The following is a 57671-nucleotide window of genomic DNA, read 5'->3' on the forward strand; positions in this document are numbered from 1 at the left end:
CATACGCATCAGGATCTGGACGTACATGTCGATGAATAACGATTGTCTCATATGAAGCAATTGTGTCGATGATTTGTCTTTTCAAAATGGTTTCCCCCAAAATGATAGTAATAACCGTTAGCATTTTTCCTCAATTATCGTTACAATAATGTCTAGTTATGCTAGGAGGTTTACTATGTTCAATTTAATTTTTGTGTTTGCAATAATTATATCATTTGTCTTTTATTTTTATTTTAAAACAAAACAGTTCCGTTCTCCATTACCAATTGCTAAAAATTGGTATAAAAGTAAGTCGAATATAGGTTTAGGTTCTTTCATTCTTGCATTTGCATTGAACCAAGCATACTTATTCCCTGGAACGTTTACATTTATCATTGTAGCAATTCTTGTCGTATTAGGCATCTTTGTTGTTGTTGAAAATATTAAAAAGGCACGTCACTATGGACAATTTGTTGATGAAGAGTTTCGTATTAATCGATAACTATTACACTGCTTTGCACATATAATTGAAAAAAACTGTTAAAGGGATGACCTAGTATTTGCCCTAGGCCATCCCTTTTTTTGTTTGCTTAACGCTCTAATAGTTGGAACATCATCATTGCCTTACCGACAAGCATTTGCTGATTAAATACTTCAAAGTCCATTTTTACGAACTTACGACTCATATCTAATATGCGAGGTTTGACAGTAAGCGTGCTCTCCATTTGAACAGGCTTGATGAAATAAATTGTCATGTTTTCTGCAACTGCATCGCCACGCTTACGACGCTTTAATGCAAATGATCCAACTTCGGCTAGTAAAGTTGTAAATGCTCCATAAGAAATAGCCCCATATTGGTTTGTCATTTGCGGTGTCACTTTAAACTCCACGATTAAATCTTCATCGCCAAGCACTTTCATTTCATTTTTCACTAAATCATCAATGGTCTCACCGTGTTGAGGCTGTCTTTGCGCAAGCTGCAACGCCTTTAACACATCTTGTCGACTAATGACCCCTTGTAAAACATTATCGTCATTTACAATTGGCAGTAAATCGATCCCTTCCCAAATCATGCGATGCCCTGCTGAAGCGACGCTCATTTTCATTGATCCAGCAATTGGATTTTTCGTCATCACTTTCTCTATAAGCTCGTCCTCTTCCCTACCGATTACGTCTTTAACCGTAATCATTCCAACTAGCTTATTCATAGCAGTTACTACCGGAAAGGCACCATGAGTTGTACGCTCATTTAACTTATGGAAGTGATGAATCGTTTCATCATTATGGAGCACAGATGTCTCGGTCATTGGCACGAAAATATCCTCAATAAATAAAATATCTTTTTTGATTAACTGGTCATAAATCGCACGGTTAATCATCGTTGCCACAGTAAAAGTATCGTAACTAGTAGAAATAATCGGTAAATCTAATGAATCGGCAAGCTGTTTGTTGTCATCCGTTGTATCAAATCCACCTGTAATTAATACAGCTGCACCTGCTCGGAGCGCATTTTCATGAGCTTTAAAACGGTTTCCGACGATTAATAAGCTACCTGCATCTGTATAACGCATCATATCTTCTAATTGCATCGCACCAATTACAAATTTTGTTAATGTTTTATGTAGACCGGTTTTGCCACCTAGCACTTGGCCATCTACAATATTAACAATTTCTGCAAATGTTAATCGTTCGATATTTTCTTTCTTTTTCTTCTCAATACGAATTGTTCCTACGCGCTCAATAGAACTTACAAGGCGGCGATTTTCCGCTTCTTTAATGGCACGGTAAGCCGTTCCCTCACTCACTTGCATTTCCTTTGCAATTTGTCGTACTGAAATTTTATCGCCCACGGGTAGTGATTCGATGTATTGTAAAATCTTCTCATGTTTTGTTGACAAAATATCACCTATTTCTCAAGCAATTAATTCTGTTATTAGTGTACCATATTTTTTGCGAAAATATTGAGTATAAAGGTGTAAAATGTTTTACGTTTCCCATTATTTCAACTACGCACGTGGTGTCAATCTTTATAGTACAGCAACTTAAATGATTAGGAACAGTTTACTTTTTCACCCGCTTTTAAAATTTGAACTTCTGCATTTTGCACTAAATTAGCAAAAATTTGCGGATCCTGTTCGATTGGAGGGAATGTATTATAATGGATCGGTACTACGATTTTTGGCTTTAAAAATGATACTGCACATGCCGCATCTTCAGGACCCATCGTAAAATTATCGCCAATTGGTAAAAACGCAACATCAATTGGATGACGCTCTCCAATTAATTTCATATCACTAAATAGTGCTGTATCACCAGCATGGTAAATTGTTAATCCTTCGATAAACAATAAAACACCTGCAGGCATACCCATATAAATAATTTCATTGTTCTCTGTTACATAAGAAGAGCCATGGAATGCCTGTGTAAATTTGACCTTTCCAAAATCAAACTCTCTCGCTCCCCCAATATGCATTGGATGCGCTTTCACACCTTGCCATGAAATCCAGTTTGCTAACTCATTCGGTGCAATAACTAGAGCATCCTTTTTCTTTGCAAGCTCCACTGTATCGCCCACATGGTCATTATGCCCATGTGTAAGCAAAATAATATCTGGTGCTTCTTCAGCAACCTTTAAATCAGTTTGGCTATTTCCATTAATGAAAGGGTCAATTAAAATTGTTTTACCATTTGTTTGAATTTTAACAACAGAATGTCCATGATAACTAATTTGCATTAATTGTTCCTCCTGATATTGAGAATATTTGCTCCATCTTTTAATTCGCTATCCATGCGCTTTTTCCCTTTTTTTGATATGCTTAAACAGGACATGAAAAGTGTATAGTGCTCAGCTTTTCCCGACATGCAAATGCCGAGAAAAAGCCACGCCGTGTTTTATTTTTAAGTAGTGGGCACTAGTAAACTTTGCCTTGCTTTCACCTTAAATAATTGAAGCAACATGAAGGCATGCAGCTATAGGCTAACATCAGCAAACTAGTGCAATATGAGGAGGAATGGATGATGTCAAAAGTACAAGAAATCCAAAATTATTTACAAGAAAATCAAATTGATGCTGCTTTCGTTACGACTCCCGATAATGTTTTTTACGTATCTGGTTTCAAAAGTAATCCCCACGAACGATTACTAGGAGTGATGATTTTTAAAGAGGCAGAGCCTTTTTTAATTTGTCCACAAATGGAAATTCCAGATGCAAAAGCTGCAGGCTGGTCATATGAAGTCATCGGTCACCAAGATACAGACAATGCTATGGATATTCTTGCACAAGCAATTATTGCTCGTAATGTAAATCCATTAACGTTTGCAATTGAAAAAGCACAGCTTATTGTAGAGCGTTTAGAAGCTTTACAACAATCATTTCCGCAGGCAAATTTTGTACGTCTAGATGAAAAAATTAATGCAATGCGTGTTATTAAAGATGAAGATGAGTTGAACAAGCTTCGTAAAGCCGCACAGCTTGCAGATTACGCAATTGAAGTAGGCTGTAAAGAAATTGCTGAAGGTAAAACTGAAATGGAAATTTTAACAGCTATTGAAAGTGCTATTCAAGAAAAGGGCTGTAAGATGTCCTTTGAGACAATGGTGTTAAGTGGTCCTAAAACGGCTTCACCACATGGTAAACCAGGCTCTCGTAAAGTCGAAAAAGGCGATATGATTTTATTTGACTTAGGGGTAATTTACGATGGCTATTGCTCAGATATCACACGTACAGTTGCATTTGGAGAGCCTTCTGAGGCACAAAAGGCAATATACGATGCCGTATTAGCTGCGAATACAAATGCAATTGTGGCTGTAAAACCTGGAGTACGCGCAATGGATTTAGATAAAATTGCTCGCGATACGATTACTAATGCAGGCTATGGAGAATATTTCACACATCGACTAGGCCATGGGCTTGGTATTTCCGTACATGAATTCCCATCTGTTACAGGTGCGAACGACATGGTTATGGCAGAAGGTATGGTGTTCACAATCGAGCCAGGTATTTACAAATCAGATGTCACAGGTGTACGTATTGAAGATGATGTTGTAGTTACAAATGATGGTGTAGAAGTTTTAACAAAATTCCCTAAAGACTTAATTGTACTGTAATTAACAAAGTGTTTTACAGTTAGAAATACTATTCAGAGGATGGACCTATTACTTTGGTGTTTCCTTCAAAGTTATTAATACATTTCCACTTTGTAAAATGAATAAAATGTTAGCTATTCTTTCTTTTGCAATCACAAGAGAGCACTAGTTGATGGTAGCGGAGGCGGCGACTCCTGCGGGAACGCACGCATAGTAAGACGCAACATACCGCGCGTCAGCGAGGGTTGCGGCTTACAGTGTGCCCGCGGAAAGCGCCCGCCGTAGCGGACATCAACGACATAGCAAAAAAGTGTTAGATTGACCGCCATCAATCTAACACTTTTTATATCCGTAGGTAACGGTAATGAACCGTATAATTTTTCTATATTTATTTTAGTATTTCATTTTATTTTATTAATTCATCAACATTTACATATGGCAAGTCTTGTGCTTCTGCTACTGCTTTATAAGTAATATGCCCTTCTAATGCATTAACACCCTTTTTCAATGCAGGATTGTCAATACATGCTTGCTTATAGCCTTTGTTTGCTATTTGTAGCGCATATGGAATTGTATTATTTGTTAAAGCAATCGTTGACGTACGTGGTACAGCACCTGGCATATTGGCAACAGCATAATGTACAACCCCATGCTTAATATATGTTGGATCATCGTGTGTTGTAACGCGATCAGATGACGCAAAAATCCCACCTTGGTCAATGGCAATATCCACGACAACAGAGCCTGGTTGCATCGATTGAATCATTTCTTCCGATACTAGCTTTGGTGCTTTAGCGCCAGGAATCAGAACAGCCCCTACAACTAAATCTGAGCTTTTCACTGATTCTGCAATATTATAAGGGTTAGATATTAGCGTTTGTACATCGCGACCAAACATGTCTTCTAATTGACGTAGACGTTCCGGACTTAAATCAATAACCGTTACATCCGCTCCCATACCAACAGCGATTTTCGCAGCATTTGTGCCAGCAATTCCGCCACCAATAACAGTTACTTTTCCGCGTTGTACACCAGATACGCCACCTAATAAAATACCTTTACCACCATGATTTTTCTCTAAATATTGCGCACCAATTTGAGTTGCCATTTTACCTGCAACTTCACTCATTGGCGTTAATAAAGGTAAAGAGCCATTTGCAAGTTGTACTGTTTCATAGGCAATACCTACAACCTTTTTATCTATTAATGCCTGCGTTAACTCACGCTCCGGCGCTAAATGTAAGTAGGTAAATAAGATTTGTCCTTCATAAAAGTAATCGTATTCCGATGCTACGGGTTCTTTTACTTTTAAAATCATTTCTTGAGCCCATGCTTCCTTTGCTGATGCAACAATATGTGCACCTGCTGCCGCGTAATCTGCATCTGTAAAGCTTGAACCTATACCAGCCCCTGCTTCAATATACACTTCGTGGCCAGCATGCGTTAATGAGACAACCCCTGCTGGTGTCATTGCTACGCGATTTTCGTTGTTTTTAATTTCTTTTGGAATACCAATCTTCATATTTCCAATCCCCTTTCATAACCTATGAACTAAGCAATACTTCACCAAAATACGATTCCTCGTAGATGATGACCCCCTTGCACTTCCATCTTACCAAACAAGTGAAAAAAATGCTTTAATTAAAGCAAATACTAATTAAATTCGTAACATTTTTAAAATACTAAATATTAATACTAATTAAGTGAAACGAGGTATTTCATAGTAAACGCCTTTACTTATTCACAAATTTTCTCCGGAAAGTATTTCCTTTAGAAAATGATTTGGTATAATTACATTATACAAATAGGGAGGTAATACAAATGGCTAATCATTATAAAAGCATTGTAGTTGCAGTAGACGGTTCTAAAGAAGCGGAGTACGCTTTTCGTAAATCAATCGATGTTGCGAAACGTAACGAAGGTGCTGTATTAAACCTAGTAAACGTAATTGATACGCGTTCATTCGCTGCTATTGAAGCTTATGACCGTTCAATTGCAGAACGTGCACAAGCTTTCTCAGAAGAATTATTAAATGGTTACAAAAAACAAGCTGAAGATGAAGGCTTAGCAAACGTAAACCTAATAATTGAGTATGGATCTCCTAAAAATATTATTACAAAAGAGCTTTCTAAAATCGTAGATGCAGATTTAATTATTTGTGGTGCTACTGGTTTAAATGCAGTAGAACGCTTCCTAATCGGTTCAGTTTCAGAAGCAATCGTACGTTCAGCTAATTGTGACGTACTTGTTATCCGTACACCAGAAGCTTAATAAGCAATACATAAAAAGGTATCCAAATATGGATACCTTTTTTATTATTTTCCTTCTTGCCACATTTTCACTTTTTCAAAGAACATCGCAAGAGCTTGTTTATTTTGCATATTTGGTACTTTCGCCAACAATACTTCTTTCGGAGCTTTAAAAGCTTCCCCTTGTTTTTGTAAAATAACAATACTTTTTTCAAGTGATTTATTAGCAAACATCGTATCTGGCAATTGAATTATTGCTTGAATCCAAGCATGCTTTTGAATGTACTTATGCAGTTGCTTAGACTGTTCGGATTCAAATAGATGCGTCGGAGCTAGGAAAAATAAATATCCCCCATCCTTCGTATAATTGACAGACTGCTCAATAAATAAATGATGTGCATAGCTCATGCCCTCAGATGCACAAAGCTCATAATCTAACGCCACTTCCTCATTCGGATAGTAACCGACTGGTAAATCACAAACAATAGCATCTACAGGATCTACTAATAGGTCTTGCAAAGCATCCTGTCGATATAAAGAAACTGGTTGCTCTGTTAAATCTGCTGTTGCTGCGGCTAATCGGATAAGTAACTCATCAACTTCCACACCAGATGCCTCTATTTTTCCATCGAGTAAATTCATAACAGTTAACAGTAAGTTACCAGTGCCAACTGCTGGGTCCAACATTGTTAGTTTTTCTTTTGCTAATTGATCCGCAAAAATTTGTTCTACGAAATAGCCAACTAATAGACCAAGAGTATCTGGCGTCATTTGATGATTTGGCTGGGAACCTTTTCGCATACCTTTTAAAATAGCAATTTGAATGGACTTGCGTACGTCTTCTTTCGTTGCACCTTGCTGTGAGAAATCTACATCCCCATCAAGCCAAGCCTCTAGTCCATCAAGTACACCCTCTAATAAAGTCGTATCCTGCTCTTTTTCTATTTTTTCTGCATGCTCATTTAGCATCCCAAATAGTTTTTCAATCTTTTCCATACATAACTTCCTTTCACGCAGAAAAGAGCCGTGACAAACTCTGTCACAGCCCTTTTGTCTAGTATTATCTTAGCCTAAAAGAAGCAAATTATGCTAGTGCTTTAACTGCTGCAATTGCTGCTTCATAGTTTGGATGATCTGTAGCCTCAGGTACATACTCGACATAAGTCACTTTTCCAGCTGCATCTACCACAAATACTGCACGTGCTAGAAGACGTAATTCTTTAATATATACACCATATGCTTCACCGAATGAAAGATCGCGATGATCTGAAACTGTTTGAACTGCATCAATTCCTGCAGCACCGCACCAACGTTTTTGAGCAAATGGCAGGTCAACAGATACTGTATAAATAACTACGTTATCTCCTAAATTTGCAGCTTCTTCATTAAAACGACGTGTTTGTGCATCACATACACCTGTATCTAATGACGGAACAACACTAAACAAACGAATTTTACCTTCTGAATCCGTTAAAGAAACAGGTGATAAATCATTTGCTAATACTGTGAAATTCGGTGCTTGGTCTCCAACCTTTACTTCGTTACCTATTAGTGTTACTGGACCTTTTTTAAATGTAATTTGTGCCATGAAAACGCCTCCTAATCATCATATGTACATAATCTTACTAAATGTAGGGAATTAATTGCAACTAGGACAGCTTATTATAGTGCAAACTTTGTGAATGTTGCACTATGCTACCTATTTCGCATTTCAAATTCCAAAAGAAAAAATGTTAGAATGACTGAAATCAATCTAACACTTTTCTAGTCAGTAATGTTCGCTATGGCGGTGCTTTCCGCGGGCACAATGTAAGCCGCAACCGTCGCTAATCGCGCCACCTGTTGCATCTAACGTTTTGTGCTGTTCCCGCAGGAGTCACCGCCTTCGCTACCATCAACTATTTTACATAATAGAAATTTATGAACTACTTTATCCCTTTTTAAAAATTCAAGTCTTTCCCTGCTCAGGATTCTTCCAATTTATCCTCTACCTTTTCAGGCTCTTGCTCTTTTTCTGTTTCCTGAATTGGCATAGTTGGTTGTGCTGTTTCTTTCGCTACGTATACTTTTTCATGGACAACCGTCGTATCTGCAAAATAATCATGGATGCCTTGGTTGTCAGGTAAAATCGCCACAAAAATATAAAGTGGCATAATGATGTTACTAATTAAACGACCAATCCATTCTCTGAACAGCACATCTGACCATGTAAGTTTGTCATGCTCTAGTGAGATAACGCGTAGCCCGAAAGCCATTTTCCCTAACGTTTGCCCAAAAAATTTCGTCATTAGTACAAAGTAACAATAATAGAGAATAGCTGAAATTATTGAGATAGGTGCATACCAGACCGAATCCGATAGCGACCAGTCCATTAAGTAAAATATCGGATTGACAACGATGCCAACAACAGCTGAAATAATTAATCCATCTAAGACAAATGCCCAAAAGCGCACCCAAAATCCTGCTGTCTTCAATTCATAAGTTGTAGTCACTATTGGTGTCGTTGGCTTATCTAACAGTTCTTGTTGTATCGAGGGTGTCCCTTGCAAAACGAATTCATTGTTTGTCATGGTATGCCCTCCTTAGTATTCACCATATAAGTACATCATTTTAGGTGCCTTGTATTCTGTCATAATTTTCATTAGCATTTTTTCTTCAGCCGATGGACCAAAAAGAGAGCTTACTTTCATACCAATTAATGACGGTAGGCCACCTTGATCATAGCTGTATTCAAATAAAACTGCATCCTCTAAATCGTAATCTTGGCGTAAAGCTGCAATAGCTGCTTGCTCGTCACCAATTTCATCGATTAAGCCTGCTTCAAGTGCCTTTGTACCACCAAGAATTCGACCATCCGCCACTTTTTTCACGTCAGCTTCAGACATATTACGCCCTTGTTCAACAATATCAACGAACTCTTCATATGATTCGTTAATCATATCTTGCATCATAGCGCGTTCTTCTGCTGTAATTTCACGCGTTGGACTCAGCATGTCTTTATGTTGCCCAGATTTAAACGTCTCAAATTTCACGCCAACTTTTTCTGCAAGTTCCTGATAATTAATAGATTGCATAATTACACCAATTGAACCTGTAATCGTATCACGGTGTGCATAAATTTTATCTGCTGGTGCTGAAATGTAGTAGCCACCTGATGCTGCCATCGAATCCATTGACACATAAATTGGAATTTGACGTTCCTCTTTAATTTGTAACAGTTTTTTATAAATTTCTGCCGATTCCTTTACACCACCACCTGGTGAATTAACACTAAGAACAATACCTTGTACTGAATCATCATTTAAAATATTGTCCAACTGATTTAAGAAAAACTGGTGATCATAAGCAACGGTTTGCCATAATGTGTTCGATCCAACATCTTGAATCGTTCCATCAACTTTTAAATAGGCAATACGCTTACTATAATCTTCACCTTCAATAACCGTTTCATAAACATCTAAATTATTTCCAGCGACAATGCTGTCAAAATTACTAAAAAAGTCTGATTTAAATATTGCAAAAATCGTATTAATCCCTAAAGAAAATACTAACAACACAGCTGCAATAGCCAAGGCTATCCACCTTTTCACATTCATACAAACGCCTCCTCAACACGTTATACGTCTAAATATCCAAAACGTTTCACTTTTACGTAATTTTTATGTAAAAATGTTCGGTTGTTTATTATTTTACTATAAATAAATGGGGCTACAACAAAAAATCAAAAGTTCATAAAAAAACATGAACTTTGATTTTCCGACTTTATTTCCTAGGAAATATTTATTGATGTGTGTAATGCGCTTTTTCTTGTTGTCGTAATTCGACACGACGGATTTTACCAGAGGCAGTCTTCGGTAACACTTCTACAAATTCAATCGCACGTGGATATTTATAAGGTGCAGTCAATAATTTCACATGGTTTTGTAACTTTTTAATAAGTGTATCATCCCCAGTCTCATCTTCACGAAGGACTATAAATGCCTTAACAATATTTCCTCTTACTTCATCTGGACTAGCAACAACAGCCGCTTCCTTTACTGTAGGATGTTTCATTAATGCATCTTCTACTTCAAATGGCCCTATTGTATAGCCTGAAGAAATAATGACATCATCTCCGCGGCCCTCAAACCAAAAATAGCCATCAGCATCTTTATATGCACGGTCGCCGGTTATATACCATTCTCCGCGGAATTGTAGGTTTGTGCGTTCAGGATCTTGGAAATATTTTTTAAAGAGTGCAGGTGTTTCACGATGCACTGCGATATCCCCAACAACACCTTCCGATACAGGATGTCCTAGGTCATCGATTATTTCTACTGTATTTCCTGGTGTCGGTTTACCCATTGAGCCGACGCGCGCTTCCATGCCAACCATTGTCCCAACAAGTAATGTATTTTCCGTTTGCCCGTAACCATCTCGAACTTGTATATCAAACGTTTCGGAGAACACTTTTACTACTTCACTATTCAGTGGTTCACCTGCTGATACAGCTTGGCGAATCTCGCTTAAATTATAGTCCTGTAAATTATTGAGTGCTGCCATAAAACGATACTCTGTCGGTGTACAACATAATACATTTACTTTAAATTTTTCAAGCAATGACAAATAAGTTGATGCATTAAATTTACCTTTATAAACAAAGGCTGTAGCACCACTGCCTAAAGTTGCTAGGAATGGACTCCAAATCCATTTTTGCCAGCCGGGTGCAGCAGTAGCCCATACTATATCATTTTCTTGAACACCTAACCAATTCGGTGCTGTTGTCCGTAAATGAGCATAACCCCAGCTATGTGTATGAACAGCTGCCTTAGGATTGCCAGTTGTCCCACTTGTATAGGCTAAAAATGCATTGTCTGTACTTTTTGTCGGTGTAGGATTCGTATAGTCTGTAGGGTGCTCCTCCATTTTTTCAAGCAACGGTTGCCATGGTGCATGAGCATGACCAATAACATATTGCATAATACCCTTTAAGTTTTTTACTTCGTCAAATTGCTCAATATATGGCTCGTAGGCAATTATTCCTTTTGCATTTGCATGTGTAATTCGATATTCGATATCCTTTGTACGCAACATTTCTGAACTAGGGATAATCGTTAAGCCCGCTTTCAATGCCGCTATGTAGACGATATATGCCTCGACAGATCTTGGAACCATAACTAAAAGCACATCGCCTTTTTTTAGTCCCTGCGTAGTAAATACATGGGCCGCCTGATTTGCTTTTTCAAGTAAAGTTGCATATGTAATGTGTTGAATTTCTTCATGATCATTATAAACAATTAATGCATTTTTAGTAGGGTCTTGAGCATATTTCTCAATCTCCTCAACAATGTTATACCATTCTGGTGCGATTAAATCCTGTCTTTTCATAATAACTGCCTCCTTATTGCTAGGTTTATTATAAAACTCATTTTTTATGATTTTCAATGGATGAACCTTATTTTAAGAAAGTCATGACAATTATCATGGTTTATTATATGGCATCAGTCACTGCTTTCCAGTTAATGATAAAATGCTATTGAATACTGTGGATAGGTATGTTACATTTTGGACAACTAAAAACTTCATGATTGCGGGGGGACTCATAGCGAGTTGAGAAGGTAAAACCTGACCCTTTGAACCTGTTAGTTAATACTGACGTAGGGAGCAACACACATCTTATTATTGATGATAAGCTCTTTTTACGTGTATATTTCGCACGAAAAAAAGAGCTTTTTTGCATGCTTACGTCCGTCCAAAAAAGGAGGACTACGATGATTTTTCAAACTATTCGTAAAAAACAGCCACTCATTCATTGTATTACAAATTATGTTGTAGCAAATTTTCAAGCAAACGGCTTATTAGCAATTGGCGCTTCGCCTGTAATGGCAGATGAATCTCTGGAAGTTGAGGAGATGGTATCGATTGCATCAGCCTTATTGATTAATATTGGCACGCTTACTACCCGTACAAAAGAATCGATGTTACTTGCTGGAAAAAAGGCAAATGCGCTAGGTGTACCGATTATTTTGGATCCAGTTGGTGTTGGAGCAACAAATTTACGTAAACAAGTGGTACAGCAATTATTAGAAGCCGTTCATTTTGCTGTTATTCGTTGTAATATCGGTGAGCTTGCCGCTATTGCTGATGTTCATTGGCAACAAAAAGGAGTAGATAGTGGCAGCGGTTCAATATCTGTTGAAGATAAAGCAAAAGAAATTTCTAAAAAATATAATTGTATCGTTATTGTAACTGGTGAAAAAGATTTTATAACTGACGGAGAGCACTCCCAATGGATTATTGGTGGACATGCTCGAATGACAGAAGTTACAGGAACTGGTTGTTTGTTAAGTGCCATTTGCTGTGCAGCTTATATTGCAGGCAATGAGCCATTTTCTCAGTTGTGCAATACATTAACGTGCTATAAAAAAGTGGCTGAACATGCCGCTTCATCTGCGCCATATAACGGTGATTTTGCACTGTCGGTCTTAAATGAATTACACCGTTTATCGAAAGGCGGTGAAAAATAATGCATATTGTAACGACAATAGCCGGCTCAGATAGTGGTGGTGGCGCTGGTATCCAAGCTGATTTAAAAACATTTCAGGAATTAGACGTATTCGGGACATCCGTTATTACTGCTTTAACAGCACAAAACACATTAGGAGTGAACGGTGTACTTCCAATTGAACAAGCTTTTGTAAATAAACAACTTCATTCACTTCTAGATGATTTTTCAATTAGTGCAATAAAAACAGGTATGCTTTTTTCCTCTGATATAATTCACACAATTGCACGAGCTATGTCTAAGTTAAATATTCCGCTTATTGTTGATCCTGTAATGATTGCCAAAGGTGGCGAAAACTTATTACAACAAGAAGCAGTTGAGGCATTAAAAAAAGATTTATTACCTCTTGCGACAATCGTAACACCTAATATCCCAGAAGCAGAGACACTGACTGCTAGAAAAATACACAATTTATCAGACATTCAGCAAGCTGCTCAATCATTATTAAAATTAGGTGTTCAATGTGTCATTATCAAAGGCGGACATTTACATGACGATCATTTTGCAACAGATTATGTATTTTTTGAAGATGGCGAAACATTTTCAATGCAATCTACTCGAATTGCAACGAAAAACACGCATGGAACGGGCTGTACATTTTCTGCTGCATTAACCGCTTTTATTGGTCAGAAAATGCCTTTAAAACAAGCGATTATTGAAGCGAAAAAATTTATTCAACTAGCCATTAGCCATGATTTATCGCTTGGAAATGGCAATGGACCAACGAATCATTTTGCTTACAAAAAATTTCATGATACTTGCGAGGTGACCATACATGAAACGTAGTGACTTACAGCTTTATTTTATAATGGGCACAGCGAATGTGAAAAATAGACAACCTTTAGAAATACTTGAGGCTGCATTGCAAGCAGGTATTACGATGTTTCAATTTCGTGAAAAAGGACAACATGCTTTGACGAATGAGCAATACGAGCATTTTGCACGTCAATGCCAAAATCTATGCAGGAAATATAACGTTCCCTTTATCGTCAATGATGATATCGACCTTGCCCTAAAGCTTAATGCAGATGGTATTCACATAGGTCAAGATGATTATCCCGTCTCACTAGTACGACAAAAAATTGGACAAAGGATACTTGGTGTTTCTGTTCATACAGCTACTGAATTGCAAGTTGCTTTAAAATACGGAGCAGATTATATAGGTATTGGTCCTATTTATGCAACCACATCTAAAAACGATGCCAAACCACCTTGTGGAACGGAATTTTTACATCAAGCACGTAGCATGTATCCGCTGTTGCCGATTGTCGCAATTGGTGGCATTGACTGCCAGAATGCACCTGCTATTATTAAAGCAGGTGCAGATGGTGTCGCTGTTATTTCTGCTCTTTGCGAAAGTAATGACATTCAAAAAACGGCTTCAACTTTCAAATCATTGTATTTATAGCTTTGTTATATGTATGCGCGTAATCGTGTGGCATAAAAAAACTAAATTTAAACAAACTAAAACCAGTGCCTTTTACGGTCACTGGTTTTAAGTTCAATAATTACTTATTCTGCAATTATTGGTTTTTTGGCATACCTTTTAATTGAGATTCTGCCATTTGTACAAGACGTTTAGTGATTTCACCACCAACGGAACCGTTAGCACGAGCTGAAGCGTCAGCTCCTAATTGAACACCAAATTCTTGTGCAATTTCGTATTTCATTTGATCAAGTGCTTGTTGTACACCAGGTACTGCAAGCTTGTTTGAACTACCATTGTTGTTTGTCATGTCTGTCTCACCTCCTTGTGATTATAGAATGTGCGATATTTGTTTTTTAATACGAAAAAAATAAAGGTAAAATGTAACTCTAAAGGAAATTGACTAGAAAATAAAAAAAAGAACCGCCCCAAATACGTTTTTGAGACGGTTTCCTTCTTATTAAATGGCGTTTTTAAATAAATACAAAACAACGATGAATTTATTTGTTACGCCCGTAATTTTTTTATAAAAGATTTGCAAATTTATCTGTAGGCTGCTCTTTTTTCGGGAAAATGTAAACTTCACGGTTTTTCACAGCACGTTCAATTAGGTCATCGAAATCAGAAAAGCTTTCATAATGCTCTACTTTTTCAAGCTTTGGTTTCGTTTTCGGACTAGCAGGTGTGAAAATTGTACAGCAATCTTCAAATGGCTGAATCGACGTTTCATATGTGCCGATCTTCTCCGCAATTTCAATAATGTCTAATTTATCATTCGATATAAGCGGACGTAAAATCGGTGTATTCGTTACAGCGTTAATAGCAGTCAAACTTTCAAGCGTCTGACTTGCTACTTGTCCAAGACTTTCACCTGTTACTATAGCAAGTGCGTTAATTTCTTCACGTACTTTATCTGCAACTTTTAACATCATACGACGTGTTGTAGTCATAGACACATTAGATGGCACTTTTTCTTTAATAAGCACTTGGATTTCTGTAAACGGAATAACATGTAATCGAATACTTGCGCCGAATTTTGTTAGCTCATTTGCTAGCACTTTTACTTTTTCTAATGAATTTTGACTTGTATATGGTGGGCTAAAGAAATGAATTGCCTCTAAACGTACACCACGTTTCATCATTAAATAGCCTGCAACAGGACTATCAATCCCACCTGAAAGCATTAATAATGATTTTCCATTAGAACCAACAGGCATACCACCTGCGCCAGGAATAACTTGCGCCATCATATAAGTTGAATCGTGGCGCACTTCCACTCGTAGCTCTACATCTGGATGTTTCACTTTTACAGATAAATTTTGATATTGAGGTAAAACATGACCGCCAATTTCACGCTGAATACCATGAGAATCTAATGGGAATGTTTTATCTGTACGTTTAACTTCAACTTTAAAAGTTAATTGTTCATGCTTAAATGTATCCATAATCGTAATCGCAAGCTGTTTCATGGCATCCATATCTTTGTCACAAGCAGCAACAGGACTAAATGATTGAATCCCAAAAATTTTCGGTAATCCTTCTACTAAGACTTTCATTTGTGCCTCATCTTGAATGGCGATAAACATACGATCACGTTCTGTACGAATGTGTAAATGCCCTAAATCTGCAAACGCATAGCGAATATTCTCACGTAAACGACGGATAAAATCCATCTTGTTGCGTCCTTTTGTAGATAGTTCGCCATAACGAATTAATATTTCTTTCCAAATCATAATAAAAGTTCTCCTTTTAGTTCCATCAATACTTTTTTGATAGCTAGTATAAATTGTGCTATATCTTCAGATGTTACATGTGCACCAAAACTCACACGAATAACACCCTTTTTAAAATGTTCATCAATATTTAATGCTTCTACAACATGGCTAGTTTTTGTTTGCTTTGACGAACAAGCACTTGATGTAGAAACAATGACACCATATTTTTGTAAGGCATTTATAATTACCTCACCTTTTAAATCACGAACACTAAATGATAAAATATGAGCTGCACTCTCTGGGGTAGATAAAATATGCACAACCTCACCAAATTGCTCTAGCTCAGCACGGATTTCCCGCTGCCATTTACGGTATTTTTCCGCGCGTTCATTCATTGTTTCTACTGCAATACGAGCTGCTTTCGACAGTGCTACTGCTTGCGGAACAGCAACTGTGCCACTACGTAAACCAAATTCCTGTCCTCCGCCTAAAGCATATGGCTGCCATTGCATTTTTTTTCGGAATGCTAAGACACCTGAGCCTTTAAATCCATGAATTTTATGTCCAGATATTGTAATACAATCAGGACCTTCCTCACCGTTAAATGTTAAAGGTAATTTTCCAAAGCTTTGTACTGCATCGACATGAAATGCCGCTCGACTTTCTGCATGGACGATTGTAGCAGCTTCAAAAATAGGCTGAATAGCACCCATTTCATTATTTACATGCATCATACTAACTAAAATAGTATCTTTGCGTATTTTTGCCTTTAGCTCATCCAATGAAATTACACCTTGTGCATTTACATGTAGATACTCTATTTCAAAGCCTTCTTTTTCAAGCTGTTTGACTGATTCTAACACAGAAGGATGCTCTATATCCGTAGTTAAAATATGTTTACCCTTATGTGTGTTGCCACGTGCTAAACCAATAATTGCCGTGTTATTTGATTCGGTACCACCTGAAGTAAATAGCACATTTTTTGCTTCAGTCTTCAAAATATCTGCTACTTGCTCACGCGCACGCATTAATAATTCATTTGATTCTACACCCATGGCATGAATCGATGCAGGGTTCGCATAATACTGTTCATTCACTGCCATAAACGTCTGCATTACTTCTTTATAAGGCTTTGTTGTAGCACTATTATCAAGATAAATTGTATTAACTTTCATTATTTTTCACACACTTTCAAAACGTTGATTTAACGGTATTTATCATAACGCAATCTGTCGCGATTGACTACTAATTATTCTGATTTAGTCATTTATCGTCTCATTTTGATGACCTATATAATGAAAATAACTACCCATTTTAATTTATTTTGACCATAGAATTGCACGAATAAATTTACTTTTTTTGACCATTTAAGCTAAGGCTAACGTTAGTAGCAATAAATAAAATAGCTACCTAAAAAGTTCATTACGTCACTTTTTAGGTAGCTTTCTCTTTTGTTTATTTTCTTTTATTAACTTCGAACTACTTAAGACTTTGTTAGCGTCTCTTCTGCAACAATTGCTTCTATACGCTTTAATGCACCTGGCTCCATTTCCTCTACCGCAGTCCCAGCTTCTTCTAAAGCCTTCGCATAACGGTATTGATGGAATGCTTGTTCCGCTTCTTTTAAACGAGCATTTAATTTTGGATTCGTTGCACGGTGACGGTTGCCATATTGAATAATACGCTCGATAAGCATGACATTCTCAATCAATTCATGTGCCTTCGAATGCACATCCTCAACACAAAGAGTCGCTGCATTCAAGTTATTATGGATTGTTCCCATGTTGAGTGGAACTTCTTGTAGACTTTGCATGACAATATAAATATGCTCAGCAGCCTCATCTAAACGAGCATCCATCTCTTCTGGAATACCAGGAATATTCGCCTTATTTAACAGACGATCTGTTTCTTGTAGTGTTTTTTTCAAGTTTTCCACTTGTGTACGAGCTTTATTTTCATCAATGCGAAGCTTTTTCATTGTATTTGATAAATGCCCTTGCTCTTCATGGATACGCTCAAGCTCTTCGCTAATTTCAATTAATTCCTCTTGTAGACTTGAATAAGCCGATTTTTCCTCCGAAACACGCATTGCCAATAAATCATATCGGCGTTGGAGTGCTTCTAACTGTTTTAAAGCAGCCTTTGGAATCTCAGCATCTTTTTCATTCAAATGGTAACTTTGCTGAACAAATGTTGCTTCATCACTTACTAATCGAGTTGAACTAATAACGTTAGTAATGGATCCTAATAATCGCTCACAATTTTGGTCTACATAATTTTTAGCAATTACTTCTTTTTCAAGTAAATCATAGAAACGGTCAATTTCTTCATTTATTTCAGCAACACGAGGTTTAACAACTGTTAAATTCAGCTCCGCAAGTTCACCTTTTAACGTAGCAAATTCAACTTCCAGTTTGTCCAACGCTTCTGTTAGTTCTAAATGATGCAAGTAGTATGATTGTTCTTCCATTTCACGTTGACCATTGCGCAATTCTTGAACCGCACCTGGTAACTTTACTTGTAGTTCCGTCAAAATAGTTGGAACATCATTGATGTATTCAAATGTCTGCTGTGATTCTTGATTCAAGCTAATGACAATTTCACGCGCCTGCATATAATTCCCTTCGCTAGTAAGTACATCAAATTCCTCAAATTTTTGAATAAACACTTCTAATTTTTGTTCAAGTGCTGGTAAAGCTACCCCAAATGAGTGTTGATGCGCAAGCAATGTTTTACGTGCTGATCGATAATATTCTTTAAGCTGTTCAATTTCAATACGGTTTTTTTCTTCGCTGCCAATTAATTCATTAAGTTCTTCTAAGATTTTATTTTTATCTTTTTCACACTTAAGAATATAATCTTCTATTTCACGTTCTATCAACGTTGCTTTTTTAAAACGAAGACGATTGATTTGATCTTCAGCGTCGAATAGAAGCGAATCAATTTTTGTCATATGTACATCGATGACTTCATCCCAACTATTACGCCACCGTTCAAACATTTCCTCTGTTTCACCATTCATGTTTAAAGATTTAACTTTGGAAATTTCCTCATTTATGGGATTGTTTTGTATTTGTAATTTTTCATTTTCAAGTTGTGAAATGATTGTTGTATGTTTTCTTCGCATCATTAATCCTACTATGGCTAAAATTAATAGTAGGATAATTGGAATGATGATATACTCCATCGTAAGCCTCCTATTCTACAATAAACGAATTGGCTAGTTGTATACATTATATACTATGTTTTCGCCTTTTGTACTAAAATTTGAGTGATTTTCAGAAAAGTGTATTCACGACCTACATATTGACAGTTCCGCCTATGTCATTGAACATAGAGCTTAAATATGTAATTATCATTTTACTAGTTAAAGGAGTGTAATATGTATGAAAAGAGACGGCCATATCCATAGCCCCTATTGCCCACATGGGACATCTGATTCATTTACACAATATATTGAAAAAGCTATTGCTGAAAACTTTACGGATATTACATTTACAGAACATGCACCATTGCCCTCAAATTTTAGCGACCCTACACCCGAACAGGATAGTGGAATGCAACCAGATTTTTTAATGCCGTATTTTGAGGACTTACAGCAACTCCAAAAGCAATACGCACAACATATTCGCATTCGTATTGGTTTAGAGATAGACTATATTCAAGGCTTTGAGCAAGAGACGCGTAACTTCCTTGATACATATGGGCATTTTTTAGATGACTCGATTTTATCTGTGCATTTTTTACAATGGCAAAACATATATGAATGCATTGATTTTTCTGCTGAAAATTTTCTAGCTTTTGCTAAAAAGGTAGGTGCTATTGAACAAGTTTATCACTTATATTATGATACTATCCTACAATCTATAGAAGCAGATTTAGGTCAATACAAACCGAAACGCATCGGACATCCCACTCTTGTTCATAAGTTTCAACTAGCCCATAATACAAAAATTGATGATACTATCCGCATTCAAGAAGTATTAACTACTATGCAACAAAAAGGATATGAGTTAGATTTAAATAGTGCTGGTTTAAGTAAAACATACTGTCAAGAGCCTTATCCACCATTTCCCTTTATCGATTATAGTAAAACGATCGGATTACCTGTCGTTTTCGGTTCTGATGCGCATACCGCTGTTGATCTACATCAGCATTATAAAACTTTATTTCCAATTATATAACTTTTAAACGAGGTGCTATTATGTTTACACAAATTAATTATGAAGGATCCATCGTCGATCAATACAATACATTAGCAAAGCAATTAGATGCACTACTCACTGGAGAAACAGATCGTATTGCTAATTTAAGCAACGCGTCTGCATTGCTAAATCAATTCCTCCCTGACATTAACTGGGTTGGCTTTTACATATTACAAGAGGAAGAGCTAGTATTAGGGCCATTTCAAGGCTTACCTGCATGCGTGAGAATTCCAGTTGGGCGCGGTGTTTGTGGATCTGCTGTGTCTAAAAAAGAAACGCTTGTCGTAGATGATGTTCACGCATTTCCAGGGCATATTGCATGCGATGCTGCCTCTCAATCTGAAATTGTCATTCCTCTAATTCAACAAAACAAGGTAATTGGCGTGCTTGATATTGATAGTCCCATCAAAAATCGCTTTTCCGCTGATGATCAAATCGGCTTAGAACATTTTGTAAAAACATTGCTGCTTCATATTTAAGAGACGTCCGCAAGCAGCCACTAAAAAATGCCCTGAAATGGATTATAAATATATCATTTCGGGGCAAATTTATTGTAAAACATAGTTTATGCATTTGTTTGTAACGTTCGATCATGAATACAGAATCTATTTTTCCCATTGTTTTTCGCTTCATATAAAGCTGTGTCAGCATGTAGGAAAACCGATTGAAAGGCTGGTCTATAGAATTGATCCCATGTAATAAGACCTGCTGAAATTGTGACTTGAGGATCTGTTGCATTCGGAATTACTTCTACTATTGTTGATGCTAGCTCGATAGCTTCTTGCTCATCAACATTAGGCACATACACCGACATTTCCTCTCCACCCCAGCGAGCACAAATTCCATTGGCACCTATTGTTTCCTCTAATTGCACGGCAATCTGCACGAGAATTTTATCACCTATTTGATGACCATAGGTATCATTGATGCGTTTAAAATTATCAATATCAATCAGTAAGAACATTCCTGATTGGTCTGTTTTCAATGATTTTTCTACAAATTGGTCTAAATAACTACGTGCATATAATTTTGTTAAATGATCTCGATCAACCATTTCTTGTAGCTGATTTCGTAAAATAGAGTTTGCTATAGCTAATGAAGAATGATGAATTAAAGATTGCATTAGCTTAAAACTATCAAATGAAAAGAAATACGGCTCTTTGTGTAATACGATACTAAAGCCATTAATTTTTTCCTCCATTAAGATAGGAATCGCCATAATTGAACGATATTCTATTTGATTTGGGGTTAACCTGCTAAAATCGGCAATAAACAGTGGATCATTTGTATGCTCAAAATGTTGTTCAACATGATTTATATAAGTCTTGCCTTCGTCTGATTTAAATAAGGATGTACTAGCATCTTTCACTACGTAAGTAGCATTATCTTTAAAAGCGAAACAAACTTCCATTGGTTGGAAAGACTTCATTAATTGTTTTTGTAGGAAAAGTAACATTTCATTAATATCAATTCGCATATTTAATCGATGCGATGTTTCATTGATAAGTTGCAAGTCACTTACGAGGCGATGCGATTGATGATATAATTTGGCATTTTCTAGTGCATTGCCAGATGCTTGTGCGAGCATGCGCACAAAATCTTTTTCAGTTGCTGAAAAAAGGTATGTGGTTGGTGCATTAACTTGTAAAATCCCATAAATGGCTTGTCTCCCTTTTATAGGAGCGTTTAATAATCGACAATTTAAGTCTCCAGCTAGTTCAGTTGTCAACTCACCTGATACAAAAGCTTCAATTGTAGCAGGTCTTTCCGATAAGTAATCAAAAAGCTTTATATCGATTGTCGTATGGCGATCTTGATCGTTGGATAAAATAAGCTCCACATTAAATTCCGGGAAATTATCACGAATATTTTTTAAAACGTTTTCTAAAATCAAATCAATATCCATTGTTGAATGAAATAAGTCCGTCATATTATAAAGTTTTCTATATTGGTCTTCATTCAATTTTACTTCTAGGTTTTCAATCAGTAGTTGTAAAACTTTCGTAAGCGTTTCTACACACTCTTCACCATAATCCGAAGTCATAAAGTCCGTCCAAGTATCAGTGGCTTCTACAAGCAACACACCAATAGGATTCTTGCCCTCCGCCTGGAAAAGCACCATATCTGTCATCATATTATAGGCTGGTTTTTCTTTTAATATATAAGGAAGCTTCACCACTTTCTGTTGGTAAAAGCTAGCTTCTATCATTAGCCATGACACAGCATTTAGTTTTGTTTCAATCGTCAAATTAGCTAATTCTTCCACAGGTATTAAACTATTACCTTCAAAGCTAAGAAATGCCGCATTTTCAATTTTCAAGTGCTTCTTTAGACACTGTTTAAATGAATAAAAATACTCATTAAAACCAATTAGTCCTCCATTCGAACTCACCCAAATGCTCAAAACATCAGATTTTATATATTTCAGCGTTTGTAAATGGTCTGTCATGAAATCACCTTTTCTATATAACGTACAAATCAATTACTATTAACTTATAATGTATTATACATAATTTGTGTCATTTTGACTATTTAATTCTGCCTTACTTTTACAATTTACATTTAATACCGTATCATTAACCATTTCGTAGTAGTGTAAAATGACTTTCAAGGAAATTCCTACTATAGACCTTTTTGAAAAAAGCAATACTAATAATTGACGTCTACGCTCTAAGCAGTTACAATGAAGTTTGTGTAAAATAAACGCAGCAGTGGTATGAGCTTATTACTGTATTTTATTCCTCAATTTTACTGAGTATTACTTCTCAAAGTCACTCAGATACAAATTGATGGTGTATTGTGTAACCTAACGGCTGCATAGGCGAAAATACATGAAAATAAAATGCGTATAAGAATGGGTACTACTGGTTATTGTTTTACAACAAAAAAACCAAATTTAAAGGAGGAGACAACAATATGTCTCGTTATACAGGTCCATCTTGGAAATTATCACGTCGTCTTGGTATCTCACTAAGCGGTACTGGTAAAGAAATCGAAAAACGCCCTTACGCACCAGGTCAACACGGCCCGAACCAACGTAAAAAATTATCAGAATACGGTTTACAACTTCAAGAAAAACAAAAACTTCGTCATATGTATGGTATGACTGAACGTCAATTCCGTACTCTATTTGACCGCGCTGGTAAAATGAAAGGTGTTCATGGTGAAAACTTCATGATCCTTCTTGAAACTCGCCTTGACAACTTAGTTTACCGTTTAGGTTTAGCTCGCACTCGTCGTGGTTCTCGTCAATTAGTAAACCACGGTCATATCTTAGTAGATGGCAAACGCGTTGATATTCCATCATTCAGCGTTAAACCAGGTCAAACGATTTCTCTTCGTGAAAAATCTCAAAACCTTGCTGTAGTAACAGAAGCTATCGAAGTAAACAACTTCGTACCTGACTACTTAACTTTTGATGCAGACAAAAAAGAAGGTACATTCACTCGCCTTCCAGAACGTTCTGAACTATCTGCTGAAATCAACGAAGCATTCATCGTAGAGTACTACTCTCGTTAATTTTTTAACGTTAGAATGTTTCTGTTTCTTAAACCCCGCAACCTTGTTTATTCAAGGGTTTGCGGGGTTTTTGTTTATATAAGAACCTGCGGATTATTTTGTTTTGATTTTGGGGAGCGATTGGGGGAACGATTTTTTCACTTAAAATAGTAACTTTAAATAACTAACGGACAGGTGTACATTATTTCTAAAACATTCTCCTGAGTTATATAGACCTATCTCATAAAGATACTGACAATGCCTTCCATTATTGAAGTTCACCCACTTTCATATAAAAAACCTTCCACTGAGTGGAAGGCTATATAAAATACATTGCAAAAAACACACCATAAATGGGGCTGTTCAAAGATTTAGTTAATTACCATATTGATTATATAAGTTCCTGTAATACCTTTACTATCAGTATACTCTACTGTTATTGTTGCACTTCCAGTTGATAACGTTTGTATGTTTAGTGTAGTGCCATATAGAAGGGCAGTTGCTACTAAAACATTTGAAGATGCCGGATTTCCAAACAAAACAATTCCTCCAGAATTATCAGTTATTAACATAGGAAGAGGAAATCCTACCAGTGATTTTAATTGTCGTATGATTTTTTATTAAATCTTCCACAAATTGTTCAACTTCAGAAAAATCTTTATATGCGTTTGATACAAATGATACATTTGCGCCTTTTAATACATATTATAAAGTTAATTTTCAAACGTATTATTTTGTTATTTATAAATAATATTATTTAGGTTATTAAGATTTCTGTGTACATCAATCGATTAATGTAAATATTTATTAAACAAGACATACTTCAACATTTAGTTTATAATTTCTTAGTATTTATTGGTACTAGTCCACACATGATAATGAGTACTAATTATACTTTCTTAAAGCATTACTTTTAGAATCCCTAAAAGAAAAAGGATCTTAATCAATTGTATAGGTAAAATTTAAGGAGGAAATTTATTGTATGTATGATGTTGTTATTATTGGTGGTGGTCCATGTGGCTTATCTACGGGGCTTGCACTTCAAGAAAAAGGACTTAACTACGTAATTATTGAGAAAGAGGCTATTGTCAATTCTATTGTCAACTGTCCATTACACATGACTTTTTATAGTACATCAGATCGTTTAGAAATTGGTAACATACCTTTTGTCTCTCAAGATGTACGCCCAAATCGAACTGAATTATTAAAATATTATCGCCTTGTAACAGAAAGACAAAAGATTAATATCAAATGTTATCAAAAGGTTATTTCTATTTCAAAGGACGCAGAATCCTTTACTGTACACGCTGAAGATCGTAATGGTAACTCTATCCCTTATGAAGCAAAGACGATTGTTTTTGCAACTGGTATTTTCGATACACCAAGACAACTAGGGGTAGACGGAGATAATTTATCGAAAGTATCGCATTACTATAAAGAAGGTCACCTCTATTATGACCAACACGTTACAATTGTAGGAGGTAAAAATTCAGCAATTGAAGCTGCTATTGATCTTTACCATAACGGAGCCCATGTTACACTTGTACATAGAGGTGAGACAGTCTTAGAAGGAATTAAACCATCATTGCTATTAGATATGCGTAACCTTCTTAAAAATGGAAGAATTAACTTTTACCCCAATTCCAGTATCGCTTCCATTGATGAATCAAACATTCGAATAATGTCACCTGAGGGAATAGTTACACTTGAAAATGATTATGTGTTCTCCCTCATTGGATACCAACCTAATATTTCATTGTTACAAAGTATTGGAATTCAAACTGACTCCTCTTCATTAGTTCCTTACTTTAATCCAGAGTCATATGAATCGAATGTTAACAACGTTTTTCTATCTGGAGTTGTAACCGGTGGTGTTACTAATCGTGTTTATATAGAAGATGGACGTTTCCATGGTGAAAAAATTGCTAATGAAATTGCCCAGCGCTTGTCTCTAGTGACTAAATAATATGGAAGCTCTGCAATTTACTATTAATGTATTTTGCAGAGCATTTTTCATTTTATAGTTTAAAAATTTTTAAATGTAATCTAGCTGGTTAATGGGCCCACCATTAACATTTGTTTATCTACCGTTTCATTTTTCATCTTTATTAATAGTACCTTAAGTATTGATGAACAACTTGTAGTTTGCGCTCATGAATTGGGATATGCCACATTACATACCAAACTTAACACCCCTTTCATGGGACAAATACGTTTTTCTCCGTTGATAAAGTAGAAATCGAAGCAAACACTTTTGCACCACATCTTTTAATACCGGCTAAATGTTTGTTTGATTACCATGAACAAAAAACCATTTACGATATAGCTTTATTACATAACGTACCGCTAGAGCTGGTAGAACTTAAATGTAAAGGGCTATTTTAATACAAAATTGTTATTGTTAAAAAACACAAATTGGATTATCATAGTATTTAATTCCCATTAACACGGCATTTAATTCCCATTAACACAGGATTTAATTCTCATTAACATAAAGAGTCAAATCACACCATATTAAGGAGGATTGGAAATGACAACAAACATTATTACTCAAGAGGTACAACTAGAAAACAGGAGGGGTCAATCATCTTATTTTGATGGAGGATTACTTCAATTTATCGGATGGTGCATTTTAGGAACACTAGTTACTGTATTTACATTAGGCATTTGTTATCCATGGTCAATAACAATGATTTATGGTTGGAAAATTAATCATACTGTCGTTGAGGGTCGTCGATTAAAATTCAATGGCTCAGCGATTGGATTATTTGGTCATTGGATAAAGTGGTGGATTCTAACGGTAATAACAATTGGCATCTATGGCTTCTGGGTATTCATCAAGTTAGAAGATTGGAAAGCTCGAAACACATCATTTGCAAAGTAAATGGTCTTACATATAGCTTCTTAAATGAAAAGAAGCTATTTTAATACATAAAAAAAGAACGTACATTCCCATCATAACTGAAACGACTGACGAGAGTTCCTTATGCCGATAATAGTTTATTTTATGCTTTTAAACATCTGTCAGAAAAAATGGGCACAGCAGTTAAACCTCATAAGTTAAGACATACACATGCATCTATATTTGTTATACAGTGGTGAAGATGTGGCAACGGTTGCTGAACGACTTGGAAACACTCCAGAGTCATTCGGGAAACATATGCTCACGTTATTGAAGATGATAAAAAGAAGGTTACAGACGTGTTTGCAGAAGCGATGAAAAATGGGTGAAATCCCCCCTGTTTTAGGTGTTTTTGGGGAAGAATTGGGGGAACGCTTTTCAAAAGTACCCTTCGCTCTTAGAGGCACAAGGGTTTAAGAAACAGTTGAGCACTTCTCTCGTTAATTTTTTAACGTTAGAATGTTTCTGTTTCTTAAACCCCGCAACCTTGTTTATTCAAGGGTTTGCGGGGTTTTTGTGTTTAATCACAAATTTAAAATAAACAGTTTGTATTTCAAAATGATCTCACCCAGACATTTTAACCTACTCAATTTGCTAATTTAAGGATTAATTTTTTCTACATATAAAAAAGTCACTCATTATTTTTAAATGGGTGACTTTAGGTGTCAGGCACTCAAACAATTTGAAGTGCTGACGATCCCTTACACTAAGCCAACTGTAAAACAGGCTGGCTTAAAAGGTTATGGTATGCATGTAAATCTTGTTCTTAACTTTCCGGCTCACTCTCAATAGCATAACTACTATAAAGCACTGTGAGCATAATACATTGTAACTCCCCCACTTCAACTTATTAAATGAGCGATGTCCTTTGCATTTAACGCCATTAAACTTGCCTCTCTTCCATAATCCAACAGCTATTATCTTTTCAGGAAAAATCCTTTCGTCTTAAATTTGCAAAATTAACATTTAAATTAATTGTAAATTTTTCTGTACATTAAAATAGCAATTCTCCACATCGCAAACAACATAAACACTATCATTATATTAACAACCGTATATCAGTTATTTACTATTCAACTAGCCTTATAAATAGAACGAATTTCCAAAAAATATAATTTACTTTTATACGATAGTATTTCTTGAAATGTATTCAAATCAACCATCTTACTCCTTATTAACTTCTGTAATATCATTTCACAAGTTACTTTTTTGTAAAATAACAACTGGAACAAAATTAACAATTTTAATAAAAATTCGTCTTGAACTTTCAAAAAAAATAGAATAATATGGATTTCGGAAGGTGGTTAGCCATCATTCAAGCAATAATAATTTGTTAAAAGGGGTTGGAAATATGTCAGACGTTCTAAAGCAATTTGTAATGCCAAAAACAAACTTATTTGGACCTGGAGCAATTCAAGAAGTTGGTAAACGTTTAAATGATTTAGAAGTGAAGAAGACATTGATCGTAACAGATGAGGGCTTACACAAATTAGGTCTCTCAGAGCAAATTGCTAACATCATTACAGCAGCTGGAATTGATGTTGCAATTTTCCCTAAAGCAGAACCAAATCCAACAGATCAAAACATTGAAGATGGAATCGCTGTCTATCATGCTGAAAACTGTGATTCAATCGTATCTCTTGGAGGCGGTAGTGCACATGATGCAGCAAAAGGTATCGGACTTATTGCTTCGAATGGTGGACGCATTCATGATTATGAAGGCGTTGACAAATCAGAAAACCCACTGGTGCCATTAATCGCTATTAATACAACAGCAGGTACAGCGAGTGAAATGACACGTTTTACAATCATCACGGATACTGAACGTAAAATTAAAATGGCGATTGTTGACAAGCACGTTACACCGCTAGTTTCAATTAATGATCCAGAGTTAATGATTGGTTTACCTCCAGCTCTAACAGCTGCAACTGGTTTAGATGCATTAACACATGCCATCGAATCATTTGTATCGACAGACGCAACGCCTATTACTGATGCATGTGGAGAAAAAGTACTTCAACTAGTACCTGAGTTTTTACCACGTGCATACGCAAATGGTGCTGATTTAGAAGCACGTGAGCAAATGGTATATGCACAATTTTTAGCAGGTATGGCGTTCAATAACGCTTCACTTGGCTATGTACATGCTATCGCTCACCAATTAGGCGGCTTCTATAACTTACCGCATGGCGTATGTAATGCGATTTTACTACCACACGTTTGCCGTTTCAACTTGACAGCACGTACAGAGCGTTTTGCTCGTATCGCTGAATTGTTAGGAGAAAATATTGAAGGCATTAGTAAACGTGACGCTGCTGAAAAAGCAATTACTGCCATTGAAAAACTGTCTAAAGACTTGAATATTCCTAGTGGCTTCCGTGAATTAGGCGCTAAGGATGAGGATATCGAAATTTTAGCAAAAAATGCAATGCAAGACGTTTGCGCTGCTACAAATCCTCGTAAAGCTACCTTAGAGGACATTAAACAAATTATCACAGCAGCAATGGGACCTGCAGTAAAAACAGCACAATCCCTTGAAGCTGTTGCACTTTCTTAAAATATTAATAAAAATGGCGTGTCTCAATGAGGCACGTCTTTTTTTGAGCAAAAAGCAATCGCTTATTGTATGTGCGTCTAGTGAAAGCTATACTTTTCTTAAAAAGATATGGGGGAAACATATGCGCTTAATCTCAATTTGCCCAAGCAACACTGAGCTTGTTGCCTATCTAGGGTTAACCCATCAACTTGTAGGTGTTGATGATTTTTCAGATTGGCCAATAGCTGTGCATGAATTGCCAAAGCTTGGCCCAGATTTATCGATTGATATGGATGCACTAGAGGCACTAAAGCCAGACTTAGTACTTGCCTCGTTAAGTGTCCCTGGCATGGAAAAAAATATAGAGGCATTGCAGGAAAGAAACATTCCCCACATCGTCTTTAATGCCAACTCGCTAAATGAAATTGCGCTGGACCTCATAACACTAGGCGCTGCTTGTGGAGTAGAGGAACATGCTAAAAAGATTTCTGAGGATTATTTGCACTTTATCGAACAGCTTCAAACGATTGCACAAACTATTCAAGAAAAACCAACACTATATTGGGAATGGTGGCCAAATCCTATTTTTACGCCAGGAAAGGTCAATTGGTTAACTGAAATTAGCAATCTTGCAGGTGGACAAAATCTTTTTCGCGATATCGAGTTAGCAAATGTCCAAACAGACTGGGAAGAAATCGTACGACGTAATCCGGATTATATTTTAATGGCATGGGTCGGTGTTGCCTTTGCACGCATTAAACCAGCTCATTTATTGAAACGTCCACATGCCAACGAACTTCAGGCAGTTCAAAAGCAGCATGTCCACGTAATGGAGGAATGGTTGTACTGTCGCCCATCGCCTCGACTCGTTGAGGGCGCACTAAAACTTGCTCAGCTTCTACACCCTCAAAGCTATCAGCATATAACTCTGCCAAGCTTTTTAGAATGCTAAAAATTCAACATCCCCTCGATAACGAGGGGATGTTGAATTGTGTGAGAATTGTGTGAGAATTGTGTGAGAATTGTGTGAGAATTGTGTGAGAATTGTGTGAGTGCCTGGCACCCGATCTATCCAAATTTCACCATATGGTATTTTTTCTTGCCGCGGCGCACAATGCTAAATGCATCTTCTAAACGATCTTTTTCATCTACGATATATTCTAAATCCGTAATTTTTTCACCATTCACGCTAATTGCACCATTTGTCACATCTTCACGAGCTTGACGTTTTGAAGAAGAAATCCCTGCTTCCACAAGTAAATCCACGATGTTTTTCGCTTCTTTCGCCATTTCAATAGAAGGAACATCTTTAAATGCATCCTTCATTTCCTCAGCTGACAGAGCTTTTAAATCGCCAGAGAATAGTGCAGCCGTAATACGAATAGCCTGATCTAATGCTTCCTGACCATGTATTAAGCGTGTCATTTCCTCCGCTAAAGCTTTTTGAGCTTTACGTAAATGTGGTTCTTCTTCGACAGATGCAGCTAACGCATCGATTTCTTCACGTGTTAAGAACGTAAAGATTTTTAAATATTTAATAACGTCCGCATCAGCAGCGTTAATCCAGAATTGGTAGAACTCGTAAGGAGATGTTTTCTTACTATCTAACCATACTGCACCACCAGCTGTTTTACCGAATTTCGTACCATCTGCTTTTGTTACTAATGGAATCGTAATACCAAATGCTTTTGTTTCTTCTTCATGTGTTTTACGAATTACTTCTAAACCAGTTGTAATATTACCCCATTGGTCTGAACCACCCACTTGAATGCGACAGTTGTAGTTGTTGTATAAATGATTGTAATCAATACCTTGAATTAATGTGTAAGCGAATTCTGTAAATGAAATACCTGTATCAAGACGTGAAGCAATCGTATCCTTTGCTAACATGTAATTAACATTAATTAATTTCCCGTAATCACGTAAAAATTCAATTGTACTAATATTTCCAATCCAGTCACGGTTGTTAACAAGTTGAGCTCCATTTCCATCCTCTGCAAATTCAAAAATTCGCTCTAATTGGCCTCGAATAGCTTGCACGTTTTTGTCAATTTGCTCCACTGTTTGAAGTTGACGTTCTTCAGAGCGACCAGATGGATCTCCAATCATTCCTGTTGCACCACCAACAAGTAATATTGGACGGTGGCCTGCTTTTTGGAAGCGACGAAGCGTTAATAAAGGCACGATATGACCGATGTGCATAGAGTCAGCTGTTGGATCTACACCACAGTAAAGAGAAACAGACTGTTCTGCTAAAAGTTTTTCCATTCCTTCAGCGTCAGTTTGTTGGTACAGCAAACCACGCCATTCTAAATCTTGTAATAATTCGTTTGTCATTGTTTCTTCCTCCTAAAATGTTTTCTTTAGCGTGTAGAAACAAAAAAGTCCCTACACGCAAAAATATTGCATGCAGGGACGTTAATAACTAACGCGGTACCACCCGGCTTGAAGATGTCATCCATCTTCCTCTCATTCAACCGCCTTTATCGCAGGCGCGCACGTCTAAGCTCCAAGTACGTAATTCATCTCTACATTATGACCAGCTTTCACCAACCGCCGGCTCTCTATACAGGGAATATAGACACTACTGCAAACTCTTCATCACTAGAAAACTATAAGCATTATTCTAAACGATTCTCTTTCAATGTCAATAACTATGTTCGAGCCAATTCATTATATGCTATAATAAACAAGATTTTAGGAGGTCGATACCTTGAAAGATTGGATTGAGAAAATCAATGCAAAGATCGATGAATTACTCGAACAAAAATGGATGAAGACATTACGTATTTCAGGCAGCGTAGTCTGGAACTTATTTTTACTATTTTTAGTCTTTGCATTGGTAGGCACAGTATTTGTTGGTTCTGTTGGCGCCGGCTATTTTGCCTCACTTGTAAAAGAAGAGCCATTGCGCTCTAAAGAAGAATTACGGGACCTTATTTTCAACTATGAGGAAACAAGTGAAATTTATTTTGCCAACAATATTTATATTGGGAAATTGCGTACTGATTTAGAACGTCGTGAAACATCTCTTAGCGCTGTTGCACCAGACTTAATTAATGCAGTACTCGCAACTGAGGATGAATATTTCCGCGAGCATAATGGGATTGTTCCTAAAGCCGTTATTCGAGGGCTACTACAGGACGTAACGAACTCTGCTACGCAAACAGGTGGCTCTACATTAACACAACAACTTATTAAAAACCAAGTGTTAACAAATGAAGTTTCCTATGAACGAAAAGCAAAAGAATTGTTACTGGCAATGCGTTTAGAACACTTTATGACAAAGGAAGAAATATTAGAGGCATATTTAAATATTATTCCATACGGTCGAAATTCAACTGGACGCAATATTGCAGGTATTGAAACAGCTGCTGAAGGTATATTTAATGTGAAAGCAAAGGATTTAACGCTTCCTCAAGCCGCTTACATAGCAGGTATTCCACAGGCACCTTATACTTACACACCATTTACGAATACAGGTGTGCTAAAAAGTGAAGAAGCTTTACAATTAGGCATCGATCGTATGAAAACGGTGCTCTATCGCATGAAAGAAGCTGGCTACATTAAGGAGACACAATATAAAGATGCGCTTAATTACGATATAACAGCCGACTTCCGTGCACCAGAAGCACGTCCAGAAGATCGTTATCCATGGTTAACGTATGAGCTAGAAGAACGTGCGAAACAAATTATTGCTGAAAAGCTAGCTAGTGAAGATGGCGTTGATCCAGAACGTTTAAAAACAGAAGAAAAATTACTAGAAAAGTATTCTATTTTAGCGGACCGTGATGTTCGTTCAAAAGGCTATCGTATTTATTCCACTATCAATAAGGATATGTTCGATGCCATGCAAAAAGCGGCCGATAACTTTAAATACTATGGTCAAACATATACAGGTAAAGACAAGGACCCTGTGACAGGTGAGGAAATTGATGTTCAAATGCCTGTACAAGTTGGTAGTATTTTAATCGAAAATAGCACAGGACGAATTTTAAGTTTCCTAGGTGGTCGTGATTTTAAAACGAATCAATTAAACCATGCTACTAAAGCTTACCGTTCTAATGGTTCTACAATGAAACCATTACTCGTATATGCGCCAGCGATTGAATATGGCGTTATAGGTGCAGGTAGTCCATTAGTTGACGTAAAATTCTCAATTGGTTCTTGGAGTCCGAGCAACTACCTTACAAATGATGAGCGTGGTCTTATTCCCGCGCGTGAAGCTTTAGCTGACTCACAAAATATATCAGCGCTGCGTTTATATAACGATATTTTAAATAGACGTCCTGCTGAGTTTTTAGCAAAAATGGACTTCTCAGAATTAAAACCTGAAGATTACACAAACCTTGCAACAGGTATTGGAGCTTTACAAAAAGGTACAACTGTTGAAGAAAATACAAATGCATTTGCAACTTTTGCGAACGGTGGTCAATTTATTGATGCGTATATGATTGAAAAAATAGAAGACCAAGACGGAAATCTTATTTATCAACATGAAGTTGAACCTGTACAAGTATTCAGCCCTGAAACATCTTATATCGTGACGGATATGTTACGAGATGTTTTATCAAAAGGAACAGGTACAGTTGCAAATAATACGTTAAAATTCTCTTCTGATTTTGCAGCTAAAACAGGTACTTCACAAAACTATAATGATGTTTGGTTAGTTGGTTATAATCCAAATGTTTCACTTGGTGTATGGATGGGCTACGATAAACAACGCTCACTTTATGCATTTAATAATACGTATTTACAACCAAGTGTCCGTATTAACAAGCTATGGGGTACATTAATGAACTCTATGTATGATGTAGATCCTAAATTAATTGATGCTCCAACAAACTTTAAGGCACCAAAAAATGTTGTGACTGCTTCATTCTGTGGTATTTCTGGTCTTGCACCTTCAGCAGCATGTGCTAGTGCTGGACTTGTACGCTCAGATTTATTTAACGCGAAAGTATTTTTACCGTCACAACCTGATGACAGCTTAGCTTCATCAAGCGTCGTAACAATTCAAGGTAAAACGTATAATGCACATCCAAATACACCAGCAGAGTTTGTAAAAGCTAGTGGTGCGGGTATTAACCAAGCCTTTATTAAACGGATGTTAGGGAGACTAGGTGGTAACCCAGCAAGTCTACTTCCTAAAAATTCATCACTATCAAATTCATCAGTATCAGCTGTCGACTTCCCAGCAGATGGTATTGCGCCTGTAGCTGTAAAGGCTTCAATTAATGGCAATACACTATCTTGGAGTGGCTCGTCTAACGATGTAGTTGGCTATCGAATTTATAATGTAACGAATGGTGGGAACACGCTTGTTTCTTCGGTACTAGAAGCTACTCAAAGTATGACAGTTGCTAGCGGACAAGCTTATGTAGTCGTTGCTGTTGATATTACAGGTTTAACTTCACCACAATCAAATGTTGTTTCAACAGGTGGCAGTGATACAAAACCAGATGACGATGAAGAAAATCCAACTACACCTACTGTTCCAATACCACCGGCAAATGGGAACAACGGCAATGGGTCTAACAACGGCAATGGCTCCGGCAACAATGGGAACGGTTCTAATGGCAACAATGGCTCTGGTAATGGTAATGGCTCTGGTAATAACGGGAACGGTTCTAACAACGGCAATGGTTCCGGGAATAATGGAAACGGCTCTAACAATGGCAATGGTTCCGATAATAATGGAAACGGCTCTAATAACGGCAATGGTTCCGGGAATAACGGAGGTACGACACCCCCAACGGATCCATCAACCGAATAACACAAGGCTTACTACAATGAAATTTCAATTGTAGTAAGCCTATTTTTTTGTCATTATTAAGAGGACAACTAAACAAGGGGGTAGGTAAAATGAAAATTTTAGTTTTAGGTGGTACGCGCTTTTTCGGTAAAAAATTAGTGGAGCTTTGCCTTCAAAACAAACATGACGTAACAATTTTAACTCGCGGTCAAAGTGGCAACCCGTTTGGAGAACAAGTTCACCAGATTACCGTTGATCGCAACGATGTCCCAGCATTAACACAAGCATTAGCGAATACAACATGGGATGTCGTCTACGATAATATTTGTTATTCACCAAACGAAGCACACGAAATGGCGCAAATTTTAAAGAACAAGACGAAAAAGCTTGTCTTCACCTCAACACTAGCTACATATGAAGCAGATGGAAAGATGAAAACAGAAGCTGATTTTAATCCGTATGAATACGAGATTCGTATGGGCAATATTAATGATTTCACATATGGTGAAGGTAAACGTCAAGCAGAAGCTGTCCTTTATAAAGAAGCAACATTTCCTGTTGTCGCTGTGCGTTTCCCTATTGTTCTTGGTGAGCACGACTATACGCGTCGCTTACATTTTCACGTAGAACGTATTTTAAATGAACAACCTATATCGTTACCGAATGTTGATGCAAAAATGAGTTTCATTTCGGATGAGGAAGCTGCAGCATTTTTATATTTTGCTGGCGTTGCTCCGATTGAAGGGCCATACAATGCGACAGCATCTGGTACTATTTCATTGAAAGCGTTACTCGAATTAATTGAGAAGGAAACAGGAAAACTCGCAAAAGTTTCGCTAATTGGCGGCGATGAAAATTCTCAATCGCCTTATGGAGTTCCAAATCATTGGTATATGTCAAACGCAAAAGCAGAAGCTGCTGGCTTCGCATTTAGTGAATTAAACGTTTGGCTTCCTAGCCTTGTAAATAAATTGGTCAAACAACTGCAATAACTTATACCCTAGTAACACTAAGCTGGGACCTAACGAAAAAATGCTGGAAAGAGGACTAGTTGATGCTAATCGAGGCGGTGACACCTGCTCAGAACAGCACAAAGGTTATTTCCGTGGATTAGCGAGAGTTTTAGCTTTCGGTGTGATGAGCGAAAGCTATCGCCGTAGCGGACATTAATGGCAACAAAAAAGTGTTAGATTGATTGCAGTCAATCTAACACTTTTTCTCTTTTTAGGTCCTAGTAGCGCTCTTTTATTCTACCTACTGTAAAATCGTTTTTAAAATTTCTACTGCTTCGTCAATCTCTGTTTTAGACACCGTAAGCGGTGGTAAAAGTCGAATAACATTTGGGCCTGCTCCTACAAGAAGTAAACCTTTGTCCTCCGCTGTTGTAATGAAAGGTGCTACCTCCGTATCGCCACAACCAATCCCAAGTAATAAACCTTGCCCTTGTACTGTATAGCCTGTCGGTAAATTGGCTTGGAGTTGCTTCACAAAATAGGATGATAATTCTTGCACATTTTCTAAAAAGCTTGGCTCAAAAACGTTAGCAAGGACCGTTTCAGCAACACGCATTGCTAAAGGATTCCCACCAAAAGTAGTACCATGCGTTCCCGGGCTAAACGTATCATACAATTCAGCTGTCCCTAACATTCCTCCTACTGGGAACCCTCCACCTAAACCTTTTGCTAATGTCACGATATTCGGCTTCAAGACTGTTTGTTCATATGCATAACGCGTTCCTGTTCTGCCGATACCTGTTTGCACTTCATCAACAATCAATAAAATGCCTTTATCCTTACAAATTTTTGCAATTGCTGCTGCAAATTCAGGCGATACGCTATTAACACCGCCCTCACCTTGAATCATTTCCAGCATAATGGCTGCAACTGAATCGTCTATCGTTGCTTCAAGGGCCTTTACGTCATTGAATGGGAGTATTGTAAATTTATCAACAAGTGGTCCAAACCCATTATGTACCTTGCCTTGACCAGTTGCTGACATTGCTCCAAATGTTCGACCATGAAACGATTTTTCAAATGTAATAATATGATGTTTCCCTGTATGCTTACGAGCGAGCTTAATTGCCGCTTCATTAGCTTCCGCACCACTATTACAGAAAAAGGCATGCGTAAAATGTGTATCAGCAACTAATTTTTGGGCTACCTTCTCTTGCCCAGGTATATCAAATAAATTCGACATATGCCAAAGCGTTTCACTTTGTTCTTGAATAGCCTTTACGATAGCAGGGTGAGCATGCCCAAGACTAACAACGGCGATACCACTTGTGAAGTCTAAATACTTTTTGCCATCACTATCTTGCACAACAGTTCCTTGCCCTTTAACGATTTGGGCACGACGTTTGCCATAGTTTCCAAATAAAGCGCTCATATTATCAGCTCCTGAACTTCATTTTTAATGGATACCATCTTCACAGCACAGCATCCACTTATTACATAATTACATTACGGCAAAATCGTTGTGCCGACTAATGTGTCTCCAACAATTTGCACGGACGGAATGCCTGCATTTAGACACTGGATTGCCCCTTGTACTTTGGGAATCATTCCACCATAAATATGCCCTTCCTCTATCCACTGTGCTATTAACGGTGGCGTTACTTCTGTTTGATATTCATCTTGAATACGGATACCCGAAACATCCGTAACAAGCAGTAAGCTTTCTGCCCCAATAGCAAGCGCTACTTCACTCGCTACTGTATCACCGTTAATATTCAGCGCTTGACCAGTGTAATCAGCCCCAACACACGCTATTACTGGGACAATTCCAACTGTAATTAATGCTTCTAACAACGATGTATTGACCGATTGCACCTCACCTACGAAGCCGTAAGTTTTCTTGTCTAAAAAGTCCGCTACAAGTAATTGACCATCAAAGCCATTAAGCCCGACTGCTGCAATTCCTGCTGTTGTTAACTCATGCACTAATGAAGGATTAACATTCCCTATTAATGTAGACTGAACAATGTCAATAGCTGCCGCGCTTGTTACACGTATGCCATTTAATGCATGTGATTCAATATTTCTTGCCGCAAGCTCGCGATTAATAGCAGGGCCCCCTCCATGCGTAATAATAAGTTCTACTCCGCTATCTTGTAGTTTTTTAAAGTTCTCAAAAAAGGCCTCATTTAAGCCTTCAAGCGTGCTGCCGCCCAGCTTAATAACCATGCGTTTACGAGCGGTAAGATGCATTGATTTGAACGTAGTCATACGTTAAGTCACATCCCCAAGCATGCCCCTTGCCTTCGCCTATGCCAAGTGACACAAAGATTTTTACTTCATGCATTTTTAAAATTTGAATTAACTCATCTTCAGAAAATGTAATCGGTTCACCATTTTCGACCATTGTTGCGCCACCAATTTGAATTGTAATTTTATCAGGGTCAACTGTTGCGCCACTATAACCAACCGCTGCAATAATACGTCCCCAGTTCGCGTCGCATCCAAATACAGCTGTTTTTACAAGTGGCGAACCAACAACTGTTTTCGCAATTTTACGTGCTTCATTATCTGAAATGGCGCCTTCTACTTCAACTTCAATCAGTTTCGTTGCACCTTCGCCATCTTTCGCAATCATTTTCGCTAAATCCTCTGCTACAGTTTTTAATGTATAGTAAAAGTTATGCCAATCAGGATGCGCAGATGTTAAAAGTTCATTATCGGCTACACCATTTGCCATCACGACTACCGTATCGTTTGTCGAAGTATCTCCATCTACCGTTATCGCATTAAACGTTAAGTTTGTAATTTCCGATAACGCCTCTTGTAATACATCCGATTCAATATTCGCATCTGTCGTAATAAAACCTAGCATTGTTGCCATATTAGGTTCAATCATTCCTGATCCCTTTGCTACACCAGCAATAATAATTTCTTTACCATCAATCATTGTGCTATAGCACGTATTTTTCATAACCGTATCAGTTGTTAAAATTGCCTGCGCAAAATCGATTGCACTCTCTAAGCTATCCTTCGGCTCTAGTTGGGATATCCCGCTAGCAACCGGCTCCATATTCATAATTTCGCCGATTACACCTGTTGAGCAAACACCAACTAAATTTGCAGCAATCCCTAACTTTTCAGCTGCTAAAGCTTGCATTGTTTGCGCATCTTTCACACCTTGCTTGCCAGTACATGCATTAGCATTACCGGAGTTTACAATCATTGCTTGTATTTTTTTCGTTGTGTAGACAACTTCTTTCGTTACTTTTAACGGTGCTGCTTGAACTGCATTTGTTGTAAATACGCCAGCTACACTTGCTGGTACATCACTAACTAAAATGGCTAAATCTTTTTTCTTATGCTTCAATCCGCAATGGATACCCGCGGCTTTAAAGCCTTTCGGTGAAACAATGTTTTTACTTGATAATTTTTTCATAACGTTCGTAGATGCTGTTAATGTCATAAATGTATTCCTCCTCAGTTTTAAAATAAGAGTGACTGGCACTAAAACAATTAGGAAAATTCTAAATTGTTTGGGTGACTGGCACTTAGATGAAAAATGGCACGATGTCTAGGCCTGTTGTTTGTGGTAATTCCATTTGCACATTCATATTTTGTATCGCTTGCCCTGCTGCCCCTTTAACTAAATTATCAATAACAGCAACAATCGTTGCACGGTTTGTACGATTATCAACTTTTACGAAAATATCACAATAGTTAGAGCCTTTTACACGGTTTGTAGCAAGGCTATTAACATCGGTTACAACCCGTACAAACGGATGGTTTTCGTATGTTGCCTGTAAGCAAGCGACTAATTGATACTCTGTGATACCTGGCATTAAGGGCGCATATGCAGTGGATAAAATTCCACGTGTCATCGGCACTAAATGTGTATTAAATGTAATAGCTGTCTCTACACCAGCAAACATTGAAATAGCTTGCTCAATTTCTGGAATATGTTGATGCGTATTTGTCTTATAAATGGAGAAGCTTTCATTCACTTCACTAAAATGTGTTGTTTGTGATGGTTTATTGCCAGCACCCGAAATGCCACTTTTTGCATCAATCACGAGATAATTAAAATCTATTAGTCTCTCTTTTAACAAAGGTAATAACGAAAGCAGAACCGCTGTTGGATAACATCCTGGGTTCGCAATGAGTGAGGCATTTTTCACATTATGAGCATTCCATTCAGTTAAGCCATACACACTTTGCTGAATAATTTCTAATGGAGCAGCCTTTTTTCCGTACCACTCTTCATAGCTAACTGGATTCTTTAATCGAAAATCCCCTGATAAATCAATTAACCTCGGACCTTTTCCAACTAAAGGTGGTAACAGTTCAGTTGTCACACCTGAAGGCGTACTAGCAAATACTACATCCAATTTCAATAATGTTTCATAATCTATTTTTTGCAATGGCGAATCTGTAATCGTAACTAAATGTCCAAACTTTGTAGAAAAAACGACACCTTCTTCAGAAGATGTAAATAAATCAATGTGCTCCACCGCCGGATGATTATGTAAAAAGCGGATAAGCTCCAATCCTCCATATCCTGTTGCTCCAACAATTCCTACTTTCATTACACTCACCTCTAAAATAAGTTAAAAACAGTATACGTCTGCATATTTATTAAGTCAACTGAATTTTTATTTATTTATATTATTTTCTTAATCTTCTGTTACAGTTGTTTAAACTCCATATTTTCTACCGCTAATTAAGAAAAAAGAAGGTAGGAACCCTTTCGATAACCGAATGAATTCATACCTTCTTTAGATGCATATATTGAATAAAAATAAATTATACGTTGAATGCCATTAGTCTTCCATCGTGGAAAGATCGCCAGTTGGCAAATCTAACTCCCATGCTTTTAACACGCGACGCATAATTTTACCGCTGCGTGTTTTCGGCAGCTTTTCCTTAAATTCAATTTCTCTCGGTGCCGCATGAGCTGATAAGCCCCTTTTCACAAACTCGCGAATATCCTCAATTAAAGCATCCGATGGCTCCACGCCTTCTCGTAAAGATACAAATGCTTTAATAATTTCACCACGTACTGGGTCCGGTTTCCCGATTACCCCAGCCTCTATTACGTCTGGATGTTCTAGTAGCTTGCTTTCAACCTCGAACGGACCAACTCGTTCACCCGCTGTCATAATGACATCATCCACTCGACCTTGGAACCAGAAATAACCTTCATCATCCATATAAGCTGAGTCACCAGACACATACCACTCACCTTTTAAGAAATATGATTCATAACGCTCTGGATTACCCCAAATTTGACGCATCATAGCTGGCCAACCACGACGTACAGCTAAGTTACCCATTGTAAATGGTGGAACTTCATTACCCGCATCATCTACAATTGTCGCGTGCACACCTGGTAATGGCTTGCCCATTGATCCGGGCTTAATATCCATGCTCGGATAGTTACAAATCATATGCGCACCCGTTTCTGTCATCCACCAAGTATCATGAATGCGATGTCCTAACTCCTCACTACCCCAACGGATAACTTCAGGGTTAAGTGGCTCCCCAACAGATAATACATGACGCAATGATGACAAATCATAATTTTCCAGCATTCCACTACCAGCACCCATTAGCATACGGAATGCTGTTGGCGCACTATACCAAACTGTTACACTATAATCTTCAATCGCTTGATACCATGCTTGTGGCGAGAATCTTCCACCAACAATAAGCATTGTCACACCATTTAACCACGGACCAAAAATTCCATAGGATGTCCCCGTTACCCAACCTGGATCAGCGGTACACCAATAAATATCATTTTCACCTACATCAAGTACCCATTGTGTCGACTGATACTGCTGAACCATCGCATTATGAACATGTAAAACACCTTTTGGAGCACCTGTCGAACCAGAAGTATAATGTAATATCATACCGTCCTCGCGGTCCATCCACTCGATGTCAAACTTAGTAGAAGCCTCTTTCAAGCGCTTATTAAAATCTAAAATTTGTGGCGTCTCTTCTATATCAGACCCTACTAAAAATACATGTTGCAAGTTTGGCAGTTTATCTAATGGAACTCGCTCTAGTAATTCAGGTGTTGTTACTAACACTTTCGCATCGCTATCTGAAAGACGATCATACACTGCGCCTTCCATGAATGCTTCAAACAATGGCCCTACAATAACGCCCATTTTTAAAGCACCTAATAAAGAAAAGTAAAGCTCTGGTGAACGAGGCATAAAAATAAATAAACGATCTCCTTTTTCAATGTTAGTCATTGATTTAAAAACATTTGCTGCCTTGTTCGTCAACCTTTTCATTTCATTAAAAGAGTATGCTTCCTTGCGCTTCCCATCGTTGTAATACAATGCTACTTTATTTTTCCGAGATGTTTCTGTATGGCGATCAATAGCCTCATAAGCCATATTCACTAATCCTGTTTCATGCCAACTAAATGCCTTTTCTGTTTCTGCCCAATCATGAGTTGTTGCTACCTCCTCATAATTTGGCAGGTTGTACTGCCCTGGTATTGCTTTTAATTTCTCCATTGTTTTCATCCCCATGAATTTACCCCTTCCTTTTTTTGGCTTTAGTACATTCGTAAGCAAATTTCAAATCGTACTCACGATATCCCCCGCAATTACGCCTCAACGTAATCGTAGCTGCCTGCCAATTCGTTCCACTTTGCTTATGCAATAATCTTCTCTTGAAGCCCCCTATAAAGGATAAAAAAGTGAGCATCCATCCCCTTTTGGAAAATTAAGTGAAATAATGGCAATTGAAACAATTTCGCCATATAAAACAGCTACTGAATGATATTAAAATTCGCCACTTTCTCCAAAGACAAATACGTTATGTAGCAATTGTTATAGAACAGTTTATGCATTTGTAATATGAACAATGCTTATACATCAACATTTATCTGTTAAATAACAGTTGCAATATAAATCTATTTTACACGAATTTAATCAGAATGTCTCAATATTTTTATTTTTCCAAAAATGTAGTTATATTTCGTAAATTTAAGCGTTTTTCAGCTTTAAATCAGCTATAATGGAATTATTAAACTCAGGTGGTGTAATTATGGAACACAAAAAGACTTTTTTTTCTGTTACAAAGGAGACAAAGCATGGTACTGTTTATGTGGAAGGACCTGTTCCTCCAGAAAAATTAGCTACATATTCATTCCACGAGGGATTAGTTGCCTTTAGACCCCCTAAGCAACAACAGCAAGCCATCTTAGAAATCGCTGGGCTTCCTGAAGGCCGTATTATTATTATCCGAAATAACGACATTATTGTAGGCTACGTCACCTATTTATATCCTGATCCGCTTGAACGGTGGGCAGAGGACAAAATCGACAATATGATTGAATTAGGTGCTATTGAGGTCATTCCAGACTATCGCGGAACAGGCGCTGGTAAAGCCTTGTTAGCGGTGTCCTTTATGGGGGATGAAATGGAGGACTACCTTGTTATAACAACCGAATATTATTGGCATTGGGACTTAAAAGGTACAGGATTAAATGTATGGGATTACCGCAAAATGATGGAGCGGATGATGAGTTCAGTTGGCTTCGAATATTTTGCTACAGATGATCCGGAAATTACATCTCATCCTGCAAACTGCCTTATGGCACGAGAGGGCAAACGAGTGCTCCCTGAAACAATGGAAAGATTCGACAGACTTCGTTTTAGAAATCGCTTCATGTATTAAAACCAACACAAAGGGGATGAGTATATGATTGTTGAAGAAATTATGAATGATGAGCCTTACACATTGGCTCCGACAAACACTGTTTTAGAAGCGTTGAAATTAATGCGCGAGAAAAAAGTTCGTCATTTACCTGTCATCGATAATGAACGTCATGTTCTAGGTGTTTTAACGGAGCGCGATATTAAAGAGGCTTTGCCTTCCTCATTGAAAGACGAACCTAATTCTCCAGTCTTTAGTGCGATGGTAGAAGAAATAATGATCAAAAACCCACTTGTCGGCCATCCACTTGATTTTGTAGAAGAAGTAGCACTAACTTTTTATGAAGCAAAGGTAGGTTGTTTACCAATCGTCTCCGGTGGAAAACTAGTAGGCATTGTGACAACAACTGATTTACTCTACACATATATAGAACTAACTGGTGCCACTGAACCTGGCTCAAAAATTGAAATCCGAGTTAGCGATACACCAGGAGTCTTATTTGAAATTACTAAAATTTTCAATCTCCATCATGCAAATGTCCAAAGCGTTCTAGTATATCCTGATTCTGAAAATACACAAAATAAAATTTTAAGCGTCCGAGTAAAAACATTAAACCCACTTGCAATCATTGAAGATCTTCGTCAAGAAGGATTCGACGTGCTATGGCCTAATTTACCAGGTGTTTCTTTATAATGAAAAAGGCTGTCTTTGTTTATTCGCCAGAGCAACTCGGATATAAATTTTCAGATACGCATCCTTTCAATCACAAACGCTTGACGCTAACGATGGATTTACTTAAAAATATAGGAGCACTCGATGATGTCGACATCGTTCCTGCACGCATTGCCACGGAAGAAGAACTTTTGCTTGCACATGATCCGAAATACATTGAAATCGTAAAAAATGCAGGCCATGGTAAGCTGAGCGAGGCACAATGTGCAAGCTATGGTATAGGTACTGAAGATACACCTATCTTTGAAAATATGCATGAAGCAAGTGCACAGCTTGTCGGAGGTACATTAACCGCTGTCGATTGTGTAATGGAAGGAAAGGCGCAGCATGCATTAAATCTTGGCGGTGGACTACATCACGGTTTCCGCGGACGTGCTTCCGGTTTTTGTATATATAATGATAGTACCGTTGCCATTCGTTATTTACAGGAAAAGTACAATGCACGTGTACTCTATGTTGATACTGATGCGCACCATGGTGATGGTGTACAATGGAGTTTCTACGAAGACCCAAATGTTTGTACATTATCAATTCATGAAACAGGTCGCTACTTATTCCCTGGAACGGGTAATATAACTGAGCGAGGCAATGGGCAAGGTTATGGTACTTCTTTTAACTTTCCTATTGATGCATTTACCGAGGATGAAAGTTTCTTAGAAATATATGAAAAAGCTATGCGTGAAGTTTTTGAATTTTTCAAACCAGATGTTGTTTTAACTCAAAACGGTGCAGATGCACATTATTTTGATCCATTAACACATTTATACGGTACAATGAATATTTATAGAGAAATTCCAAAGCTTGCACATAAACTTGCACACGAATATTGCGATGGAAAATGGATTGCAGTTGGTGGTGGTGGTTACGATATATGGCGTGTTGTGCCTAGGGCATGGTCGATGTTATGGCTAGAAATGACAGATCAAGAAATACCAACAGGTGCTTTACCACAAGCATGGTTAGACCGTTGGCAGCCAGAAGCGCCAGTTCCCTTTATCCCAACATGGGAAGATCCTACCCCACTCTATGAGCCGATTCCTCGAAAAACTGAAATAGAGGAAAAGAACGCGCAAATGTTAGAAAAAGCGTTACATATTATTCGCACAGAAAAGCGCAGCTAGCGGGTGCTTAGCGGGTGCCAGGCACGCAAACAATTCTGAATTTTCATAGCATTGCCAGTATAATTAATTCACGTAGACGCCTGCAGGAACAGCATAAGAAGTAAGACGCGTCAGCTACGGTTGCGGCTTACGGTGTGCTCTGCGGAAAGCGTTCGCTATAGCGGACAGCAACGTTCACTGAAGCATACATTTTCCTATAAAAAAACACGCAAATCATAAAATTAGATTTACGTGTTTTTTCTTATTTGCTTTTAACAGATTGGCGATGTTCAATACGGTGTGGTAATATAACCGCTACCTTTTCGTCCTCTACAGGCTCTTTATTCATAAGCTTCGTTAATAATCGCATCGCTACAGCTCCGATATCATAAAGCGGTAATGCTACACTTGTAAGCTGTGGGCGAACCATACGTGCTAACTTAGAATTTTCAAAACTGATGACCTCGATATCCTCGGGCACATTTTTACCAGCATCTTGTGCACCATGAATCAAACCAATTGCAAGTTCATCACTTCCTGCAAAATAAGCCGTTGGAGGGTTTTCAAGGGCAGATAATATTTCCCAAGCCTCTAAGCCCATATCATAGCTAGATTCCTCTGCAGCAATTAGTGATTCATCTATACTTAACCCTGCATCTTGCAGTGCTTTTTTATAAGCTTCAAGCTTAAATTTACCATTAATCGTATAAGTAAGAGGACCTGTTACAAAGCCAATTCGTGTATGACCGTTTTGAATCAGTAACGAAATTGCTTCATAAGCTGCCTGAAAATAATCAATATTAACAGTGGCAATTGTTTGTGATTCATCTACAGAACCTGCAAGAACAATCGGTACTGGTGAATGATCCATCGTTTGTTGCATTTTCTCTGTTACTTCATCACTCATCATCACAATACCGTCCACTTGTTTACCTAGCATTGTATCTAGCAACTGTAACTCTTTATCTTCATGTTGATCTGAGTTGGCAAGAATAATATTGTAGCGATACATTGTAGCGATATCCTCTACACCACGTGCCAGCTCCGCGTAAACATTATTTGCAATATCTGGGATAATCACGCCAACTGTTGTAGTTTTCTTACTTGCTAACCCTCGCGCTACTGCGTTCGGACGATATTCTAATCGTTCAATTACTTCTAATACTTTTTTTCGTGTTGCTGGTTTTACATTTTGGTTACCATTGACTACACGAGAAACGGTTGCCATCGAAACATTCGCTTCTCGTGCAACATCATAAATTGTAACAGTCATCGTACGTGCCTCCCTTTTTCCTTTTATAGCCTTATCATACGATAATTTTCGCCCCATTTTCAAGAAGAGTACATACATGAAATGAAATACCAAGTACAAATAGTACTATTATAGACATTTTTTTGTCACGATATAGTAAACACCGCCTGCTTATTGCGCAAGCGGTGTGATAATATTATGCGTGAATTTCGTGATTCTTCATGAATTTTTGTAGCGTTTCGTAGAATGCATCAAATGTTGGAATATCCATTTGTTGTTGTGAATCTGAAAGTGCTACAGATGGATCTGGATGCACCTCAGCCATTACCCCATCTGCGCCGATTGCAATTGCTGCCTTCGCACATGGTAATAGTAAGTCGCGTCGACCTGTTGAGTGTGTTACATCGACGAATACTGGTAAATGTGTTTCTTGTTTTAAAATTGGTACTGCTGAAATGTCTAATGTGTTACGCGTTGCTTTTTCGTAAGTACGAATACCACGCTCACAAAGGATGATGTTTTCATTCCCTTTAGACATAATGTATTCTGCTGCATGAATGAACTCGTCAATCGTTGCTGCTAAACCACGTTTTAATAATACTGGTTTGTTCGTTGCACCCGCTGCTTTTAATAACTCGAAGTTTTGCATATTACGAGCACCGATTTGAATAACATCAATATAATCAAGCGCTTCTTCTAAATGACCCGGTGTTACAATTTCCGTAATAACACCTAAACCATATTCTTCAGATACACGCTTTAAAATTTTAAGCCCTTCTAAACCAAGACCTTGGAAGTCATAAGGAGAAGTACGAGGTTTGTAAGCACCGCCACGGATTAACTTTTCACCTTTAGCTTTAATAGATGCAGCAACTGCTGCTACTTGTTCGTATGATTCAACAGCACATGGACCAAACACAAAGGATGGTTTTCCTTGGCCGATTAGTTCACCATTAATATTGATGACAGTATCTTCTGATTTCTTCTTACGTGAAACTAGTAATTCTTTCTTTTTATCAGCTTCAAGTTGTTTTAAAGCTGTTTTAAAGATTTGTTTAAAAATATAATCAACCGTCATTTGGTTTAACGGACCGTGATTGTTTTCTTTAATTAGGTCAAGCATGTGTCGTTCACGTAATGGATCATAGCGATTAACACCTTGTTTTTCTTTAATTTTACCGATTTCATCTACTACAGCTGCACGTTCGTTAATTAGACGAAGAATTTCTAAGTTTAATCCGTCAATCTGACTACGTAAGCTTTCTAAATCTTTTTGGCTCATGCTTCTTGCTCCTCTCCCCATGACAGACACTTTCAGAACTCTGAAATGTATGTTACATTTTTAGATATTAGCATCATTATAATCAATGTTGTTCAGAATGTCACGCATTTTTAATTTAGCGCTTCAACTCGCTAAATTATTTTGAGTTATTTCAAGGAAGGAAGCGATTACATTGAGTTCAAAATTATTTGCACTTGATATCGGTACACGTTCTGTTGTTGGCATTATTTTAGAGGAAGATAATGATCATTTTCATGTACAAGATATTTTAGTAAAAGAACACAAAGAACGGGCCATGGTAGATGGTCAAATACATAATGTCATGTATGTGGCTGAATTAATTAATGAAATTAAACAAGAGCTCGAAGAAAAGCATGGGCCCTTATCAAAAGTAAGTGTCGCTGCTGCAGGTCGTTCATTAAAAACAGAGCAAGCAAGCGTGACCATTCCTATTCGTAACCGCCCCATTTTCACTGAAGAAGATATTAGCCGTTTAGAATTACAGGCAGTCCAACAGGCACAGCAACAGCTCCTACAGCATAAAGAGGATGCCAAAACGAGTCACTATTATTGCGTTGGCTATTCTGTTCTTTATTATCGCTTAGATGGTGAAGAAATTGGTAGCCTTCTTGATCAGCAAGGTGACGAAGCACAAATTGAAGTCATTGCAACTTTCCTTCCACGTGTTGTAGTTGAATCCCTTATCGCTGCCTTAAAACGTGCAAATTTAGAAATGGGCGCTCTAACACTAGAGCCTATTGCTGCAATAAATGTTCTAATACCACCTACAATGCGCCGTCTTAATGTTGCACTTGTCGATATTGGAGCTGGTACGTCAGATATTGCCATTACCGATAAAAGTACAGTAGTTGCATACGGTATGGTGCCGACAGCAGGTGATGAAATAACAGAGGCGCTCAGTGACCATTATTTACTTGATTTCCCAGTAGCTGAAGAAGCAAAGCGGCAACTGCACTGTGCTGAGGAAATTTTAATTCAAGATATTTTAGGCTTTGACCAATACTATCCAAAAGCAGAAGTACTTACAGCAATTGAGCCTGCTGTTAAACAACTTGCGAAGGCAATTGGAGAAGAAATATTGCGTCTTAATAATCGGACTGCCCCAAAAGCTGTGATGCTCGTGGGTGGTGGTAGTTTAACACCAAATCTTACAACGGAGATTGGCTTAGTACTGGATTTACCAGCAAACCGAATTGCCGTACGCGGTGTCGATGCCATTCAAAATTTAACAAAGGAAGAACATATTAAAGCATCTCCTGAGCTAGTAACACCTATTGGCATAGCAATTGCTGCAAAGAAAATGCCGATACAATATATGAGCTTAACAGTAAATGAACAAATTGTACGTCTTTTTGAATTAAAAGAAATGACGGTTGGAGATGCATTTTTAGCTGCCAATATTCGGGCAAAACAATTATATGGCAAGCCAGGTCATGGATTATCTATTAGTGTTAACGGACAAGATATTTTCATACCTGGAGGTCACGGTCAACCAGCAAAAATTTTAGTAAATGGGCAACAAGCCTCTACAAAAACAATTATTAAAACAGGCGATGCCATCCAGTTAATAGAAGGTCAAGATGGTCATCCAGCCACTGCTACAGTAAGAGATATTGTTGATCAAGCGGTAACTAAAACAGTAACAATTCAAGAAACAAAGTATGTTATCGAACCAAAAATTACTGTCAACGGTTCCCCTGTATCAATGGATACTGTGTTAAACGATCGTGATATTATCGCGTTTGAAATAGCTGAAACGGTAGAGGATATATTTAAAACTACCAACAATAATAATTTGTTAAAGCAATTCGAATCTTTTGTTGTTTATGTCGATGGAAAGCCATTATATTTACCAACTTGTTCCGCACAACTACTTATTAACGGTAAACCTGGTAAACTGTCATTTGCTGTTCAACATAACGATATCATTACCTTTTCGCAACCATCGTTACCAACTGTACAGCGAATAGCTGCCCATATGAATGTTTTACTTGAGGATAAAATCATCATTTATTTCCAACAGGAACTATTAGAGCTGAAAAAAACGACGAATGAAATGGTTGTTAACCAGGCAGTTGTTTCTCCACTCTCAACCGTTCCCAACGGTGCGACAATTGCCATTCATGAAAAAGATCGAAGTCCTTGGATTTACCAGGATGTTTTCCGCTTCTCAAATTGGCAACTACCTACGACATTTAAAGGTAATTTTACGATTCTGCGTAATGGGCAACCCGCCACATTTGATACAGAAATCTTCGGTGGCGACCAACTTGAAATAGTCCTTGAAGACGCACCTTTATCATTATAAAAAAGGATTTCGCTAGTTATTGGAAGCGAAGGAGGTGACCCCTGCTCAGAACTTACACAGCGTAAGACGCAGGCATTCCGAGGTTGGGACTTACAATGTAATGTGTCCACGGAAAGCAACCGCCGTAGCGGACAACAACGGCATAGCAAAAAAAGTGTTAGATTGATTGCCATCAATCTAACACTTTTTCTTTCAGTTATAGCTTTTTTACTTTAAGCACGAACCTCTTGTGCTTTATCTTCATCAGTTTGTTCTGTTTTTTCTGGAACTTCTTCTCGTTCTGATTTCGCATCATCAGTAAAGTCCTCAAGCGGCTCTTCCCCTTCGAAAGAGACAGTGCCATCATCAAAAACAGTTGGTGCTTTTGCAGTCTTAAGCGTCTTAACTTTTTCTACCAATTGCGAAGATTGCTCTTGAATTTGTTTTGATAATTGCATTGTTTTATCCTTAGCTGTTGATGATAAATCAGCACTTTTATCTTTTAAATTAACAGCTTGCACTGCCACATCACTACGTAAATCTTTCCCTGATTTCGGAGCTAATAGTAAACCTGCAGCTGCACCCACTATACCCCCAACTAAAGCGCCAATGACGAAATCTTTCATATTTACACGCTCCTCTTCATAGATCGAATCCTGCGAATTATAAAGCTGTGGCAATGTACTTTCTAGTTGTTGTTCTTTCACTTCGTTAAAGTTTGGCTTTTGTGTAGTCATGGACAATTCCTCCCATTTTATAATCTAATGCGCCTAGACGTATGTATTTCCACTTGTACGTGTCATACAATAAAAATTGTCTAAGGCTTTATTTATATTCAGCTGGCATAAAGAAAGCACCTGCTAAATAATAATTATTTTTTGCGACCCCATTTTCTTTTCGGCTTGTCCGCCTGAACTTCCTCAAAACTATATACGTCCTCAGGCATTATCCCTGGGGCCTGCTCAATCACTTTACGCTTCTTCCATTTATCTGCAATGCCCATTGCGACATTACTCCACTGAACAACTTGCGCAATTTTTTCTTCATTCTGTTCAACACTTTTTGAAATCGATGACGTAATTTGCTGTACTGAAGCATTTAAACCATTGACAGAGTCACCCATTCCTTTCACCGCATGAACAACAGTATTTAACTGTTCAGATTTTTGTTGAATATCCTCTGCTAAGCTATTTGTTTTAATTAACAAAGAAGTCGTTTCACGTGTAATCCCTTCCATTTGTTTCTCAATACCTGCTAATGTGCCAGATAAACTGTTAAGAATTGACTTGAGTGAAAATAACGTCATACCGACGCTCACACATAAAAATAAAAAACCGATCGCTGCTATTATTGCTGCAATATACAAAATGACTTCCATAAATAGACCTCCTGCTAGTAATAATTTCTCTCTGTATACTATTACTTACCTTATCTTCGACAAATAAAACTTAAATCCTTCTTATATTTGAGAAAAAACAGCTTATTCCTTGCGGATTAAGCTGTTTCGTTGCTTTTAAGTACATCTTCAAAGGCATCTTGGAACTTGTGAACATCGCCAGCACCCATAAATAAAAATACTGCGTCTTTATGCTTTGTTAACACATCAATACCTTCTGTAGTAATTACAGCGCTTCCGTCAATAAGAGAAGCTAAATCCTGAATTGATAGTGCACCTTGTGTTTCCCTTGCAGAACCAAATATATCGCATAAGTATGCTGTATCAGCCAGACTAAGGCTGTCTGCAAAGTCCTGTAAAAACGCTTGAGTACGCGTGAATGTATGAGGCTGGAATATCGCTACTAATTCACGTTCAGGATATTTTTGTCTAGCCGATTGAATCGTTGCACGAATTTCTGTTGGATGGTGTGCATAATCATCGATTAAAACATGATCCCCAATATTCGATTCTGTGAAACGTCTTTTTACACCTTTATACGTGTTTAAACGTTCTTGAATAATTTCAGATGAAATACCCTCATATTGGCAAAGTGTAATAACAGCTAATGTATTCAACACTGCATGGTCGCCAAATAATGGGATAAAGAAAGTACTATAAAATTCATTGCGCACAAAAACATCAAATGTCGTGCCTTCAGTTGTTTTTTCAACATTACGTGCCTCAAAGTCATTTTCAGCTCCAAACCCGTAATAAACAACAGGTACTTTCGCTTGAATACGTTGTAGATGTTCATCATCGCCACATGCGATAATCGCCTTTTTCACTTGTAATGCAAGTGATTGGAAGGCTGCATACACATCTTCAATATTTGCAAAGTAATCTGGATGGTCGAAATCAATATTTGTCATCACCGCATAATCAGGATTATACGCTAAAAAGTGTCGACGATATTCACACGCTTCCATCACAAAGAAGTTAGCATTTTCATGGCCTGCACCTGTACCATCCCCGATTAAATAAGAAGTTGGTTTATAGCCGCCTACAACATGTGCCATTAAGCCGGTTGTAGAAGTTTTACCATGTGCTCCAGTAATGGCAATCGATGTGTAATTGCCAATATACTCACCAAGAAATTTGTGATAACGAATAATTTCAACACCGATTTCTCGTGCTCGGACTAATTCAGGATGGTCATCAGGAAAAGCATTCCCTGCAATTATTGTCATACCTTCTTTAATATTATCCGCATTAAATGTGAAAATTGGAATATTTCGTTCACGCAACGGCTGTTCCGTAAAGAAATATTTATCAATATCTGAGCCCTGTACTTGTTCACCAGCATCAAATAAGATTTGTGCAAGCGAACTCATGCCAGAACCTTTAATGCCTGTGAAATGAAAAACTGTCATTAATTAAACCCCCCGGGAAATACAAAATCCCATCTATCATCTATTAGGTGTATCGTATTTTGCACTAGGTATTAATACCTTTACACGTACAGAAAAATACGTACTATGTTAAAACATCTTGTCTATTATAGCACTATTTATGCACAAGGATAAATGTGCAACTTTTCTAAAAAAACTAATTTTGACGAAAGTCAGATAATCTTTACGAAAACACTGCAATTCTTATTCAAACATAGCAATTAAATCTTGTTCGGTAATATAGCTTTCACGTGGTTTACTACCTCTTGCCTCCGACACAAAACCATGCGATTCCAACATATCAATTAATCGTGCAGCACGATTATACCCAATATGATACTTACGTTGAATAAGAGATGTAGAGGCCCCACCTTGCTCATATACAAAACGGCAAACATCCTCAAACAAATCATCTTGCTCTGCCGAAACTTCTGATTTCTTTAACAGTTCTTCTTGGTCGAATATATAATCCGGTTCGCCTTGCTCACGAACATGATCGATAATCGATTCGATTTCGTCATCTGTAACAAACGTCCCTTGCAAACGTACTGGTGCAGACATGCCATTACCTAAATATAGCATATCGCCTCGTCCTAGTAATCGCTCCGCTCCTTGCCCATCTAATATTGTACGCGAATCGATTTGTGAAGATACCGCAAAGGCGATTCGTGTAGGGATATTGGATTTAATAAGACCTGTAATAACATCTACAGAAGGTCTTTGTGTTGCAACAATTAAATGTATACCACAAGCACGTGCCTTTTGAGCAATACGACAAATCGCTTCCTCGACATCAGCAGGCGACATCATCATTAAATCTGCTAACTCATCAATGACAATTAAAATATACGGTAATTTTAAACTATGCTCATTATTTTTATCTGCTAGAGCATTATAACGTGTAATATCACGCGCACCTGCATGAGCAAATAACTGATAACGTCGCTCCATTTCCTCTACTGCCCATTTTAACGCCGCTGTTGCAGCCTTTACATCCGTAATGACCGGACTGACTAAATGAGGAATATGATTAAACGGAGCAAGCTCTACCATTTTTGGATCAATTAGCATCAGTTTTAATTCATGTGGTGCTGCTTTATACAATAAACTAACCAAAATAGAATTGATACAAACAGACTTACCTGAACCGGTCGCCCCGGCAATTAAGCCATGTGGCATTTTACGTAAATCAATCGTGACAGGCTTCCCTGTTAAGTCTAGACCTAATGCCGCTTCTAGTGGTGAATCGGAGTCGAGGAAAGAAGCGCTATTTGTCACTTCTGATAAACGAACAGCACGAGATACTCGGTTAGGAATTTCTATTCCGATAGAGCTTTTTCCTGGTATCGGTGCTTGAATTCGAATGTCCTTTGCAGCTAAAGCAAGTTTTAAATCATCTGCTAAGTTACGAATTTTACTTACCTTCGTACCATGACTTACTGTAATTTCAAATTGAGTTACCGCTGGACCTTGCATAATCGATTCAATTTGTGCTGACACTTGAAAATAAGATAGTGCTTCAACTAGTGTGTCCCCTTGTTGCTCCATCCACTCTGTATCTTGTGTTTTTTCCTCAGGCGGCTCTAAAAATTCATCCGTTGGTATTTGATAAACATGAATAGGCTTTGGAGATTTAACTTCATTTTCTATAGCTTCAACATCAGAAATGACCAATGCATCAGTAAGATTCCCCTCCACTTTTTCCGATTCTTCAATGCTTTGAATTGCAATGGTTTCTTCTGTTTGCTCGGCAAGTGGTACATCATTTTTCACAGACGCTGGTGCTGTATTTTCTTCGATTAGCTCAGCTTCTATTATTGGATTTTCTGCTTGTGGTAAAGCATTTTCTTCAATCATTATTGCGGGCTTATTTTCAATCGTTCCAGCTTCAATCACTGAACTTTCTTCTTGTGGCAGAACATTTTCTACAAACAGCATTGGTGCTGATTCTTCTTCAATTGAACGAGCTTCAATACCTGTAGTTTCTGCTTGAGGTAAAACATTATCTACAAACGTTGTTGCTGCAATTTCTTCCATCACCTCTGCGTCAATCGCTATATTTTCTTTAGTTGGCAAATGTGTCATTGTTGCTACAGGTGACATCGTAATGACAGAAGTATTTTCTGTCTCTGCCTCTCTCGGCGATGGCTCATGATTTGATTGCTCTACTTCAACAATAGGTGAAGGTGTTGGTTTGTCTTCTGACAACGCTACAGCTTCATAATTATCGCGAGTAAACGCACTCTCAGTTTGCTTTTCTTTTGTAGTTGTTTTTGATATCGATTTTAGTTGCTGTGAAATTCGCCATTTCTCTTTATCTGTTTTTAACATTAGAACATTAAATGGAATGCGACTCTTTTCTTGCTGTACAGATGGTTCCTCAACTATTTCTTGATTGACCTCTTCATTAGTTGGCTGGACTACTGTCACTTCCCCAATATGAATCGTAGAATTCTCAATTTGTAATTGTTCCACAACTACTTCTTTCACATGAATTTCAGACTGATCAGCAGAAAGTTGCTCGACAGCAAGTTCTTGCTGTACCGCTTCCTTAATTTGCTCTTCAAAATTCACTGCAAATGATGTCGTTTGTGGTACAGGTAGCTCCAAATTCTCGTCATCTGTTATTTGATTTTGCTCATCAGCTACAACTTCCTCAAATGTAATCGGTTGCTTCGATGGCGCTTCCATATATACTTCATCCATTGATTGGCTTTGCTCAGCTACTTCAACTTCTTCAAATGTAATCAGCTGCTTTGAAGGTTCTTCCGTATTCACTTCATCCGTTGATTGGCTATGCTCAGTTGCTTCAAGTTCCTCAGTTGCACGCGGTTGCTTTGATGGCTCTTCAATAGAGCGAGGTATCTCAAGCAATTCACGGACATCAATGGAGGCTTTGATAGGCTCTTTTTCTACTAGTATATTTTCAATAGGCTCATTTGTTGTCGCTTCTTTTGCAAACTTAGCCACAGAAGGCATTTCGGCTTCCTGTTCTTCCTTCCGTTTATTTAATAACTGCTCGATTGGGCTTGGTTTTGCAAAGCCATAAACTGGTGAAGGGACATCCGTTGGCACAAAACGTTTTCGATTCTGTGGTAAAATGTCTTCCGCTTTACTTTCCTGTTTCACAATTGGCTCTTTTTGAACAGGTTTAGCTTCAACTTGTGCATCGCGAAAAACCATACTTGCTTTAGTTGGATATTCTTGCTGTTGCTTAGGCTGGCTTCGTGTAGTCGTCGTTCTACCAGTTCGCTTCGAACGATTTTCTAATAATTCACGAATACCAGATACCTCTATATCGTAAACACGAGAATCTGCCATTTTATGATTTAAATGTTTTGGTAATGTTAAATCTTCAATTTGTCCATATGAGTCATCCATTTGATCAAACACGTCTCTTGATTGTGAAGCTTGAGGCATATCTTCTTCATCATCAATTAAAGGGAATCGGAAAGTTTTTTGTCTCGTAACCGATGTTTCATTTAACGGCTGTTGGTGATCCGGTTGTTCCTCATACTCCTCATAATATTCATCATATTCATATTCATCTCTATTTAAAATTTTTTCAATTTTCTTTTTAAACCAATTCACGTTGTTTCACTCATTTCTCTTACACTTCATTTATAGCATTGTTTTAGTTTTCAATAATTGACTATTAAAACTAAGTTCAATGTCCACATAAAAAAGCATACCATAAAAATGATATAGAAACTTGTATTTATAGGCCCGAACTAGACAAAAAATCGTTATACCACCAGCTATTGGTAGTCTAACGATTCTTTTACAATTTATATCATTATCGAGTTGGTGTTTCAAACGCGCTGCCTACTACAGCATCCTCAGGTAAAACTAAAATACCTTTTTCAGACGGAGCATTAGGAATGGCTAATTCACGCGCTGAGCATAACATGCCAAATGAATCAACACCACGTAAATTCCCTTCTTTAATAAGCATTCCCGAAGGCATTACAGCGCCAATTTTAGCAACAACTACTTTTTGACCAGCATCAACATTCGGTGCACCACATACAATTTGAAGTGTTTGATTACCTACATTTACAGTACAAATATTTAATTTATCAGCATTTGGATGCTTTTCTTTTGTTTCTACGTAGCCTACAACGAATTTTGGTGTAAAATCTACATTTAGGCTAATCGCAGCGCCATTGCTTTCAATAGCGGCTTCAAGCTGTGCTACAAACTCTGGTGTAAGCTCAACATTTCCTTGCGCCTCTACTTGAACATACTTGCTCGCATTAAATAAGTTAAATGCTTTTACTTCTCCTGTTTGTGCTTCTTTTAAAATGGCGATATCCCCAGCACGTACTACTTCTGTTTTTACAATCGCCTCTGTTGCCAATTGTACTAATAATACGTCTCCTACATGCTCTTTGTTGTAAAATACATTCATTGTTTTTCTTGCTCCTTTTTTACTCTGTTTTTTGCTAGTATAAAGATTGGTTCAAGCTCCCCATCTTCATAAATAAATGATAATGACGTAATTGGTACTGTCCCTACAGCAAAGAAATGCATCGTCATCTGTGCTAATACATCATACCCTGTTTCATTACGAATATCACCTAGTATTAATACATCTTGATGAGGTACAGATACAGTCATATCCCCTTCAATTTTTGCGCGCA

The 57671-nt window shown here is 37.6% G+C and carries 50 protein-coding genes, 1 pseudogene, 1 riboswitch and 1 other annotated feature (2 of these 53 running past the window's edge); of the genes and pseudogenes, 22 read left to right on the forward strand and 29 right to left on the reverse strand.

The genetic code is table 11. From position 1 onward, the window contains the following. On the reverse strand, window positions 1–85 hold the 5' end (the start) of the coding sequence (locus ACQKNX_RS12065) for a DHH family phosphoesterase (RefSeq protein ID WP_427429069.1). The gene continues 860 nt to the left of window position 1, outside the view; the window shows 85 of its 945 coding nt (coding positions 1–85); its start codon is at window positions 83–85; its stop codon lies beyond the left edge, outside the window. Window positions 86–175: 90 nt separating this feature from the next. Here ACQKNX_RS12065 and ACQKNX_RS12070 point away from each other — a divergent pair, with 90 nt between their 5' ends. Further along, window positions 176–481 carry a YtpI family protein gene (locus tag ACQKNX_RS12070; protein WP_340823063.1) on the forward strand — a complete coding sequence of 102 codons (306 nt, stop codon included), beginning with the start codon at window positions 176–178 and terminating at the stop codon, window positions 479–481. An 88-nt stretch (window positions 482–569) separates the two neighbouring features. Here ACQKNX_RS12070 and ACQKNX_RS12075 read toward each other — a convergent pair whose 3' ends face one another. Together ACQKNX_RS12075 and ACQKNX_RS12080 are read right to left on the reverse strand one after the other, a co-directional pair. Beyond that, the gene (locus ACQKNX_RS12075) at window positions 570–1877 is read right to left on the reverse strand and encodes a DRTGG domain-containing protein (RefSeq protein ID WP_340823061.1); all 1308 of its coding nucleotides are present in this window, start codon (window positions 1875–1877) and stop codon (window positions 570–572) included. A 152-nt stretch (window positions 1878–2029) separates the two neighbouring features. Further along, a complete protein-coding gene (locus tag ACQKNX_RS12080; protein WP_401009048.1) occupies window positions 2030–2713 on the reverse strand; it encodes a metal-dependent hydrolase in 684 nt (227 codons plus the stop codon). 284 nt (window positions 2714–2997) lie between these two features. On the opposite strand from ACQKNX_RS12080, the gene ACQKNX_RS12085 reads away from it, so the two are divergent. After that, window positions 2998–4086, forward strand: a complete 1089-nt coding sequence (locus ACQKNX_RS12085) for a M24 family metallopeptidase (protein ID WP_427429194.1) — start codon at window positions 2998–3000, stop codon at window positions 4084–4086. 385 nt (window positions 4087–4471) lie between these two features. Here the strand turns inward: ACQKNX_RS12085 and ald are convergent, their stop codons facing one another. Further along, a complete protein-coding gene (gene ald, locus ACQKNX_RS12090) occupies window positions 4472–5587 on the reverse strand; it encodes an alanine dehydrogenase (protein ID WP_427429070.1) in 1116 nt (371 codons plus the stop codon). Between the two features lie 299 nt (window positions 5588–5886). Between ald and ACQKNX_RS12095 the strand changes: the two genes are divergently transcribed. Further along, complete coding sequence (locus ACQKNX_RS12095) at window positions 5887–6336, forward strand: universal stress protein (protein WP_139860572.1); 450 nt, start codon at window positions 5887–5889, stop codon at window positions 6334–6336. 44 nt (window positions 6337–6380) lie between these two features. On the opposite strand, the gene ACQKNX_RS12100 is transcribed toward ACQKNX_RS12095, so the two are convergent. From ACQKNX_RS12100 to mbcS, 5 genes are all read right to left on the reverse strand, one after another. Further along, entirely contained in the window at window positions 6381–7310 is a 930-nt protein-coding gene (locus tag ACQKNX_RS12100) for a class I SAM-dependent methyltransferase (RefSeq protein ID WP_427429071.1), read from the reverse strand. Window positions 7311–7398: 88 nt separating this feature from the next. Beyond that, window positions 7399–7902: a thiol peroxidase gene (tpx, locus tag ACQKNX_RS12105; protein WP_427429072.1), complete on the reverse strand. Its 504-nt coding sequence runs from the start codon at window positions 7900–7902 to the stop codon at window positions 7399–7401. 376 nt (window positions 7903–8278) lie between these two features. Further along, on the reverse strand, window positions 8279–8884 hold the full coding sequence (locus ACQKNX_RS12110) for an RDD family protein (protein WP_427429073.1): 606 nt from the start codon (window positions 8882–8884) through the stop codon (window positions 8279–8281). 12 nt (window positions 8885–8896) lie between these two features. Continuing rightward, window positions 8897–9910, reverse strand: a complete 1014-nt coding sequence (gene sppA, locus ACQKNX_RS12115) for a signal peptide peptidase SppA (RefSeq protein ID WP_427429074.1) — start codon at window positions 9908–9910, stop codon at window positions 8897–8899. Window positions 9911–10094: 184 nt separating this feature from the next. Next, window positions 10095–11681 (reverse strand): acyl-CoA synthetase MbcS, encoded by a 1587-nt coding sequence (mbcS, locus tag ACQKNX_RS12120; protein WP_427429075.1) that lies wholly within the window; start codon window positions 11679–11681, stop codon window positions 10095–10097. A 194-nt stretch (window positions 11682–11875) separates the two neighbouring features. After that, a riboswitch (TPP riboswitch) is annotated at window positions 11876–11974 on the forward strand. 90 nt (window positions 11975–12064) lie between these two features. On the opposite strand from mbcS, the gene thiM reads away from it, so the two are divergent. Genes thiM through thiE form a run of 3 tightly spaced genes read left to right on the forward strand, consistent with a single transcriptional unit; the run spans window position 12065 to window position 14266 of the window. After that, window positions 12065–12820 (forward strand): hydroxyethylthiazole kinase, encoded by a 756-nt coding sequence (gene thiM, locus ACQKNX_RS12125; protein WP_427429076.1) that lies wholly within the window; start codon window positions 12065–12067, stop codon window positions 12818–12820. After that, on the forward strand, window positions 12820–13644 hold the full coding sequence (thiD, locus tag ACQKNX_RS12130) for a bifunctional hydroxymethylpyrimidine kinase/phosphomethylpyrimidine kinase (RefSeq protein ID WP_427429077.1): 825 nt from the start codon (window positions 12820–12822) through the stop codon (window positions 13642–13644). Before thiM ends, thiD begins: the two co-directional genes overlap by 1 nt. Beyond that, window positions 13634–14266, forward strand: a complete 633-nt coding sequence (gene thiE / locus ACQKNX_RS12135) for a thiamine phosphate synthase (RefSeq protein ID WP_427429078.1) — start codon at window positions 13634–13636, stop codon at window positions 14264–14266. Before thiD ends, thiE begins: the two co-directional genes overlap by 11 nt. 115 nt (window positions 14267–14381) lie before the next feature. Here the strand turns inward: thiE and ACQKNX_RS12140 are convergent, their stop codons facing one another. The 4 genes from ACQKNX_RS12140 to ezrA form a co-directional block, all read right to left on the reverse strand. Next, complete coding sequence (locus tag ACQKNX_RS12140) at window positions 14382–14594, reverse strand: alpha/beta-type small acid-soluble spore protein (RefSeq protein WP_173477551.1); 213 nt, start codon at window positions 14592–14594, stop codon at window positions 14382–14384. 214 nt (window positions 14595–14808) lie between these two features. After that, on the reverse strand, window positions 14809–16017 hold the full coding sequence (gene thiI / locus ACQKNX_RS12145) for a tRNA uracil 4-sulfurtransferase ThiI (protein WP_427429079.1): 1209 nt from the start codon (window positions 16015–16017) through the stop codon (window positions 14809–14811). Next, window positions 16014–17174, reverse strand: coding sequence for a cysteine desulfurase family protein (locus tag ACQKNX_RS12150; protein ID WP_427429080.1), 1161 nt, complete (start codon window positions 17172–17174; stop codon window positions 16014–16016). The genes thiI and ACQKNX_RS12150 overlap by 4 nt, the downstream gene beginning before the upstream one ends. A 308-nt stretch (window positions 17175–17482) precedes the next feature. Next, window positions 17483–19186, reverse strand: a complete 1704-nt coding sequence (gene ezrA / locus ACQKNX_RS12155; protein WP_427429081.1) for a septation ring formation regulator EzrA — start codon at window positions 19184–19186, stop codon at window positions 17483–17485. Between the two features lie 199 nt (window positions 19187–19385). Here ezrA and hisJ point away from each other — a divergent pair, with 199 nt between their 5' ends. Together hisJ and ACQKNX_RS12165 are read left to right on the forward strand one after the other, a co-directional pair. Next, window positions 19386–20183, forward strand: a complete 798-nt coding sequence (gene hisJ, locus ACQKNX_RS12160) for a histidinol-phosphatase HisJ (protein ID WP_427429082.1) — start codon at window positions 19386–19388, stop codon at window positions 20181–20183. A gap of 20 nt (window positions 20184–20203) precedes the next feature. Then, entirely contained in the window at window positions 20204–20683 is a 480-nt protein-coding gene (locus ACQKNX_RS12165) for a GAF domain-containing protein (RefSeq protein WP_427429083.1), read from the forward strand. An 86-nt stretch (window positions 20684–20769) separates the two neighbouring features. Here ACQKNX_RS12165 and ACQKNX_RS12170 read toward each other — a convergent pair whose 3' ends face one another. After that, window positions 20770–22653, reverse strand: a complete 1884-nt coding sequence (locus tag ACQKNX_RS12170; RefSeq protein ID WP_427429084.1) for a sensor domain-containing diguanylate cyclase — start codon at window positions 22651–22653, stop codon at window positions 20770–20772. Between the two features lie 467 nt (window positions 22654–23120). On the opposite strand from ACQKNX_RS12170, the gene rpsD reads away from it, so the two are divergent. Further along, on the forward strand, window positions 23121–23723 hold the full coding sequence (rpsD, locus tag ACQKNX_RS12175; RefSeq protein WP_173477557.1) for a 30S ribosomal protein S4: 603 nt from the start codon (window positions 23121–23123) through the stop codon (window positions 23721–23723). A 350-nt stretch (window positions 23724–24073) separates the two neighbouring features. Here the strand turns inward: rpsD and ACQKNX_RS12180 are convergent, their stop codons facing one another. Then, a complete protein-coding gene (locus ACQKNX_RS12180) occupies window positions 24074–24241 on the reverse strand; it encodes a hypothetical protein (protein ID WP_427429085.1) in 168 nt (55 codons plus the stop codon). Window positions 24242–24684: 443 nt separating this feature from the next. On the opposite strand from ACQKNX_RS12180, the gene ACQKNX_RS12185 reads away from it, so the two are divergent. The 6 genes and pseudogenes from ACQKNX_RS12185 to ACQKNX_RS12210 all read left to right on the forward strand — a co-directional run bounded on the left by ACQKNX_RS12185 (window position 24685) and on the right by ACQKNX_RS12210 (window position 30092). Next, a complete protein-coding gene (locus tag ACQKNX_RS12185; RefSeq protein ID WP_427429086.1) occupies window positions 24685–25668 on the forward strand; it encodes a YpdA family putative bacillithiol disulfide reductase in 984 nt (327 codons plus the stop codon). A 141-nt stretch (window positions 25669–25809) separates the two neighbouring features. Then, window positions 25810–25938, forward strand: coding sequence for a hypothetical protein (locus ACQKNX_RS12190; RefSeq protein ID WP_427429195.1), 129 nt, complete (start codon window positions 25810–25812; stop codon window positions 25936–25938). Then, a pseudogene (locus ACQKNX_RS12195) lies at window positions 25923–26087 on the forward strand (ImmA/IrrE family metallo-endopeptidase); the annotation flags it as partial. The gene ACQKNX_RS12190 and the pseudogene ACQKNX_RS12195, both read left to right, overlap by 16 nt. Window positions 26088–26232: 145 nt before the next feature. After that, window positions 26233–26586 (forward strand): hypothetical protein, encoded by a 354-nt coding sequence (locus ACQKNX_RS12200; protein ID WP_427429087.1) that lies wholly within the window; start codon window positions 26233–26235, stop codon window positions 26584–26586. 1369 nt (window positions 26587–27955) lie between these two features. Continuing rightward, window positions 27956–29161 (forward strand): iron-containing alcohol dehydrogenase, encoded by a 1206-nt coding sequence (locus ACQKNX_RS12205; protein WP_427429088.1) that lies wholly within the window; start codon window positions 27956–27958, stop codon window positions 29159–29161. A 121-nt stretch (window positions 29162–29282) separates the two neighbouring features. Beyond that, entirely contained in the window at window positions 29283–30092 is an 810-nt protein-coding gene (locus tag ACQKNX_RS12210; protein ID WP_427429089.1) for a cobalamin-binding protein, read from the forward strand. A gap of 116 nt (window positions 30093–30208) precedes the next feature. Here ACQKNX_RS12210 and tyrS read toward each other — a convergent pair whose 3' ends face one another. Beyond that, on the reverse strand, window positions 30209–31477 hold the full coding sequence (gene tyrS / locus ACQKNX_RS12215) for a tyrosine--tRNA ligase (RefSeq protein WP_340823030.1): 1269 nt from the start codon (window positions 31475–31477) through the stop codon (window positions 30209–30211). Between the two features lie 71 nt (window positions 31478–31548). Continuing rightward, window positions 31549–31751 (reverse strand) — a binding site (T-box leader). 102 nt (window positions 31752–31853) lie between these two features. On the opposite strand from tyrS, the gene ACQKNX_RS12220 reads away from it, so the two are divergent. The 3 genes from ACQKNX_RS12220 to ACQKNX_RS12230 all read left to right on the forward strand — a co-directional run bounded on the left by ACQKNX_RS12220 (window position 31854) and on the right by ACQKNX_RS12230 (window position 36065). Further along, window positions 31854–34916, forward strand: a complete 3063-nt coding sequence (locus ACQKNX_RS12220; protein WP_427429090.1) for a transglycosylase domain-containing protein — start codon at window positions 31854–31856, stop codon at window positions 34914–34916. Window positions 34917–35005: 89 nt separating this feature from the next. Beyond that, window positions 35006–35887, forward strand: a complete 882-nt coding sequence (locus ACQKNX_RS12225; protein ID WP_427429091.1) for an NAD-dependent epimerase/dehydratase family protein — start codon at window positions 35006–35008, stop codon at window positions 35885–35887. A gap of 40 nt (window positions 35888–35927) precedes the next feature. After that, a complete protein-coding gene (locus tag ACQKNX_RS12230; protein ID WP_427429092.1) occupies window positions 35928–36065 on the forward strand; it encodes a hypothetical protein in 138 nt (45 codons plus the stop codon). A gap of 84 nt (window positions 36066–36149) precedes the next feature. On the opposite strand, the gene ACQKNX_RS12235 is transcribed toward ACQKNX_RS12230, so the two are convergent. The 5 genes from ACQKNX_RS12235 to acsA form a co-directional block, all read right to left on the reverse strand. Next, window positions 36150–37280 carry an acetylornithine transaminase gene (locus ACQKNX_RS12235; protein WP_427429093.1) on the reverse strand — a complete coding sequence of 377 codons (1131 nt, stop codon included), beginning with the start codon at window positions 37278–37280 and terminating at the stop codon, window positions 36150–36152. A gap of 74 nt (window positions 37281–37354) precedes the next feature. After that, window positions 37355–38119 carry an acetylglutamate kinase gene (gene argB / locus ACQKNX_RS12240; protein WP_427429094.1) on the reverse strand — a complete coding sequence of 255 codons (765 nt, stop codon included), beginning with the start codon at window positions 38117–38119 and terminating at the stop codon, window positions 37355–37357. Beyond that, window positions 38082–39314, reverse strand: coding sequence for a bifunctional glutamate N-acetyltransferase/amino-acid acetyltransferase ArgJ (gene argJ, locus ACQKNX_RS12245; RefSeq protein WP_427429095.1), 1233 nt, complete (start codon window positions 39312–39314; stop codon window positions 38082–38084). The genes argB and argJ overlap by 38 nt, the downstream gene beginning before the upstream one ends. Before the next feature lie 85 nt (window positions 39315–39399). Further along, window positions 39400–40434 (reverse strand): N-acetyl-gamma-glutamyl-phosphate reductase, encoded by a 1035-nt coding sequence (argC, locus tag ACQKNX_RS12250; protein WP_427429096.1) that lies wholly within the window; start codon window positions 40432–40434, stop codon window positions 39400–39402. A gap of 234 nt (window positions 40435–40668) precedes the next feature. Continuing rightward, window positions 40669–42396 (reverse strand): acetate--CoA ligase, encoded by a 1728-nt coding sequence (gene acsA, locus ACQKNX_RS12255; protein ID WP_427429097.1) that lies wholly within the window; start codon window positions 42394–42396, stop codon window positions 40669–40671. A 520-nt stretch (window positions 42397–42916) separates the two neighbouring features. Here acsA and ACQKNX_RS12260 point away from each other — a divergent pair. From ACQKNX_RS12260 to ACQKNX_RS12270, 3 genes are read left to right on the forward strand one after another with little or no spacing between them, the layout of a single operon-like run. Continuing rightward, on the forward strand, window positions 42917–43549 hold the full coding sequence (locus ACQKNX_RS12260) for a GNAT family N-acetyltransferase (RefSeq protein WP_427429098.1): 633 nt from the start codon (window positions 42917–42919) through the stop codon (window positions 43547–43549). 24 nt (window positions 43550–43573) lie between these two features. Further along, complete coding sequence (locus ACQKNX_RS12265) at window positions 43574–44221, forward strand: acetoin utilization AcuB family protein (RefSeq protein ID WP_427429099.1); 648 nt, start codon at window positions 43574–43576, stop codon at window positions 44219–44221. Next, entirely contained in the window at window positions 44221–45381 is a 1161-nt protein-coding gene (locus ACQKNX_RS12270; protein ID WP_427429100.1) for an acetoin utilization protein AcuC, read from the forward strand. Before ACQKNX_RS12265 ends, ACQKNX_RS12270 begins: the two co-directional genes overlap by 1 nt. A 241-nt stretch (window positions 45382–45622) precedes the next feature. Here the strand turns inward: ACQKNX_RS12270 and ccpA are convergent, their stop codons facing one another. Continuing rightward, window positions 45623–46633, reverse strand: a complete 1011-nt coding sequence (gene ccpA / locus ACQKNX_RS12275) for a catabolite control protein A (protein ID WP_340823014.1) — start codon at window positions 46631–46633, stop codon at window positions 45623–45625. Between the two features lie 175 nt (window positions 46634–46808). Then, window positions 46809–47894, reverse strand: a complete 1086-nt coding sequence (locus ACQKNX_RS12280) for a bifunctional 3-deoxy-7-phosphoheptulonate synthase/chorismate mutase (protein ID WP_427429101.1) — start codon at window positions 47892–47894, stop codon at window positions 46809–46811. Window positions 47895–48066: 172 nt separating this feature from the next. Between ACQKNX_RS12280 and ACQKNX_RS12285 the strand changes: the two genes are divergently transcribed. After that, the gene (locus ACQKNX_RS12285; RefSeq protein ID WP_427429102.1) at window positions 48067–50223 is read left to right on the forward strand and encodes a cell division protein FtsA; all 2157 of its coding nucleotides are present in this window, start codon (window positions 48067–48069) and stop codon (window positions 50221–50223) included. A 212-nt stretch (window positions 50224–50435) separates the two neighbouring features. Here the strand turns inward: ACQKNX_RS12285 and ACQKNX_RS12290 are convergent, their stop codons facing one another. From ACQKNX_RS12290 to ACQKNX_RS12315, 6 genes are all read right to left on the reverse strand, one after another. Then, window positions 50436–50939 carry a YtxH domain-containing protein gene (locus tag ACQKNX_RS12290; RefSeq protein WP_427429103.1) on the reverse strand — a complete coding sequence of 168 codons (504 nt, stop codon included), beginning with the start codon at window positions 50937–50939 and terminating at the stop codon, window positions 50436–50438. Window positions 50940–51073: 134 nt separating this feature from the next. Further along, window positions 51074–51580 carry a DUF948 domain-containing protein gene (locus ACQKNX_RS12295; RefSeq protein WP_340823007.1) on the reverse strand — a complete coding sequence of 169 codons (507 nt, stop codon included), beginning with the start codon at window positions 51578–51580 and terminating at the stop codon, window positions 51074–51076. A 116-nt stretch (window positions 51581–51696) separates the two neighbouring features. Then, entirely contained in the window at window positions 51697–53010 is a 1314-nt protein-coding gene (gene murC / locus ACQKNX_RS12300) for a UDP-N-acetylmuramate--L-alanine ligase (RefSeq protein WP_427429104.1), read from the reverse strand. 222 nt (window positions 53011–53232) lie between these two features. Next, window positions 53233–56619 carry a DNA translocase FtsK gene (locus tag ACQKNX_RS12305; RefSeq protein WP_427429105.1) on the reverse strand — a complete coding sequence of 1129 codons (3387 nt, stop codon included), beginning with the start codon at window positions 56617–56619 and terminating at the stop codon, window positions 53233–53235. A gap of 205 nt (window positions 56620–56824) precedes the next feature. Continuing rightward, window positions 56825–57439 (reverse strand): YtpR family tRNA-binding protein, encoded by a 615-nt coding sequence (ytpR, locus tag ACQKNX_RS12310; RefSeq protein WP_427429106.1) that lies wholly within the window; start codon window positions 57437–57439, stop codon window positions 56825–56827. After that, on the reverse strand, window positions 57436–57671 hold the 3' end of the coding sequence (locus ACQKNX_RS12315) for a DUF1444 domain-containing protein (RefSeq protein ID WP_427429107.1). 589 nt of this gene lie beyond the right edge of the window; the window shows 236 of its 825 coding nt (coding positions 590–825); the start codon falls outside the window, past its right edge; the stop codon is at window positions 57436–57438. Before ACQKNX_RS12315 ends, ytpR begins: the two co-directional genes overlap by 4 nt.

The organism is Lysinibacillus sp. NPDC093712 (assembly GCF_050280025.1).
Lineage (GTDB): Bacteria > Bacillota > Bacilli > Bacillales_A > Planococcaceae > Lysinibacillus.

Excerpts from the sequence above, each read along its gene's own strand:
- ezrA (WP_427429081.1), bottom strand. The coding sequence starts at position 19,186 with ATGGAGTATATCATCATTCCAATTATCCTACTATTAATTTTAGCCATA.
- ytpR (WP_427429106.1), bottom strand. The coding sequence starts at position 57,439 with ATGAATGTATTTTACAACAAAGAGCATGTAGGAGACGTATTATTAGTA.
- ACQKNX_RS12235 (WP_427429093.1), bottom strand. The coding sequence starts at position 37,280 with ATGAGCGCTTTATTTGGAAACTATGGCAAACGTCGTGCCCAAATCGTT.
- ACQKNX_RS12095 (WP_139860572.1), top strand. The coding sequence starts at position 5,887 with ATGGCTAATCATTATAAAAGCATTGTAGTTGCAGTAGACGGTTCTAAA.
- ACQKNX_RS12200 (WP_427429087.1), top strand. The coding sequence starts at position 26,233 with ATGACAACAAACATTATTACTCAAGAGGTACAACTAGAAAACAGGAGG.
- ccpA (WP_340823014.1), bottom strand. The coding sequence starts at position 46,633 with ATGACTGTTACAATTTATGATGTTGCACGAGAAGCGAATGTTTCGATG.
- ACQKNX_RS12265 (WP_427429099.1), top strand. The coding sequence starts at position 43,574 with ATGATTGTTGAAGAAATTATGAATGATGAGCCTTACACATTGGCTCCG.
- argB (WP_427429094.1), bottom strand. The coding sequence starts at position 38,119 with ATGACTACGTTCAAATCAATGCATCTTACCGCTCGTAAACGCATGGTT.
- murC (WP_427429104.1), bottom strand. The coding sequence starts at position 53,010 with ATGACAGTTTTTCATTTCACAGGCATTAAAGGTTCTGGCATGAGTTCG.
- thiE (WP_427429078.1), top strand. The coding sequence starts at position 13,634 with ATGAAACGTAGTGACTTACAGCTTTATTTTATAATGGGCACAGCGAAT.
- ACQKNX_RS12170 (WP_427429084.1), bottom strand. The coding sequence starts at position 22,653 with ATGACAGACCATTTACAAACGCTGAAATATATAAAATCTGATGTTTTG.
- thiM (WP_427429076.1), top strand. The coding sequence starts at position 12,065 with ATGATTTTTCAAACTATTCGTAAAAAACAGCCACTCATTCATTGTATT.
- acsA (WP_427429097.1), bottom strand. The coding sequence starts at position 42,396 with ATGGGGATGAAAACAATGGAGAAATTAAAAGCAATACCAGGGCAGTAC.
- argC (WP_427429096.1), bottom strand. The coding sequence starts at position 40,434 with ATGAAAGTAGGAATTGTTGGAGCAACAGGATATGGAGGATTGGAGCTT.
- tpx (WP_427429072.1), bottom strand. The coding sequence starts at position 7,902 with ATGGCACAAATTACATTTAAAAAAGGTCCAGTAACACTAATAGGTAAC.
- ACQKNX_RS12150 (WP_427429080.1), bottom strand. The coding sequence starts at position 17,174 with ATGAAAGTTAATACAATTTATCTTGATAATAGTGCTACAACAAAGCCT.
- thiI (WP_427429079.1), bottom strand. The coding sequence starts at position 16,017 with ATGATTTGGAAAGAAATATTAATTCGTTATGGCGAACTATCTACAAAA.
- ACQKNX_RS12295 (WP_340823007.1), bottom strand. The coding sequence starts at position 51,580 with ATGGAAGTCATTTTGTATATTGCAGCAATAATAGCAGCGATCGGTTTT.
- ACQKNX_RS12210 (WP_427429089.1), top strand. The coding sequence starts at position 29,283 with ATGCGCTTAATCTCAATTTGCCCAAGCAACACTGAGCTTGTTGCCTAT.
- ACQKNX_RS12185 (WP_427429086.1), top strand. The coding sequence starts at position 24,685 with ATGTATGATGTTGTTATTATTGGTGGTGGTCCATGTGGCTTATCTACG.
- ACQKNX_RS12070 (WP_340823063.1), top strand. The coding sequence starts at position 176 with ATGTTCAATTTAATTTTTGTGTTTGCAATAATTATATCATTTGTCTTT.
- ACQKNX_RS12110 (WP_427429073.1), bottom strand. The coding sequence starts at position 8,884 with ATGACAAACAATGAATTCGTTTTGCAAGGGACACCCTCGATACAACAA.
- thiD (WP_427429077.1), top strand. The coding sequence starts at position 12,820 with ATGCATATTGTAACGACAATAGCCGGCTCAGATAGTGGTGGTGGCGCT.
- ACQKNX_RS12260 (WP_427429098.1), top strand. The coding sequence starts at position 42,917 with ATGGAACACAAAAAGACTTTTTTTTCTGTTACAAAGGAGACAAAGCAT.
- ACQKNX_RS12205 (WP_427429088.1), top strand. The coding sequence starts at position 27,956 with ATGTCAGACGTTCTAAAGCAATTTGTAATGCCAAAAACAAACTTATTT.
- sppA (WP_427429074.1), bottom strand. The coding sequence starts at position 9,910 with ATGAATGTGAAAAGGTGGATAGCCTTGGCTATTGCAGCTGTGTTGTTA.
- ACQKNX_RS12225 (WP_427429091.1), top strand. The coding sequence starts at position 35,006 with ATGAAAATTTTAGTTTTAGGTGGTACGCGCTTTTTCGGTAAAAAATTA.
- argJ (WP_427429095.1), bottom strand. The coding sequence starts at position 39,314 with ATGACATTAACAGCATCTACGAACGTTATGAAAAAATTATCAAGTAAA.
- ACQKNX_RS12165 (WP_427429083.1), top strand. The coding sequence starts at position 20,204 with ATGTTTACACAAATTAATTATGAAGGATCCATCGTCGATCAATACAAT.
- ald (WP_427429070.1), bottom strand. The coding sequence starts at position 5,587 with ATGAAGATTGGTATTCCAAAAGAAATTAAAAACAACGAAAATCGCGTA.
- rpsD (WP_173477557.1), top strand. The coding sequence starts at position 23,121 with ATGTCTCGTTATACAGGTCCATCTTGGAAATTATCACGTCGTCTTGGT.
- mbcS (WP_427429075.1), bottom strand. The coding sequence starts at position 11,681 with ATGAAAAGACAGGATTTAATCGCACCAGAATGGTATAACATTGTTGAG.
- hisJ (WP_427429082.1), top strand. The coding sequence starts at position 19,386 with ATGAAAAGAGACGGCCATATCCATAGCCCCTATTGCCCACATGGGACA.
- ACQKNX_RS12280 (WP_427429101.1), bottom strand. The coding sequence starts at position 47,894 with ATGAGCCAAAAAGATTTAGAAAGCTTACGTAGTCAGATTGACGGATTA.
- ACQKNX_RS12080 (WP_401009048.1), bottom strand. The coding sequence starts at position 2,713 with ATGCAAATTAGTTATCATGGACATTCTGTTGTTAAAATTCAAACAAAT.
- ACQKNX_RS12140 (WP_173477551.1), bottom strand. The coding sequence starts at position 14,594 with ATGACAAACAACAATGGTAGTTCAAACAAGCTTGCAGTACCTGGTGTA.
- ACQKNX_RS12230 (WP_427429092.1), top strand. The coding sequence starts at position 35,928 with ATGCTGGAAAGAGGACTAGTTGATGCTAATCGAGGCGGTGACACCTGC.
- tyrS (WP_340823030.1), bottom strand. The coding sequence starts at position 31,477 with ATGACAAACGAATTATTACAAGATTTAGAATGGCGTGGTTTGCTGTAC.
- ACQKNX_RS12290 (WP_427429103.1), bottom strand. The coding sequence starts at position 50,939 with ATGACTACACAAAAGCCAAACTTTAACGAAGTGAAAGAACAACAACTA.
- ACQKNX_RS12085 (WP_427429194.1), top strand. The coding sequence starts at position 2,998 with ATGTCAAAAGTACAAGAAATCCAAAATTATTTACAAGAAAATCAAATT.
- ACQKNX_RS12100 (WP_427429071.1), bottom strand. The coding sequence starts at position 7,310 with ATGGAAAAGATTGAAAAACTATTTGGGATGCTAAATGAGCATGCAGAA.
- ACQKNX_RS12270 (WP_427429100.1), top strand. The coding sequence starts at position 44,221 with ATGAAAAAGGCTGTCTTTGTTTATTCGCCAGAGCAACTCGGATATAAA.